The sequence below is a fragment of the Aestuarium zhoushanense genome (assembly GCF_056431045.1).
Genome location: NZ_JBWKMA010000022.1, coordinates 424318 through 481530, shown reverse-complemented (window position 1 = coordinate 481530; position 57213 = coordinate 424318). Strand labels below are relative to the sequence as shown.

Below are 57213 nucleotides of genomic sequence, written 5' to 3'. Positions count from 1 at the left end.
GTTCTGGTAAACGGTTTCGATCCCCGCATTGCGCGCATCGTCTGGCCGTTTGAAGTGGACCTCTTTGCCTTCCAAGAAGATCTGGCCGTGGTCGGGAACAACTGCCCCCGACAAAGCTTTGATCAAGGTGGATTTGCCCGCGCCGTTGTCGCCGATCACAGCAGTGATTTCGCCGGGATACAGGTCGAAGTCCGCGCCGTTCATGGCCACAACCTGACCATAGCGTTTCATCAGCCCGCGTGCGGATAGGATAGGTTGCACGTTCGTCATTTCGTGGCCCTCCGCAGCCATTGGTCAAGAGCGACCGCCACAAGAACAAGGCAGCCCGCTGCAAATTGTTGCCAGTAGTCGTCCACGCCACCCAGCGAAAGGCCAGTGGTAAAGACGCCCACGATAATTGCACCCAGAACCGAGCCGATCACCGAACCGCGACCACCGAACAGAGAGGTGCCGCCGATCACAACCGCGGTGATGGATTGCAGGTTCACGTCGTCAAAGCCGATGGGAGAGATCGACCCAACGCGGCCCGCAGCAGCCCAGCCACCAAAGGCGCAGATGAGGCCAGCAAAGGCGTAGACCGAAACCAAGGTGCGGTTGATGCGGATACCAGAGAGCATCGCAGCATCTGGATCATCGCCGATTGCCATCACGTGACGGCCCCAAGCGGTGTGGTTGAGCATGTAATAAACGAGGCCAGCCAGAACCAAAAGCGCGACAACGCCGTAGGTGATTTGGAACCCGCCAAAGGATATCCGTTCGCCAAAGAATAGGAGTGACGGTGCAGTTTCGCGGATGTCAGAGCCACGGATTGACTGCGATGCCGAATACCAGAGCTTGAGCGCGGTAAAGATCGACAGCGTGCCGAGCGTCACGATGAACGGCGGCAGTTTGATCACGGTCACGAGAATACCGTTGAACCACCCCATCAGACCGCCAAAGAACAGGCCAATCGAAATGGCGAGGAATGGCGGCAGGCCGAAGTCGACGGACAGTTTGCCCATGATGATAGACGAGAGCACGAGGATCGCACCAACCGAGAGGTCGATACCTGCGGTCAGAATAATCAGCGTTTGAGCAACGGCAACGATACCCGTCACAGTCACCTGCTTGAGAACCAACGACAGTGTGCCCGGCGTCATGAAGTTATTGGCGAATGCGCCAAAGAACAAAATGCTGACGATCAGGACAAGTGCCGGAATAGTGGTGGGGTAATCCCGCAGGAATTTGCGTAGGACGTGCGTAAGCGTCTTATCGTCCTGCGCGAAGGAGGCGACGGCCTTATCGGCTTTGTCTAGACCTGCTTCGAATTCGTTAAGTGGTTTTTTGGGTTCTGTTTGGGTGCTCATTTCGTCCGGTGCCCTCCCTTGCGTACGAAACGCGTGACGGTGGATAGATAAAGGGCGGCGCGCTGCCGCCCTTTACCAGTGTAGTCATACTGTGGAACTTAGCCCCAGCAGATTTCAAGGCCTTCAGCGCTGGTCAGGGACGGTACGCCCTCTGCCGGCTTGTCGGTGATCAGGTTTACGCCTGTGTTGAAGAAGGTCAGACCTTCGGACGCGGACGGCTTCGAACCGTCAGCGATGAATGCTGCAACAGCTTCAACGCCTTTGGATGCCATCAGCAGCGGGTACTGCTGCGAGGTTGCGCCGATGACGCCAGATTTCACGCTTTCAACGCCCGGGCAGCCGCCGTCAACGGAAACGACCAGAACGCCTTCTTCTTTGCCTGCGTTAACCAGTGCCTGGTATGCGCCTTCAGCAGCAGGTTCGTTGATGGTGTAAACAACGTTGATGTCGGGGTCACGAGCGAGGAGGTTTTCCATCGCGGTTACGCCGCCTTCAACCGAAGCGTTCGAAGTTTCGTGACCGATAACGCGCGGGTCGGTTTCCGAACCCATGACAGTCAGGTCAGGAACTTCGATGCCGAAGCCAACGAGGAAGCCGGTGTCACGTGCAACGTCAACAGAGATGTTGTCTTTGTTGATGTCGAGCATTGCGATTTTTGCGTTCGCAGCGTCGTCACCGAGGGTTGCAGCAGCCCATTTACCGATCAAGAGGCCAGCTTCGAAGTTGTCGGTTGCAAAGGTCATATCCTGTGCTTCCGGATCAGCGAGCGGGGTGTCGAGTGCGATAACCAGAACGCCAGCAGCGCGTGCGTCGATCAGAGCCGGAGTAACCGAGTCGTTCGATGCAGTGATCAGGATGCCTTTTGCGCCAGCAGCAACGCAGTTTTCGATTGCGGAGATCTGCGGAGCAGCGTCGCCATCGGTTACACCAGCGAACGCCATCAGGTTCATGCCCAGCTCGTTAGCGCGTGCTTCAGCGCCTTCGCGCATTTTCACGAAGAACGGGTTGGTGTTGTTTTTCGTGATGAGGCACAGGGTGCCTGCAGAATGGCTTTCGGCCATAGCCGCGCCAGACATAGCAACAAGAGCAAGTGCCGAACCGGCGAGAAGTTTTTTCATGGTTTCCTCCCAAGAATTCCAGATACGGACCGTGTTTGATCCGCTCTATCCCATCGCACCTCCGCTCTGGGATTGCCTATAGACAACTCGATTCGTCGGCGTTCGTCAATAAATAAATCAATCTTATTTACTTATTGACAGTTCCAAACGTGATCGGCACTTTCAGAAGTCGGGAAGAGGTCTAAGAGGACATTAAAATGCTTATCGGTATCCCTGCGCTATTAGGGCCGGACTTGCTTTATACGTTGCGATCCATGGGTCATGGCGACGAAATCGCGATTGTGGATGGAAACTATCCTGCGCTGGAACATGGTCGCCGTGTCGTACGTGCGGATGGTCTGGAATTGGTCCCTGTGCTCAAGGCGATTCTGGCTGTGATGCCGATTGATCGCTTTGTGCCTGACGCGATTTTCCGCTCGGCTCAGTTCAATGATCCCGCCCAATTCGCTCCGATCCACCATGAGATTGACGCCGTGGTTGCCTCTATGGTCCCCGATGTAGCCGTACGTGCGATGTCTGGCGACGATCTGTATCCGCGCATTCGTCAGGCACATACAATTGTTGCCACGAGCGAGCCCGCGCTTTATGCGAATGTGATCCTACGAAAAGGGGTCATCGAACCCTAATCCACTTTGAAAGAGCACATGAAACTCGACGACCGTAGCCAAGACGAAAGTCAGGACCAATCCACTGGTGATCCGCAGGTGTTCCGCGGGTCCAATCAGTCTGGGCTGCGCGACTATAACGAGCGTCTCGTTCTTTCTATGATCCAGCGCAGCGGCGCCATGCCTGGGGTAGAGATTGCCCGCCGTGCAGGGCTGTCGCCGCAAACGGTGTCGGTGATCCTGCGCAGCCTTGAATCTGATGGCCTCCTCGAACGGGGTGCGCCGCAGCGTGGCCGCGTGGGTAAGCCGTCCATTCCGATGGGGCTGAACCCCGACGGTCTCTATTCGATCGGTATGAAAATCGGACGCCGCAGTGCTGACCTCGTTTTGACCGACTTTCTCGGCAATACACGGCAGTTGCTTCAGACGACCTATCGTTACCCCATGCCCGAAGCGATTGTTGGTTTCCTGAAATCAGGGCTGGCCTCGTTCCGCGAGGCGCTGGGCGATCAGGCGGCAGATCGCATTTCGGGTATCGGCATCGCGATGCCATTCGAGATTTGGAATTGGTCCGAAACCATTGGTGCGCCGCCAAACGACATTGCCGCGTGGCGTGATCTGGATTTCTCGGCTGAGATCGCTCAGTTCACCAACCTGCCTGTGTTCATCGAAAACGACGCGACTGCAGCCTGTCGGGCCGAGCATGTTTACGGCCTCGGTCGGACTTATCGTGACTTTGCTTACTTCTTTGTTGGGTCGTTTATCGGCGGCGGTGTGGTTCTGAACCATGCGGTGTTTGAGGGCGCACGCGGCAATGCGGGGGCCTTCGGGTCGCTACCGATCCGTCTGTCCACGGGCGAAGATAAGCAGTTGATCGATGTGGCCTCGCTCTACCGTCTTGAGGCGGATTTGGCGCGTAAGGGGATTGAACCCGCACGGATCTGGGCCTCGCCTCAGGACTGGCACGATTTCCCCGAAGTTCTCGAGAACTGGATCGACTACACCGCGCGGCACCTTGCGCGGGCGGCACTGACCGTTTGCGCGGTGATCGACTTTGAGGCCGTGGTGATCGACGGGGCGTTCCCCGCCGAAGTGCGGACACGGCTGATCAACCGCGTGCGCGAAAATATCGTCGACCTCGACCAGCGCGGCCTGTTCCCGCCTGTGATTGCCGAAGGCACCGTGGGCCGCAACGCCCGCGCAATGGGGGCGGCCTGTTCGCCTGTCTTCAACCAGTTTCTGCTGAACACCTTGGGCGGGTTGTCGCAGAGCAGCTAATCGGTTGCAAAGCCCCAACCCGCGGCTCATTTTAGCCCTATGGCTGACCTGTCCCTCTCGCGCATAGTTCTGATCTGGCGATCCTTCCGCGATGTGCTGGGGAAAAACGACCTCGACCTGATTTCTGCGGGCGTGGCGTTTTATGGGATGTTCTCGATTTTTCCTGCCTTTGCGGCGTCGATCGCGATGTTTGGCATCGTGGCAGACCCTGTCGTGATCGCCGAACAGCTCGACCTGCTGCGGGACGTGATCCCTGCGGATGTGTTCACCTTGTTTGAGGCGCAGATTGATCGGTTGCTTGGGGCAGGGGCTACGACGCTGGGGTGGGCGTCGTTTGTGTCACTTGCCATCGCGCTCTGGTCGGCGCGGGCGGGTGTTGGCGCGATGCTGCGGGGATTGAACGCGATCTATTCTGGGCAAACGCGGTCAGGGGTTCGGCACGCTGTGACCGCATTTGTGATGACGGTGGCGATGATTGGTGTGGCGTTGATCGCCCTGATCGTCGTTGTTGCGGCCCCAATCGCGATTGCTTTTGTCCCGCTCGCCAATGAATGGAGCGGCCTGATCGAATTGATCCGCTGGGCTGTGGCGCTCTTTGTCCTCTTAGCGACTTTGGGGATTTTGTATCGCTACGGACCTCATGCCTCTCCGCGATCCCGCTGGGTGACCGTGGGGGCCTTTGTCGCGGTTTGCCTGTGGTATTTGGTGTCGATCGCCTTTTCGGCCTACATCGCAAATTTCGGGAATTATAATCAGGTTTACGGGTCGCTCGGCGCGGTGGTGGCGCTCCTGATGTGGTTTTATTTATCGGCCTATTTGGTCTTGCTGGGCGGCGCGTTAAACGTCGCCATCGCCCGAACCTACCCCTAAGACTAGGGGCGTATGGTAGAAATTGGGGAATAGTGAAATTTTTTCACTAGTAATTGATGATCCATTCGGATAGTTTCATATCAAAAGAATAACCGGACTCCATCTAACGTGAGCCGGAAATCCGAGGCGGAGTAGTATTTTATGTCGGCGATTGAGTTCGTAGTCCGCGATTCCGCGGGCCAAATTGAGCACGGAAATGTTGCAGGTGATGGCGCAGCCGCTTCGATCATCGTTTCCGTAGATGAAGATATTTCCCTTAACCTTTCGAGGGCGCAGGTTCAGTCGTATTCTCGGCAGGGGCAGGCGCTTCAGGTTGTTTTGATCGATGGTCGCGTGATCATGATCGAAGGGTTCTTTACCCCCGAGGGTATCCCCGAAAACGACCTCTACCTGTCATCTGGCGGTGTTCTGGCACAGGTCGAACTGGCCGAAGTGAGCGATGGTTTCTACTACGCGAACTACTCCGAGGCGGAAGCCTTTGGAAAATGGAGCCCTGACGACGATCTCTATTTTCTCCGTGGCTCCGAGGTTCAGCTCGCTGGATATAACGAAGTCTATCCTGTTGAGGACGATCAGGTCGGCATGCTCGCTGCCCCGCTGTTGGCTGGGATCGGCGGTATTGGTGCAGGCGCGGGTGTTGGCGCTGCGGCTATCGGTGGCGCGGCGATTGTCACGGGTCTGACGGGCGGTGGTTCGGGCGGTGGCTCGGGTGTCTATGTGACTGCGCAAACGGGCGCTGCAGCCGAAGATACCGTCGTGAACAGCAACGATTATGACAACGGCATCGAACTGGGCGGCACAGGCACCCCAGGTGGCGAAGTGACCGTGACCGTTGGTGGCGTGACCGAAACCACCACCGTTGGCGAAGACGGCACTTGGGAAGTTGTGTTCCAACCTGGTGATCTGCCAGGCGGCGAATATACCGAAACTGCGACCGTCACGATCACCAGCGGCGGAGAAACATCGACCACCACAGCTGAGATCGTTGTCGATACCGTCGCGACTGTGACCTTGAACGAGGGTGCTAACGGCGGCGATCTGTTGATCAACGCACAGGAACTTGCGGGCGGCGTGACGCTTTCGGGCACTGTTGAAACGGGTTCGACCGTCATGGTGACCGTGGGCGGTATGGCATACGAGGCGACCGTCACGGGCGGTTCGTGGTCCCTGACCTTGCCTGATGGTGCGGTTGAGGCGGGCGAATATAACCTCGACGTGACCGTTTCGGTGACCGATGCCTATGGCAACACCTCTGACATCAGCGGTTCTGTCGCGATCGACACTGAGACGTCTGTCTCTATGTCGACCTCGCTCATCGGCGGCGATGGCACGGTGAACGCATCCGAACATGCGGCGGGTGTGTCCGTCACTGGCATGGCACAGGCCAACGCAAGCGTGGCCGTGACCATCGGCACTGTAACCCACACGGTCGTGGCGGGCGAAGATGGTTCGTGGTCGGCGACTTTCACCTCGACCGATCTGCCCGAGGGCACCTATGACGCAACAGTTACCGCTGTTGCGACTGATCTTGCGGGCAACACCGCAACCACCACAGGTTCGTTCCATGTCGATACAGAGATGGGACTCGCGATCAATTCTGGCGCAGTTGAGGGCGACGGGATTGTAAACGGAGCAGAAGCCTCTGACGGCATCACGCTCACTGGTACGGCAGAGGCTGGGTCCTCTGTCGCCGTAACGCTCAATGGCTTTACCCGCACCGTGACTGCGGGCAACGACGGATCATGGTCCGCATCGTGGATCGCCAGCGAGCTTCCAACTATCGAGACGACCCTCACGGTGAAAGCCGTTGCAACGGATGGGTCGGGCAACGTGGAAACCACGACGGGTTCCGTGACGTTCGACCCCTTCGTCAACACATTGACCCATACGAACGGTCAAGTGGGCGGCGACGGTGTGGTCAACCTCTCTGAACAAGGCCAAGCGATCACCGCGAGCGGTATGGTCGAAGCGGGCTCTACCGTTTCGGTGAGCCTCGGTGGTGTGACGCTGCCTGCGACCGTTGCGGCAAACGGCAGCTGGACTGTCACCTATCCTGCGGGAACGCTGGCTGTAGGTGAATACAACACCGCACTGGTGATCACCGCGACTGACGCGGCGGGCAACACCAGCCAAATCTCGGAAAGCGTTCGCGTTGATACCGTGGCTGGCGATCTGACGCTGTCCTCGGCGCCGATTGAAATCGACGACGTTGTGAATGCGGTCGAAGTGGCTGACGGCGTTGTCATCACAGGTACCGCGACACCTGGACTGCCGGTCACTGTCACATTTGGCAGCGCAACGCACACGGTTGTCGCCAATTCGGCAGGCGCATGGTCGTCCAAGTTCCTCGCCTCGGAAATCCCGGCAGGCACCTATGACGCCGATATCACGGCGTCGATCACTGATGCGGCTGGCAACTCCAAAACCGTATCGGACTCTGTCCACATCGACACTCAGGTCGTGAACCACGCCTTCGCTGCGATCCAGTTCGAAGGCGACGACATGATCAGCGGCGACGAAGCCTCGGACGGGTTCAACGTCAACGGCACGGTAGAGCCTCTATCCAAGGTCGTCGTGACCTTTGGATCGGGCAGCAGCGCTGTGACGAAAACCGTCTATGCGGGGTCTGACGGTCAGTGGAACGTCGAGTTCACTGCTGGCGAAATTCCGAGCGGCGAATACACCGCGCCAATCGTGGCCCGTGCGACCGACCCTGCGGGCAACGTCAGCACCATCTCGGACACCGTGCGCGTTGATACCATCGTGAATACGCTGACCGCCGATGCGACTGAAACTGACAACGTCGCAAACGCTTACGAACTTCAGGATGGGATCACCCTGACGGGCACGGTTGAGGTGGGTTCGACGGTTCTGGTCACCTTTGACGGCATGACCCGTGTGGCCACCGTAGGCCGTGATGGATCGTGGGAAGTGACCTTTGACGCCGACGAAATCCGTTCGGGCGACTATGCGGCGGATGTCACGATCAAAGCGACTGACGCGGTTGGTAACGTCCGCGAAACAACGCAAATCGTTGAGATCGACACCATCGGCCCAGATGCCGCAACCGTTGACCACAAGATCGTCAGCGGCCAAGGCATCGAGGCGATCATCGTGTCGGACGATGCGGCGAACATCGAACTTTACGATGTGACCGACGGTCAACATGCGGCTCCGCTGACCTTCACGCCGTCGCAGACGATGTCTGGCTGGCTCGATTTCGATACGCCGATTGCGGATGAGACGAACCTCGTTGTGTCTGCAACGGACGATGCGGGCAACGAAACATCGACCTTGGTTGTTCTCGATGAGGCATCCAGCGGTGTGGTCGATATCGCGAACCCGCTGCTCGATAACTTCGACTTTGGCGCGATTGACCTCAGCTTTGCAGAAGATGGCGATCTGACCCTGACCGCATCTGACATTGAAGACCTGACCAAAGGCTCGAACGAGCTGACCATTCATGGCGGTTCCGACGACACGGTCACGATCAATGGCGCAGTTGCAGGCGGTGTTGAGACGGTCGATGGCACGGACTTCCACGTCTACACGCTGGGCGGCAACCACACGCTCTACATCGAGGATGGCGTCAACGTCATCATCTAATCCCGATACGGGCTGCCCCACGGGTGGCCCGATCCATGAGGTTAAGACAGAAGAATTGAGGTAGTTGTGGGTAACATGCGGTCGATAGGCAAAGCTTTGGGTGCGCTCGCGCTCGGCTCTGCCCTGTCGGGATGCATGGGGTCGGGTGAGGGCGGCATTGGCGTTACACGCAATGCGTTTAATTTTCTCTCGCCAGCCGAAGATACCCAACCGCAATCCGTGCTGAGCCCGCAAATGGAAAACGGCACGGAATCCGAGATTATCGCAGGCCTCCTGAACCGCCGTTCCATTTTGCCCGAAGGCCCTTACGCCGAAGTGGCGAGTGCTGTCCTCGACGCGAACTCCCGCGCGGCTGAGGCCGATCTGCGGGCCGCACGTCTGCGGGCAGAGGCCGCATCGTCGAATTGGCTCCCGTCACTCGGCCCGAATGTGAGCCTGACCTCGCTGGGGTCCGTGGTGGCGAGCCTCGTCGTGGAACAGACCCTTTTTGACAACGGGCGCCGTAAGGCGGAACGCGATTACGCTGCCGCCGATGTTGAGGTGGCCGCCGTTGCCTTGGCCCAAGATACCAACCATCGCGTTCTGGATGCGCTCGAACTCTACATCACTGCTGAGGCGATGCAGGCCCGCGCTGGCGTGAACGCTGCCGCCTTGGAGCGGATGAACCACTTCGCCTATGTGATGAGCGAACGTGTACGGGGTGGCGTGTCGAATCGCGCGGACCTGCAGATCGTGGAGCAAAAGCTCGCGCAGATGCGGTCGGACCTCTTGTCTGACCAAGAGGCGTCCTTGGCCGCGATGGCAGAGTTGAACGCGATGGCGGCCCGTCCGCTGGACACTGTGCATGGCCTGACCGCGATCCAGTCCTCGGCTGCCAATGCGCTGCCCTTGAGCGTGCTCAAGGCAGAGGCAGAAGCGCAGCGCGGCATCGCCGCAGCACGCGCTGAACGCGCTGGGTTCCTGCCGGGTGTGACGGCAACGGGCACCGTGAATAACAACGGATCAGATTTCGGCATTGGGGTGGGCATTCCCAATGGCCTTGGTTTCGGCAATGGCGCAGCAATGCGTGCTGTCGAAGCCCAAGAAGCCGCCGCGCGTGCGCGTGTCGGTCAAACCCGCGAGGATACCAACCGCGATTTGCGCGCATTGGAAGCCGAGCTGGGCAGCCTGCAACGTCAAATGGCGCAGGCACAAACTCTCGCGGCCCAAGCGGCTGCGAACTATGACATTTTCGCCGCCCAACTTCGCGAAGGGCAGCGAACCGTGAATGACGTGGTGGGCGTCTTCGAGACCAAGGTGCGCACAGAACGTGCTGCCGTGGTCATTCAATATGACATTGCCAAAGTGGAACTTCGAATTGCAGCGATCCACGGCACTCTTGTTGACGGAGAACGGATATGACCGGCCCAGTATTGGCCTTTGATATCAATGCCACCCGTGGCGGTAAGGTGACCCGCCTGACCACGGCTGACAAAACGCAGGCAGGGCAAACCGCTGCTGCGCCTGAACCCCATTACGAAGACCGCTTTACCCCCAAAGCTCGCGCTCGCGCCGATCTGGCCGCGACCTACGCGGGACTTTTGGGCGTCGATGTGATCCGCGCGGACCTGCTGGAAAAAATCGTATCCGCTGATGGCGATGCGATCACTTCGGCTGGGATCGCAGGTGCGCTGTCGGATTCTGGTCTGGTGGCAAAGGTCAAAAAGATCGCAACGCCCGTGAACACGCTCTGGCCCGCGCTGGCCGAGATGACCTCGGGCCAGATGGTTCTGGTGCTCGAACAGCAGGGCAACACGTTCTTTATTTATGACACCACCTGCGACGGGAACCGCGCAGAGGTGCCGCTGTCTGATTTCATGCCTGTGTTCACGGGCACGATTGTGCGTGCCGATGTTGCGGTCAGTGAACTGACCCGTCGCCATGCGGAAAAGGACAAAAAGGCCCACTGGTTCTGGGGCGAATTGAAACGCTTCCGCCGTCACGTGGCCGAAGTGGCTGTTGGGTCGTTCGTTGCGAACCTTTTGGCCGTGGCGATCGCACTGTTTTCCTTGCAAGTCTATGACCGCGTGATCCCGCACCAATCCACCGCCACCCTCTGGGTGCTGGCGATTGGCGCTGGCCTCGCGATGATCTTGGAAGCCTTCTTGCGTATCGCGCGCGCCCGTCTGATGGACGGGGCAGGGCGTCAGATTGAGATGAAAGTGCAACAGCTCCTCGTTGATAAGGTGCTGGGCATGAAAGCGGGTGCCGCGAATTCCCCGTCGCAGACGTTTTCTGCCGTGCGTGAGTTTGGGTCGATCCGCGAATTCTTTACCGCCTCGACCATCGGCACGCTGACTGATTTGCCGTTCATCGTGCTGTTCCTCGCGCTTGTGGCGTCGATTGGCGGTAACGTGGTTTGGGTGCTCTTTGCTGGTGGTGTCCTCATGGTCGCGCCGAGCTTTGTCTTGCAGCGCAAAATGATCGCGCTGACCCGCCAGACCCAAGGGGCGAGCACAAAGGCAAATCGCCTTCTGCACGAAATCGTCTATGAATCCGACACGATCAAAGCCACCCGTGGCGAGGATCGGTTCCGCCGTCAGTGGACTGAATTGTCGGCGCTGAACTCTCTGGCGACATCAGAACAGCGCAAACTGGCCTCGACCCTCACCTTCTGGAGCCAAGGCGTCCAGCAGGCGACCTATGTTGCGGCAGTTGTGACGGGCACCTTCATGGTGTTCTCGGGCGAATATACCGTCGGCACGATTATCGCCGTGGGTATCCTGACCTCCCGTACGCTTGGCCCGTTGACGCAATTGGCGGCGACGATGGCACGCTGGTCGAATGTGAAGGCCGCACTGGATGCCTTGGACAAGGTCGCAGATGCGCCGCAAGACATGGATGAAACCCGCAGCTACCTGCGCCGCGATACGGTCGATGGTGCGTTCGAACTGCGCGATCTGATGTTCAAATACGACGAAGACAGCGACCGCGTGGTTGATATTTCGTCGCTTAAAATCGAAGCAGGACAACGGGTTGCGATCCTCGGTGCGAACGGGTCGGGGAAATCCACGCTGCTCAAAATCCTGTCGGGTCTCTATCCACCAACGGGTGGTCGCGTGATGCTCGACGGGGTTGATATGGGCCAGATCATGCCGCGCGACCTGCGTCGGAATGTTGGCTACCTCGGCCAAGAGGTGCGTCTGTTCGCAGGCACCCTGCGCGACAACCTCAACATGACGATGCTCGAACGCGATGATGAACGTCTGTTGAAATCGCTCGATTTCGCGGGGCTTGGTCCGTTTGTACGTGCGCATCCCAAAGGCCTCGACATGCCGATTTCGGACGCGGGGCAGGGCTTGTCCGTCGGTCAACGTCAGTCGATTGGCTGGGCGCGGTTGTGGCTTCAGGATCCCAAGGTCTGTTTGCTGGATGAACCGACCGCAGCGCTCGACCAGACGCTTGAGGCGACACTTGTGTCTCGTCTCGATCACTGGCTGGGTCAGCGCACTGCGATCATCGCGACGCACCGCGTGCCCATCCTGCAACTGACGGGGCGCACCGTTATTCTGCAAAATGGCCGTTTGGCCGTCGATGGCCCTCGTGACGAAGTTATGGCCCATCTGCGCAACAAAAAGGTAGCAGGCTAATGGCAACGGTAGACGCAGAATTCGAAAAAGGTCTCGGTTCCTCTAGCCGTATCATTTGGCTTGTTGTGGCGACCGTTCTGGTGTTCCTGATCTGGGCAAAGTTTGCGTGGGTTGATGAAATCGTTCGGGCCGATGGTCAGATCATTTCTGCTGCCCGCCCGCAGATCGTTCAGAACCTCGAAGGCGGTATCCTCGCTGAGCTTTTGGTCAGCGAAGGCTCCGTTGTTGAACCGGGTCAAGTGCTCGCACGGCTGCGCGGGACGCAGTTTCAGGCGGCTGTGGATGACCTTGCCGATCAACTCGTGGCCGCAAGTATCCGCCGTACCCGCCTAGAGGCAGAGATGGCAGGCCAAACCGATTTCGAGGTGGCACCGATTTTCGCACAGCACAGCCCGACGACCGTTGCGTCTGAACGCGCGCTTCTTCAGGCGCGTCAGGCGGACTATCAGAGCCGCATCAGCGGGGCGCAGGCGGTCTTGCGTGAGACAGAGCGCGAATTGGCCTCGATGGAGGATATGTATCGCCGCGAGATCGTCGCGCTGTTCGAAGTGACGAACGCGCGTAAGGCCCACTCGGATGCCCAAAACCGTTACAACGACATCGTGACGGGCGCAGAGTTGGAACGGGCGAATGAATATTCAGAAGTGTTGCAAATCATCGGCACCCTGACCCAAGAGTTGCGCATGGCTCAGGACCAATTGAACCGCACGGTCATCGTCGCACCGATGCGTGGTGTGGTGAATAACCTTGCCGTCACGACCATTGGCGGCGTTGTCCGTCCGGGGGAAGAGATTTTCCAGATCATTCCATTGGACGACGAGTTGTTCGTTGAGGCCCATGTCAAACCCGAGGACATTGCGAACGTCCGCACAGGGCAAGACGCGAATATCAAACTCTCGGCCTATGATTACACGATCTACGGCACCCTGAACGCGACGGTCGATTTTATTTCGGCGGACACGTTCAAGGACGACCGTCGCCCCGATATTCCGCCGCACTATAAGGTGACCTTGCGTGTCGATCTCTCTAATCTGACCGATCGCCAGCGCGAGATTGAGATTCGTCCGGGCATGCAAGCGACGGTCGAATTGCACACTGGTGGGAAAACCGTACTGCAATATCTCACGAAACCGCTTTATCGCGGGTCAGAGGCGCTGCGCGAACGCTAGGTCCGCAAACCCATCACGACATTTTTTGACAACAGCAGGGGCCCTTTGGCCCCTGTATTTGTGTTTCATTGACCTTTTCCCACCATAGGAAGCAGGACCAAAGTGAGCAAAGCGGGCAGCTGGGCTTGAAGCCCCCCTAACTGACCACTAAGACTCTGTTTGGAAAACCCGTGTTATCGACGTGCGCGTCCCCAATTCGAGGCAGTGATGATGAGAGACCCGATCGAGACCTATGCCAACCTTGTGCCCATGGTTGTCGAACAAACCGCGCGTGGCGAACGTGCTTACGATATTTTCTCGCGCCTCCTGAAGGAACGCATCATTTTCGTGAACGGTCCGGTGCATGACGGCATGGCGCAGCTGATCGTTGCGCAGCTTCTGTTCCTTGAATCGGAAAACCCGAAAAAAGAAATCAGCATGTATATCAACAGCCCCGGTGGTGTTGTGACCGCTGGCCTGTCGATCTACGACACCATGCAGTACATCCGTCCGAAGGTTTCGACCCTCGTTGTGGGTCAGGCTGCGTCGATGGGGTCGGTCCTGTCGATGGCGGGCGAAAAAGGTATGCGCTTTGCCCTGCCAAACGCACGTATCATGGTGCACCAGCCTTCTGGTGGCTATCAGGGTCAGGCGACGGACATTATGATCCACGCCCAAGAAACCCAGAAAATCCGCAACCAGCTGTATCAACTCTACGTCCACCACACTGGACAGCCGCTTGAGGTTGTTGAGAAGGCGCTGGAGCGCGACAACTTTATGTCGCCGCAAGAAGCAAAAGACTGGGGTCACATCGACGAGATCCTGCAGAACCGCGGCGAAGCGGCGGAATAATCCGCCCTTTGTTATTACTTTTTGGCGTTGTGGACCGGTCCGGCCTGCCATAGTCTCGGACTTCAAAGGCACCGGACCGTTTACAACGACGACAGACGCCCAGGGGAACCAGTATGGCGAATACGACAGGCAGCGACAGCAAAAACACCCTCTACTGCAGCTTCTGCGGTAAGAGTCAGCATGAGGTGCGCAAGCTGATCGCAGGACCGACCGTGTTCATTTGTGATGAATGCGTCGAACTTTGCATGGATATCATCCGCGAAGAGACAAAGTCGTCGGGCCTCAAAACCACCGAAGGCGTTCCGACACCGCGCGATATCTGCAAGGTTCTGGACGACTACGTGATCGGTCAGGAACACGCAAAGCGCGTGCTCTCTGTTGCGGTGCATAACCACTACAAACGCCTGCATCACTCTGGCAAAGCTGGCGAAATCGAACTGGCGAAATCGAACATCATGCTGATCGGTCCGACGGGTTGCGGTAAAACACTGCTTGCCCAGACGCTGGCCCGTATCCTTGATGTGCCGTTCACTATGGCGGACGCCACCACCCTGACCGAAGCGGGTTATGTGGGTGAGGACGTTGAGAACATTATCCTGAAACTGCTTCAGGCGTCGGAATACAACGTTGAGCGTGCACAGCGCGGCATCGTTTATATCGACGAGGTCGATAAGATCACCCGCAAGTCTGACAACCCGTCCATCACCCGTGACGTATCGGGCGAGGGCGTGCAGCAGGCTCTGCTGAAGATCATGGAAGGCACCGTTGCGTCAGTTCCGCCGCAGGGTGGCCGTAAGCATCCGCAACAGGAATTCCTGCAAGTCGACACCACGAACATTCTGTTCATCTGTGGTGGTGCCTTCGCGGGCCTTGATAAGATTATCGCGCAGCGCGGTAAGGGTTCTGGCATCGGCTTTGGTGCTGCTGTCAAAGAGAATGACGACCGTGGCGTTGGCGAGATCTTCAAAGAACTCGAACCCGAAGATCTGCTGAAATTTGGTCTGATCCCTGAATTCGTGGGCCGTCTGCCCGTGATCGCAACCCTCACCGATCTAGACGAGGACGCGCTGATCATCATCCTGACTCAACCAAAGAACGCTCTGGTCAAACAATACCAGAAGCTGTTCGAGATTGAGGGCGTTGACCTGACCTTTACCGATGATGCCCTGCGCGCCATCGCGAAAAAGGCCATCGATCGCAAGACAGGCGCACGTGGTCTTCGCTCCATCATGGAAGACATCCTGCTCGACACGATGTTCGACCTGCCGGGCATGGAAAACGTCACCGAAGTCGTCGTCAACGAAGAGGCTGTTGGCCCTGATTCCAAACCGCTGATGATCTTCGAAGAAGACGCAAAGAGCGAAAAAGCCAGCGCAAGCTAATGCAACGAATTCCTGAAATAGGGCCGTCCAAATTGGGCGGCCTTTTTCGTTGCTCACAATCCATATTGAAACGCCCTGCGTTTGGTTCTAACGCAACGGCAACGCCAATAAAGGATCATCCAAATGACGATGAAACGCATTTTCACGGGTAGCCCATTTGAGGAAAAAATCGGCTACTGCCGCGCTGTTGTGGCTGGTGGGTTTGTCCACGTTGCTGGCACCGTTGGGCAGGGCGATGATGTGGTTGAACAGTGCAAGGCCGCGCTGACCACCATTTCGAACGCTCTCAAAGAAGCTGGCAGCGACCTGAGCAAGACCGTTCGCGTGACCTACTACCTCCCCGACGCGGCAGAGTTCGAACCCTGCTGGCCGACCCTGCGCGAGGTATTCGGCGCAAACCCACCCGCAGCGACCATGGTCGAATGCAACCTGATCGACCCGAAATACCGGATCGAGATCGAAGTGACTGCACTCGCAGGCTAAAATCCCCTTTGCGGCGCGGCGGGCACTGGACCTTTGGTGCCCGTTGCGACATAACCCAAGTGTCGATTTAAGGGAGCGGTCCATGGGCCTTCCGAACATCATCAAACGCCTGCTGACTTGGTGGGACGGACAAACCATTGGCACCCAACTGTTTACTTGGCGCAAAGGCGTCAAAGTTGGCGAAGATTCGCAGGGCAACATTTTCTACAAGACCCGTGATGATTCCCGCCGTTGGGTGATCTTCAATGGAGAGATCGAAGCCTCGCGCATCGATCCTGACTGGCACGGCTGGCTGCACCGCACATTCGACACCCCGCCGAGCGAGGTTCCGTTGAACCACAAGCCGTGGGAAAAGCCGCATCAGGAAAACCTGACAGGCACCGCGATGGCCTATGCTCCGGCTGGTTCGATCCGCCGCGCACAGCCAGCAGAGCGTGCCGATTACGAGGCATGGCAGCCCGAATAAGGAGCTCGCCTCATGGCTAATCACACCACAGAAACACTTGTCGGCGCCGCGGTTCTTGCCGTGGCGGTCGGCTTTTTGGGCTATGCGTCCAAGTTCACTGATTTCGCGTCGGGTGGATCGGATTACGCGCTGAACGCCAGCTTCCGTTCGATTGAAGGCGTCAGCGTTGGCACCGACGTGCGCATGGTCGGCGTGAAAGTTGGCACCGTCAGCGATATCAAACTCGATACCGAATTGTTCCGCGCCACGACCGTTCTGTCGATGCGTGACGGCGTGCCTGTTCCAAATGACAGCACTGCTGTGATCGCGTCCGAGGGTCTGCTTGGCGGTAACTTCGTTGAGATTCTGCCAGGTGCGTCGTTCGACAACTACCAACCGGGTGAAGAAATCCTCGACACCCAAGGCTCAGTCAGTCTGATGAACCTCTTGCTGAAGTTCGTCTCGGGCTCTGGCGATAGCGGAAGCACGAACTGATGCGCGCGCTGGCCTTTGCCTTCGCGCTCTGTGCAGCGCCCGTTGCGGCCCAAGAAGTCAGCGTTGCACCGAAAGGCGAATTGCGCGTCTTGGACAAAATCACAGGCGTGGTGAGCGATCTGGTTCTGGCCTCTGGCGAGGCGACAACCTTGGGCCACCTCACGGTAACATTGGGCGAATGCCGCTATCCCACCGACAACCCGTCGGGCGATGCCTATGCCGAAGTGACCGTGATGTATCGCGACAACGCGACGCCCGCGTTTTCGGGCTGGATGATCGCCTCGGCCCCCGCGCTTAACGCGATGGACCACCCGCGTTACGACGTCTGGGTGCTGCGCTGTATCACTGAATAAGCTGGCTCTATCGGGGCCTCTGCATTGAACCGTGCGGGCTCTGCCAGAGCCGCTTTCAACCGTTTCCGGTATTCACCACGTGGGATTTCGATCCCGCCCAAGGAAGCCAAATGCGGCGTCAGGAATTGCGTGTCGAACAGGGTGAACCCGTCGAGCCGTAGTCTATCAATCAGCCATGCCAGCGCGATCTTGGACGCATCGGTGCGACGCGAAAACATGCTCTCCCCGAAATAGGCGCCACCCAAGGCCACGCCGTAGCTGCCGCCGATGAGGGTATCGCCCTCCCAGACCTCGACCGAATGGGCAAAGCCAGCCTTATAGAGCGCGGTGTAGAGCGCAAAGATGGTATCGCTGATCCATGTCTCATCACGGTCAGCGCAGCCCTCTACGACCTGCTCGAACGCTGTGTCAAAGCTGACCCTGAACCCGCCCCGCCGCATCCGTTTGGCGAGGCTGCGCGAGATGTGGAACCCACCGATCGGGATGATGCCACGAAATCGCGGATCGACCCAGAACACCTCTGGATCATCACGAGACTCTGACATGGGGAACACGCCCGACGCATAGGCGTTGAGCAAGAGTTCAGGTGTCAGGGCAGGTGTTTCGTCACGCATGATCCGCACCATAGGCACAGATGCGGCATAGAAAAAGGGCGCGCTGTGGTAGCGCGCCCTTTTAAATCAGGTGTTGGCTTCGAGCCATTTTTCCAGCCAGTGGATGTTGTAGTTCCCTGACTGCACATCCGGTTCCGCAAGGAGTGCGTGGAACAGTGGGATGGTGGTATCGACGCCATCAACGATCAGTTCGCCCAAGGCACGGTTCAGACGGGCCAAGGCTTCGGGACGGTCGCGACCATGCACGATCAGTTTGCCGATCAAGCTGTCGTAATAGGGCGGGATCGAATAGCCGTCATAAAGTGCGGAATCCATCCGAACGCCCAGACCACCTGGTGCGTGATATTGTGTGATCTTACCGGGGCAGGGGCTAAAGTTCGGAAGCTTTTCAGCGTTGATCCGAACCTCAATCGCGTGGCCGTTGATCTTGAGGTCGTCTTGGGTGAACGACAGGCCTTGCTTTGCAGCAACGCGGATCTGCTCACGCACGAGGTCGACGCCGAAGATCCCTTCGGTCACGGGGTGCTCCACCTGAAGGCGGGTGTTCATTTCGATGAAATAGAACTCTCCGTCCTCATAGAGGAACTCGATCGTGCCAGCGCCCGAATAGCCCATTTTGCCGATCGCCTCAGCACAGATGCCACCGATACGGGCGCGCTCTTCTGCGGTGATGCAAGGGCCAGGAGCCTCTTCAAAGACCTTCTGGTGACGACGCTGGAGCGAACAATCACGCTCACCAAGGTGAACGCCACCGCCCATACCGTCGCCAAAGACCTGCACCTCAATGTGGCGCGGCTTCTGGAGGTATTTCTCCATGTAGACTTCGGCGTTGCCAAATGCGGCTTTCGCTTCAGAACGTGCGGTCGAGAAGGCGGTTTCCAGCTCTTTCTCGTCCTTTGCCACTTTCATCCCGCGGCCACCGCCACCAGCGGTCGCTTTGATGATGACAGGGTAGCCCATGTCAGCCGCCGCTTTTTTCGCAGCAGCAATGTCAGGCACGCCACCCGCAGAGCCCGGAACAACTGGGATGCCCAGCTTTTCAGCGGTTTCTTTTGCGGTGATCTTATCGCCCATCATGCGGATGTGTTCCGCCGACGGACCGATAAAGGTCAGGCCGTGATCTTCGACGATCTGAACAAAGGCCGCGTTTTCCGAGAGGAAGCCATAGCCTGGGTGGATCGCCTGAGCGCCCGAGATTTCACAAGCGGAGATGATCGCGGGAAAGTTCAGGTAGGATGCGGTGGAAGAGGGCGGTCCAATACAGATCGCCTCGTCTGCCATACGGACGTGCATCGCATCGGCGTCAGCGGTCGAGTGGACCGCAACCGATTTGATACCCATCTCGCGGCAGGCGCGCACGACCCGAAGGGCAATCTCGCCACGGTTCGCAATGAGGATTTTATCGAACATGGGGCGCAGCCTTATTCGATAATAACGAGCGGAGCACCGAAATCGACCGGCGAACCGTCAGCAACAATGATCGTCTTGATCTTGCCGGATTTTGGCGACGGGATCTGGTTCATTGTTTTCATCGCTTCGATGATCAGAAGTGTGTCGCCTTCGTTCACGGTCTGACCGACGGTGACGAAGGGTGCAGCACCAGGTTCAGCAGCGAGGTAAGCGGTACCAACCATCGGCGAGGTCACAGTGCCCGGGTGCGATGCAGGATCGTCATTGGCGGCAGCAACAGGCGCAGCAGCGGCGGGTGCAGCAGCAGGTGCTGCGGCAGCAGCAGGCGCAGCAGGCATTGCCATCGTCTGAACGATTTGCTGCTGACGGCTTACCCGAACGTTCAGGCTGTCGTTGTCGCCATATTCGCGGACGACTTCCAATTCGGTGAGGTCATTTTCGCGGAGGAGTTCTGCCAATGCGCGGATAAAATCCACATCGCCGTCGTGGCTGCGTTCTTTGCTCATCTTTTCTCGGCCCTTGCCATTACGTTGCGTCCGCCCTGAAAAAGTGCGGTTGGTTCTGGCTTATACGCCAATGAATAGAGGCTGGAAAGCGTTAGGCGTAGCCTTTCGGGGGTAATAAACGGCAAACAGGCCCAACCATCGGGTCGGGCCTGCAAGAAAATGTCGCAACCTTTGAGGTTTGCGCAATAACGTATCAGATCGCCAGATACTTAGACCGCAAGGCCTCGTCTTCGAGGACCTCTTGGGCCGATCCATCAAACACCACCGTGCCCGTATCGAGGATCACCGCGCGATCCGCCAATTTCAGAGCGGCGACGGCGTTCTGTTCAACGATGATCGTGGTGATGCCTTGGTCACGGATGATTTTGAGCGTCTTTGCGATCTCTTGGACGATCACAGGGGCGAGGCCCTCATAGGGTTCATCAAGAAGCAGAACTTTGATGTCACGGGCCAAGGCGCGCGCAATCGCGAGCATCTGCTGTTCACCGCCCGAAAGGGTGATGCCCTCTTGGGTGCGGCGCTCTTTGAGGCGCGGGAACAGTTCGTAGATGCGTTCCAGCGACCAGCCGATTGGCGGTGCGATCTGTGCGAGCTTCAGGTTCTCTTCGACCGTCAGACCGGGGATGATGCAACGATCTTCGGGAACGAGGCCGATGCCCGCAGCAGCAGCCTGATGCGATTTCATCAGGTGCAGCGGCTGGTGGTCGAGCCAGATTTCACCGTGTTTCAGCGCAGGATCGTCCATGCGTGCAATGGCCCGCAGGGTGGATGTTTTGCCCGCACCGTTACGGCCCAAGAGCGCGAGGATTTCGCCCTCGTGGATGTCAAAGCTGACGCCTTGCACGATATAGCTTTCGCCGTAGTAGGCCTGAATGTCCCATACGCTGAGGTATTTGGCATGGGTGGCGGCGTTGTTGACGTTTTTGTCGAACGGTTTGTTCATGATCAGCCCCCTTAGACCTGTGCTTCGCCCAAGTACGCTTCACGCACTTTGGGGTGGCCTTTGATGTTTTCCGGCGTTTCTTCGATCAGGGGCGTGCCCTGAGCGAGAACCGTGATCCGTTCCGCAAGCGAGAACACAACGTGCATGTCATGTTCGATGATCGCCATGGTGATGTCGCGCTTCGCCTTGATCTCTTTCAGAAGATCGATGGTGTTGTTGGTATCAGCACGCGCCATCCCTGCGGTCGGTTCGTCGAGCAGCAAGAGCTTCGGGTTCTGCACCAGACACATCGCCATTTCTAAACGACGTTTGTCACCGCGCGATAGGCTACCCGCATGCATGTTGCGTTTGTCTTGCATGTTCACATCCAAGAGCATCTGCTCTGCCATCTCGACGATGTCCTTCTCGGACTCGACGGTTTCGATGGCATGCATACGGAACGCCCCGTCACGCTTTGCAAAGCAGGGGATCATCACGTTTTCGATCACCGACAGGTCGCTAAAGATTTCCGGTGTTTGGAACACGCGGGAAATGCCCATCTGGTTGATCTCGTGCGGTTTGCGGCCCAGCACCGACTGGCCGTCAAACATGACCGAACCAGAGTCGGGGATCAGTTTGCCAACCAGACAGTTGAGCAGGGTCGATTTACCAGCGCCGTTCGGACCGATGATGGCGTGAACCGTGTTTTCCTTAACGGACAGGTTCACATCACCCAGTGCCTGCAACCCGCCGAAGCGTTTGTTGACGCCTTTGACTTCAAGAATACCCATTGGTTTCTCTCCTTATTCGGCAGGCTGGTTAGAGGAATCTTCGTCTTTGCCGCGGTTTTTCCACCAAGAGGCAATCCGCTGGCCACCCTCAACGAGGCCGCCCGGCAAGAAGATAACGATCAGCATGAACAGCACGCCCAAGGTCAGGTGCCAGCCTTCACCCACAAAGCGGGCAAAGAACCAAACGACGACCGACTCGAGGCTGTCAGGCAAGAAGCTGAACCAGCTGTGCAGGATGGTTTCGTTGATCTTTGAGAAGATGTTTTCGCAGTATTTGATGAAACCAGCGCCCAGCACAGGACCCATCAGGGTGCCCGCACCGCCGAGGATGGTCATCAGAACCACCTCGCCCGACGCAGTCCACTGCATACGCTCTGCACCAGCAAGCGGGTCCATCGCAGCCAGCAACGCGCCAGCCAGACCAGCATAGATGCCAGAGATCACGAAAGCTGCCAGCGTGTAGGGACGCGAGTTCAGGCCCGTGTAGTTCATACGCTGCTGGTTCGATTTGACCGCACGCAGCATCATGCCGAACGGCGAACGGAAAATCCGCAGCGACATGTAGAAGCCAAGGATCGCAATGACCGCGCAGACGTAGAAGCCCACGTTGAAGTCAAAGCTCCATGCGCCGATGTCCAGCGTGTAGGTGCTGTTCATCTTCATGCCGAACAGACCTGGCACAGGCAGAGAGCTCGTATCCGCCGCACCGTCGAGGATACGCGGGTCGTTCAGGTTCAGCTGAAGGCCCGTTTCGCCGTTAGTGATCGGTGTCAGAACCGAATAGGCCAGTCGGTAGCTCATCTCTGCAAACGCAAGCGTCAGGATCGAGAAGTAGATGCCCGAGCGACGCAAGCTAATGTAACCAATAGCTAGAGCGAAGAGGCCCGATACGATCATCGCGAGGATGATTGCAGGCAGGATGTTCATCGACAGGAGTTTGAACATCCAAACCGCAGAGTAGGATCCCACGCCCAGAAACGCTGCGTGACCGAACGACAGGTAGCCCGTCAGACCGAACAGGATGTTAAATCCGATTGCCATCAGGCCGTAGATCGCAAAGCGCTGCATCAGCGCAGGATAGCCTGCGTTGAACTGCGCCATCGCGCTATCCGTGGGGAAAGGGTTCAAAAGGAACGGCGTCAGCAAGGTCAGCGCGACCACGATCAGCAGGAATTTGGTGTCTTTTTGGTTCAAGCCGAACATGGATTAGTCCTCCATCACGCCCTTGCGACCCATGAGGCCACGTGGACGGGTAAGTAGAATGACGATGGCGACGAGGTAGATGATGATCTGGTCGATGCCGGGGATGATCGCTTTGACTTCGTTGAGCGATGCAAAGGACTGCAGAATGCCCAAGAGGAAGCCCGCAGCCACAGCGCCCGGAAGCGAACCCATGCCACCTACAACCACCACAACAAAGGACAGCACGAGGAAGTCCATACCCATGTGGTAGTTCGGCGACAGGATCGGCGTATACATCACGCCCGCCAGACCCGCGACGCCAGCAGCGAGGCCGAACATCAGGGTAAAGCGTTTGTCGATGTCGATCCCCAGAAGGCCCACCGTTTCACGGTCAGCCATACCTGCGCGAACAACCATCCCGAAGGTGGTGAACTGAAGGAAGGCAAAGACGCCGCCGATGATCACAGCCGAGAAGAAGAAGTAAACCAAACGCCATACAGGATAGAAGATATCCATGCCCAGCATCGCACCGATGTTCACGGTGCCCGAGTAGTCGGACGGTGCCATCATCTGGATCGGGTTCGCGCCAAAGAAATACTTCACGATCTCTTGCAGCACGATCGCCAGACCAAAGGTCACAAGGATCTGGTCCGCATGAGGGCGTTTGTAGAAGTGTTTGATCAGTCCGCGCTCCATCGCCCAACCGACAAAGAGCATCACGGGGATGGTCAGTAGGATGGCCAGCGGCACGGAATAGTTGATCATCGCAGACCCGATGGATTCACCGAACCATGCCTCGACGTAGGGGGTCTTAACCTCGAGAGGTTTGCCCAAGAAGTCGGTCTTGGTCGGATCGAGCGAGACTTTCGAAATTTCGAAAACCTTGCGCAAGGTCACAGCGCAGAAGGCGCCGATCATGAACAGCGCACCGTGCGCAAAGTTCACAACACCCAATGTGCCGAAGATGAGAGTAAGGCCCAACGCGATCAGCGCGTAGGCCGAGCCTTTTTCAAGGCCATTGAAAAACTGCAGGATAATAGCGTCCATTGTCCCCGCCCTGTCTTGGGAGTGGCTAAACCCCCGTGCGTTGACGGGGGCGAACCGGCCGCGCATTGTGCGCGACCGGCCTATGTGAGTGGTGATTAAGCGCCCGGGTTACACTGACCGAGGTCGCCACCGGCGAACATCGGGTGATCCGGTGCGTATTCGACCTGAGCACGCGGGGTCGTTTCAACGATTTCCAGCGTGTCGTATTCGTTGGTCGGGTTCTCTGCGCCTTTCATAACCAGAACGTCTTTGAAGCACTGGTGGTCTGCACCGCGGTACAGAACCGGACCGTTGCCCATGCCGTCGAATTCGAAATCTTCGAGAGCTTCGACAACGCCACATGGGTTGAAGGTACCTGCGCGGGTTACAGCATCTGCATAGAGCATGGTCTGAACATACGAGGTGTGTGCAGCGTTTGACGGCGGACGGCCATATTTTTCGCCGAACGATTTTACGAAGGCCTGGGTGCCAGCGTCTTGCAGCTGCCAGTTCCAGTTCATTGAACCGTATACGCCTTGGATGTTCGAACCAGCACCAGCCGCCATCAGTTCCGAATAAAGCGGAACAACGATTTCGAACTGCTTGCCGTTCACCATCTTATCACGAAGACCGAACTGAACTGCTTGCGACAGCGAGTTCACCATGTCCCCGCCGTAGTGGTTCAGGATCAGAACATCTGCGCCCGAGTTCAGAACTGGTGCGATGTAGGACGAGAAGTCGCCTGCGCCAACTGGCGTGCGAACCTTCTCAACGGTCTGCCAGCCGAGAGCTTCGGTGGATGCCGCGATCGACTCTTCTTGTGTCCAGCCCCAAGTGTAGTCAGCGGTCAGGTGATACGCGCGACGTTCGGTGCCATAGACGTTGCCCAGAACCGGAGCCAGAGCAGCACCCGACATGTAGGCGTTAAAGAAGTGACGGAAACCGTTCGCCTTGCGGTCTTTACCGGTTGTGTCGTTCGAGTGGGTCAGAGCGGCCATGAAGATCACGCCAGCTTCTTGACACAAACCCTGAACAGCAACAGCCACGCCCGAGGACGAACCGCCAGTGATCATCACAGCGCCGTCTTTCTGGATCATCGACTGTGCGGATGCACGTGCAACGTCAGATTTGGTCTGGGTGTCACCAGTGACGAAGGTCACTTTCTTACCCAAGATGCCAGCGCCATCGAGTGCTTTGGACGAGAAGGTGTTCAGCATACCGCCGTCGCCTTCGCCGTTCAGGTGCTCAACAGCGAGCTGGAATGCGCGCAGTTCGTCGAGACCTTCCTCAGAGTAGGGGCCAGTTTGCGGAACGTTGAAACCAAACACGACTTCGCTGCCTGTTGGGGCATTGGTAAAGCCGCTGTGGCTTTCAGCGCGTAGGTAAGTCGGCAGAAGCAGGCCAGAGCCGGCGATAGCGCCAGACTTCAGCACGCCACGACGCGAGAATTTATTGGACATTATTATCCTCCCTATTGTGAAAATCCGCGCCGGGCTCCTCCTTCCCGATGCGAAAAGCATTTTTACATGCAAGGTCATTATCAAGGGAGTTTCGAAAATCGGGCAACAAGTCACTTGGATATAATGATTTTTTTGTAAAGAAAATCACAATGCCATGGTATACGTTGTAAAATCGTTTTCTCGCAGGTGCGGAAACAGACTGAAAACGTTGAAGGAATCACGATGGTGCAGCGCCAGTTAACAGGGTCCAGAATTCGCGAACGGCGTGTCGACCTTGGTATACGACAAACTGATCTGGCAAATGCGGTCGGAATATCGGCCTCCTACCTGAATTTGATCGAACACAACCGTCGCAGAATCGCAGGAAAACTGCTCAACGACCTCGCGCGGGCGATGCAAGTGGACCCATCTGCGCTGACCGAAGGGGCGGAAACGGCGCTCTTGGATCAGTTGCGCGCTTCTGCTGCGCGGGATCGGGCGGCTGGGGCAGAGGTGTCGCGGACAGAGGATTTCGCGGGCCGTTTCATCGGTTGGGCCTCGCTCGTTGTGCGTCAGGATAAGCGGATCGATGAACTAGAGGCGCGGGTCAAAGTGTTGACCGACCGACTGGCCCACGACCCTCAGCTGGCGACATCCTTGCACGAGGTGATTTCGTCGGTGACCTCGATCCGATCTGCGGCGTCGATCCTTGTCAGTGATGACGATATTGACCGCGATTGGGAACGTCGGTTCCACCGTAATATATATGAGGACAGTCAGCGTTTGGCCGAAGCCTCGCGGGCGCTTGTGTCCTACCTCGATGCGCCGAGCGAAGAGGGCACCGCGTCGCTGTCCCCTCAAGAAGAATTAGAAACCTACCTCGATGCGCAGGGGTTCCACTTGCCGTATCTTGAGGGCGATGGCGCGCCCCAACGTGCGCCGATGCTACGGTCCAAGGCGGCTTCGGCCCTGTTAGCGGATTATCGGACGCGCTACCTCGCCGATGCTGAAACAATGCCGCTGAAGGAGTTCTCGGCGGCAGCGATTGAGGTGGGTCATGATCCCGCGCTGTTGGCGGGTCGTTTTGGCGTGCCTTTGGCGGCGGCAATGCGACGGCTCGCGACTTTGCCGTCCGAAAGCGGCCATCCCGCCTTTGGCCTCGTGATCTGCGATGCGGCGGGGGCGATTACATTGCAGCGTCAGGTTTCTGGTTTCGGGTTGCCCCGTGCGGCGGCGGCCTGTCCGCTCTGGCCGCTGTTCCGCGCTTTTAGTCAACCGATGCAGCCCATTCGCCGTGATGTGCAGTTGCCGGTTGAGGGCGGCGGGCGGTTCCGTTGCTATGCGATTGCGTCCCCCGCAGGTGCCGCGAGCTTTGACGCGCCCGCAACGATGGAGGCCGTCATGCTGGTGCGGTCGGTGACACCCTCGGGCGGTCCTGCCGATCCTGTCGGCACATCCTGCCGAATTTGTCCCCGCAGTGGTTGCCGCGCCCGCCGCGAACCGTCGATCTTGAACGAGGATGCGGTTTAACAATCACAGCTTTGACAGTGGCGCCTAATACGGTGATAGTCAGGCGGAAACCGACGTCTTGGGAGGGGCTGAGGAATGGCAAAACGGGTTTTGGTCATCGAAGATGAACCGAACATCATTGAGGCGATCAGCTTTATCCTGTCGCGAGACGGGTGGACCGTGCATACCCATTCCGATGGTGAAACCGCAAACGAACGGATTACTGCGACGCCGCCCGATCTGATCATTTTGGACGTTATGCTGCCTGGCAAAAGCGGCTTTGATATTCTGCGCGACCTGCGCGAGTCCCCCGAAACCACAGACCTACCTGTTCTGATGCTGACCGCGCGGGGCCAAACCCGAGACCGCGAGATGGCTGAACGGCTCGGTGTGACGCAATTCATGACCAAACCGTTTTCGAACGCTGAAGTTCTGGAAAGCGTGCGCGCCTTGGTGCGTGACTAAGCGCGATGGCGCGGCCTACCAAAAATACCTTTCTCGAACGCGCAGGATATCGCCGCCGCCGTATGCGTGACGTGGCGCGTGTGCTGCCTGTTCTAATCGGGATTCTTTTCTGTATTCCGCTATTGTGGGACCGAAATGGCGAACTCGGCACGGCGGATGCGCTGATCTATCTCTTTACGGTCTGGTTCTGCGCTCTGGGCATTTCGGCAGGGATCGCTCGTTTTCTGGCCACTGATCGGAGCGATGATCGGTGATGGTGTCGTTTAACCTCCTGCTGGCTGTGGCGCTCGCCTATGTCGCGTTCCTTTTTGTCATCGCCTTTGCTGCCGAACGAAGCGCGGAAAAGGGGTCGGGCGCGTGGCTGCGGTCACCGTGGATCTACACACTCTCTCTGTCGATCTATTGCACGGCTTGGACGTTTTACGGCGCGGTGGGCTATGCGGCGCGGTCGGGGCTAGAGTATCTGACGATCTACCTCGGTCCGACGGTTGTGATGATCGGCTGGTGGTGGGTTCTGCGAAAATTGGTGCGGATCGGGCGCAGCCAGCGGATCACATCGATCGCAGACCTCGTGTCATCGCGGTTCGGGAAATCGACCGCGCTGGGCGTGATGGTGACGCTGTTGATGGTGGTGGCCGCCACGCCCTACCTCGCGCTGCAGCTCCAGTCTGTAACGTTGTCTTTCGCGGTCTTTGCCGATGCCGCGGGCGACAGCTGGTTGAGCGAAGACCTGACCCGGTCCGCCCTATGGGTCGCCTTGGGCCTTGCCGTGTTTACAATCATCTTTGGCACGCGGAACCTTGATGCGAACGAACGCCACCACGGGATCGTTATGGCGATCGCGGTTGAGGCGGTGGTGAAACTATGCGCCTTGGTTGCGGTTGGTGTCTTTGTGGTCTGGGGCGTTGCGGGCGGCTTTGGCCCGATGATCGACCTGATCGACACATCTGACATCGCGCAATGGCAGCAATCCAGCGGCCGCTGGGTGGGGCTGACGTTTCTATCGGGCGCTGCATTTCTGACCCTGCCGCGTATGTTTCAGGTTCTAGTCGTCGAAAACGCCGATGAAAAGAACCTGATCACCGCGAGCTGGGCTTTTCCTCTCTACCTCCTGACGATGAGTCTTTTCGTCGTGCCGATTGCGGTGGTGGGTCTGACAATCCTGCCTGAAGGGTCCAACCCCGACTTGTTCGTTCTGACCATCCCGCTGAGCCAAGGGCTCGACGGGTTGGCGATCTTCTCGTTCCTTGGTGGGTTCTCGTCCGCGACCTCAATGGTGATCGTGGCAACGATTGCGCTGGCGACGATGATCTCGAACCACATCGTGACGCCGCTCTGGCTTTCGTCCAAAGGGCCGGGGGCGGTGGTCTCTGGCGACATCCGTCAGTTGGTGATCGGCGCGCGCCGCCTGTCCATCGCGGGAGTTCTGCTGCTCGGTTACATTTACTTCCGCCTTTCGGGTGGCGGTGAAGCACTCGCCGCCATCGGTCTGATCTCATTCGCAGGCGTCGTGCAGGTTCTCCCCGCGATGATCGGCGGGATTTTCTGGCGTGGTGCGACCCGTTGGGGTGCTGTGGCAGGCATCACCGTCGGCTTTGTCATCTGGGCATGGTCGCTGTTCCTGCCGTCCTTTGGGCCTGATGGTATTCTGCCGCAAACGGTCATTGATCATGGGCCGTTCGGGATTGCGGCGCTCCGTCCGCAGGCGCTCTTTGGGATCACGGAAATCGACCCCCTGATCCATGCGCTGATGTGGTCGATGTTGCTGAACTCTGTCGCGTTTTTCTTTGGCTCTGTCCTGACCTTCCCGCAGCCGCTGGAACGGTTGCAGGGTGCGCAATTCGTCAACATCTTTGAACACTCCGAAGGGGCGCGGGCGTGGACGACCTCAACTGCTGAGGCAGAAGATTTGTTGATTATGGCGCAGCGTATCCTTGGTTCGAACGAAGCGCAGGTGCTGTTCCAGCAAGAGGCGCAGCGGCAGGGCAAGGCGGGCTATCTGCCCGAGGTGACGCCGGAGTTTGTTCAGAACCTAGAGCGGGAATTGGCGGGGTCGGTGGGGGCCGCAACAGCCCACGCGATGGTTGGTCAATTCATCCAAGGTGCGTCCGTGTCCGTCGAGGACCTGATCGCCGTGGCGGACGAGGCCGCGCAGATCATGGAATACTCCAACCGACTGGAGCAGAAATCGGCAGAGCAAGAACGCACCGCCCGTCAGCTGCGCGATGCCAACGAAAAACTCACCCAGTTGTCGATCCAAAAGGACGCCTTCCTGTCCCAGATCAGCCACGAACTGCGGACGCCGATGACCTCCATCCGATCCTTCTCTGAAATCCTGCGCGAAGGCGGGATGTCAGACGAAGAGCTGTCGAAGTATTCGGGCATCATTCATGATGAGGCGATGCGGTTGACTCGCTTGCTCGACGACCTTCTGGACCTCAGCGTATTGGAAAACGGTCAGGTGACGCTGAACATGGCGCAAGGCAACCTTAAGACAGTCATTGATCGTGCGGTTTCGGCGACGGCGCATAGCCCCACGGCGATCACGGTGAAACGGCGCGATGGCGAAGAGACCATTCCGCTCTACACCGATCTGGATCGTCTGACGCAGGTCTTTATCAACCTCATCGCAAACGCGGGCAAATACTGCGATGCAAAGCGTCCTGTTCTGCGAATTGAACCGCGCAAGGTCGCGGGCGAATGGGTGGTTGATTTCATCGACAACGGTGCGGGGATCACCAAAGAGAACCAACAGGTGATCTTTGAGAAATTCTCGCGGTTGTCCGATCATCGCAAAGCGGGCGGTGCGGGCCTCGGCCTCGCCATTTGTCGCGAGATTATGACCCGCTTGGGTGGCACAATCACTTACCTTCCGGGGCAGGGTGGTGCTGCGTTTCGTGTCGTTTTGCCAGCCGCCGTTAACCCCGCGCTAACGCGCTGAGGGATAATGTCATCGGGCCATGGATACGCCCGTCTTAAACCGCATGTTACGCAAGGCCCCCGACGCGCCAGTCGGGACGCCTGACCGTGCCTTGCGGTTGGCGGTCGTGCGGGCGTTTGATCGGGTGTTCGGTGTTCCTGCGTCCGTCGATGTTGCGTTGTCCGATGTTGATGTGGACGACCTCGCGGCGTCGCTGTCTGACGGGGTGATCATCGGGCTCGACCGTGGGATCGCTGTTGGGCTGTTGGCCTGTGATCCAACGCTCGTCGCGGCGCTGACGCAGATACAGACGATTGGTCGTGTGGTGGATCGTGAGACGGCAGCGCGTCCAATGACCGCCACAGATCGCGCGTTGTGTTTGCCGTTCTTGGCCGCCTGTTTTGATCACCTTATGGGAGGATTGGCGGACACGGACTTGGCGGACTGGCTGACTGCGGTGACGATCGGCGCATCGATCCCCACACCGCGTCAGGTGCCTATGATATTGGCCGCGACGACCTATCGCGTTGCGCGGTTTGCCATCAGGTTTGGCGACACATTACGCGCAGCTGAGTTGGTGGTTGCGCTTCCTCCAGCGCCGAAACCTCAGGCCAAAGAACCGTCGAGCCAATGGGCAGATGACTTGCGTCAGTCGGTTCTAGAGACACACGCGCAACTGAACGGCATCCTTGCACGTATTTCGCTGCCGCTAGCGCAGGTCGAAGGTTTGTCTGTGGGGGCTGTTGTGCCGCTCTACGGGGCGACGGTCGGGTCCGTGCGTCTGGAAGGGCCAGATAGAACCTGCGTTGCCATGGGCCGTTTGGGCCAGATGGCGGGGCAACGGGCCGTGCGGATTGAACCCGCGCAGCCCGCGCAATTGTCAGAGGTGACGGTGGCAGATCCGCCCCGTCAGGCCGCGCCCTTACCCCTCAGCGAGGCCATCGATACGGGCAGCGAGACCTGAGAGGTCATAGCCCGCACGTGCAGTCGCGTTGATGATCGCTTCAGTCGGCATTTTGCCTGCCATACCCAAGGACCAAACGATCGACGACCGTGTGCCCGATGCGCAATAGGCCAGCACAGGGCCACCAGCGGACTCGATGGTCGCCATCTGCAACGCGACCATGTCCATGTTCAGCCCTGCGTGGGTGACGGGGTTGACCACATAGGTCAATCCTGCGCCCTCAACGGCGATCTTCATCGCGTCAGACTGCCACTCCGGCGGGATCTCCGAATCGGGACGGTTATTGATAACCGCCACGAACCCTGCCGCTTTGATCGCGTCGAGGTCTTCGGGGGTGATTTGCGGGGTCACAGCATAGCTGTCAGTGATCGTGCGTATATCCATAGCGCAGGATTAAACCGCCGGAGCGGCTCCGTCCAGACGTGCTTTGATCGAAGGTGCGAACCACATGCCTGCGCCCATCGCGAGGACGAAAACTGTACCCTGAATGCCACCATAAAAGAGCGAAGCAATCGACGGACCGGGGCAAAGGCCGACCAGACCCCAGCCGAATCCGAACAGAGTGGACCCGAGGACGAGGTTGCGACCGATCACCGGATTCGGTTTCGGCGGGAACATACCGCCCAAGGCGGGCATACGCCCTTCGGTCCAACGCCACGCAAAGAACATCGGGATGATCGCGCCACCCATCACAAAGGCAAGCGTCGGGTCCCATTCGCCGAACACGTCGAGCCAGCCCTGAACTTTGCGGGTGTCGGTCATGCCAGACACGAAAAGGCCAGCACCAAAGAGGCCGCCAGAAATCGCGGAAAAGAGATTGCGCATTACACCCACCCCAGCAAATGTTTGAACAGGATCACGCCAAAGCCGCCTGCGACGATGTAAAAGACGGTGGCGACGATGCCACGCAGCGACAGGCGGGAGATGCCGCAGACGCCATGGCCCGAGGTGCATCCATTCGCGATCCGAGTGCCGACGCCGACCAAGAGGCCAGCCACGACGACCGCCCAGAGGTTTTCAGTGGCATAGGTTTGTGCAGGGCCGTCACCTTGGAGGTTGCCAAAGAGGAGGGCGAGCACGGTTGGGACACCGAAAAGGCCAGCAATGAACCATGCGCGTTCGGCCTTTTGGCTGCCTGCGCTGCCGTCAACGATTCCACCGATGATGCCCGATGCCCCCATGATGCGCCCGTTCACCAAAAGGTATACGGCACCGCCCAATCCAATGAGCACACCTCCGGCAAGGCCGAAGATCCATTCAATCTGCATATTTTTTGTCCTGTTTAGTTCCCAAGAGTTGGCGAGAGTGGGCAAACGACCCATTTACACATAAGGAACGACACCTTTCAGCGTCGTTATATTTGAAATACGATGTGTTTCGCGTTATCTGCGTTACAATCGCGGACGAAGCCGAACCTTTGGCGTATTGGACATTGCAGCGGTCCTGACCAGATTCTTTGCTAGCTCGTCTGGCACTGAAAATAGAGCACTGGTCACGTATTGCAATAGTTTAATATGTGGGTTATTAAATTTATGAGGACGTAATGGACGATCTGGCAATCACGGCGGAGGCCATGGATAAGGCAGCAGACGAAGCAGCAGAAGTGATGAAGGTTCTTTCGAACCCCGCTCGCTTGCGTATTCTTTGTGCTCTTCTTCCCGGAGAGCGGTGTGTTGGCGAGCTTGAAGAGATGCTCGGTGCGTCGCAGTCCTATGTGTCGGGTCAGTTGGCACGTATGCGGTCCGAGGGCTTGGTCTCGTGCGATCGTGAAGGCCGCACCATTCGTTACCGTTTGGCGGACCCGCGCGTTGGTCCGATCCTCGAACGTCTGTACGAAGTCTTCTGTCCGGTTCCTGCCGCACCTTGACGTGTGTCATGGCGCGGTAATCCGCCCGGCGTTACCTTGGGTCATTCAGCGGGACTGTCCCGCTGACCGACCCAAGAGGAGCGGACATGACACAGCACGAACTCGAAGCAAAACTCTACGCCATCCTTGACGACATGCAGCGCGATGCCGCGCATCGGCATCGGCTCCAGCCCAAATATCATGCGATCCTGAAACAAATGGCGGACGAAGGCGTCCCTGTTCCGCCACGTCTACAGGATCTGGATATGCGCCTGATCGACGAAGCCGTCGAAGCCCAATTTGACAATATGCCGATCTAGGATGTGGCGCTGAGGCGACGAAACGGGCGTGAATTCCTGCGAAATGCTTGTTTTTGCACCTGAAACGGCGGCAAAGGCTTGCTCTTTGCCTCTGCGCGGGCCCAAAGTCTGGCAAAGCAGTCGGTGAGTAGGACTTGGGCAGTTTGTCGAATTTAGTGAAATTCCGAATGCGCGATGGCGTTGCGGTCATTGTGCTTGCCTCTCCGCCTGTGAATGCGCTGACCCATGCGCTGCGCGTTGAACTCGACCGTCTGCTGGATCAGTTGGCCCTGCGCGACGACGTGATGGCGGTGTCGATCACGGGCGAAGGTGACACCTTCTGCGCGGGCGTAGATGTGCGTCAGATGGATAAACTCGACGATGCGCCGTCGCTGCGGAGCATTTGCCAAAAGATCGAAAACCTGCCCGTGCCTGTGATCGTTGGTCTGCGCGGAATGGTTCTGTCTGGGGGTGTTGAATTGGCGCTTGCTGCGCATTACCGACTGGCCGAAGCTTCCTGTAGGCTCGCCGTGCCTGAGGCGTCTTTGGGACTGTTGTCGCCTGCTGGTGCAACCCAGCGTTTGCCGCGCCTCGTTGGGGCGGCGAGTGCGTTGGATATGCTGCTCAGCGGCAGGCCCGTCACGGCAGAGCAGGCGAAACTGTCTGGCCTCATCGACGGGATTGTGACGGGTGGTATTCGTGCGGCAACGCTGCAATTTGCGGAACACCTGATCACTCATAAATCGCCGTTGCGACGTGTGCGTGACATGACCAAGGGGCTGCGTGATCCGAAATATTTCGATGCGATCGCCAAGGCCCGCAAAACGGCAGAGCGTGATCCGTTGCGTGTGAAAACGCTCTATATTGATGCGGTTGAGGCGGCAGCGATGTTGCCGTTTGATATCGGGCTAGAGTTCGAAGAGGAACGTTGGCAGCAATCCCTTGCCGATCCGCAGTCCACTGCCTTGCGCCGTTTGTTTGCAGCAGAGCATCAATTGCCCGCCGACATGGTGACCCGAGATGCAGAGACGCGGCGGCGGGTTCTCGGGCCAAAAGCGCAGGATATTCTGAAACGTCTGCGGCGGTCGCAGGTTATCGCGGCGGAAATGATGTTCGCGATGGGTCGATCGAAGGGTGCGATTGACGCGGTGATGATCGACTACGGCTTTGCCCAAGGTCACTTCGGTGCTGAGCCAGAGCGCGTATCGCCGCAGGATCGGACAGAGATCACCGAACGTCTGATCGGTGCGATCGCGGGCGAGGGTGGGCGCATCCTCCAAGACGGCCTCGCACGGCGTGCGGCGGATATTGATGCGGTGGCCGTGATCGGGATGGGATTCCCGCGGTGGCACAGCGGCCCTATGCATGCCGCCCGCGAAATCGGGATCGTTCACCTACGCGAAAAGATGCGCGACTGGCAGGTCGAAAGCCCTGTGTGGACTGTGCCGCGCATGATGGATGAAGCGGCGAAATATCTGATGGGCTTTGACGCGATCAGCGTCCAGCGCCCTTAACCGAGGCTGATCCCCAGGATCACAGCCATCAGGCCCATCACAGACAACAACAGCATACCAAGGTTGATCGGGATCACCTTGCCCAGACGTTTGCGAAGGTCGTCGTCATCGGTCGCGGCTTTTTTCGCAGCGCGCACCAGAACCACGGTCCACAGCAAGCCGCAGACACCAATTGCCGTGATTGCGGCACCGATCCAGATCAGCAGGTCCATCGTCGTCTCCCTCTGTGTTGCGGGGTTTCGCCTAACGCGGGGATATGAGCTTGGCAAGGGTCTTGGCAAGCGGCGGGGCAGGGGTTAGGGATTGCGCCCAACCCGAAATGAAGGAGCTCCTATGTCCGATTCCGTCACCGAAAGCGTTGCAAGCCAAGAGCTGCGCCAGTTCATTGAACGCGTCGAACGTCTGGAAGCCGAAAAGAAAGACATCGCTGACAGCATCAAAGAAGTGATGGCTGAAGCCAAGGGTCGTGGCTACGACCCCAAAGTCATGCGCAAGGTCATTTCGCTGCGCAAACGCGATGCAAACGACATCGCCGAAGAGGAAGCGATCCTCGACATGTATAAGGCTGCATTGGGCATGTAATCCGTGCGGGGCGGCCCCATGCCGCCCTGACGTTTGCCGCTAGGGTTGAATGAACTTCACACCTGGCATTTGAGCGATCAGTTCCAGATCGTCCTCGTAGGCGGCGGTGATATGTTCGACCATATCATCGGTCCAGCCTTCAATCTCGATATCTTCGACGATCTGATCCTCTAGGGCAAACCGCTCTAGGAAGGTGGCGATCACCTTGCGCTTTTTCGCCTCGGTCTGGGGCGGATGTGATTTGATATAGGCCAGAAAGCGGTGCATCCCTTCGCGGCTCATGATCGTTTGCAAGAGGTCAAAACCTCCCGTGATCCGCGTCATCGGATCAACGCCTGACACCTCGCGAATAAGCTGCGCCCAGATAAACGGCGTGTCCTCGTTGCACCAAACGGTCACAGGGATGCCGGGCGCATTGTCGAGAAGCCGTTCAATCACATCGGACCAGCGCACCTGATCCAGTCGCGCGCCTCGCATGAAATCATCCAGCGTTTCCGCCTTGGACGCCTTGAGCGCCTCGGGCAAGAACGTCGCTGGGTTGCGGATGCCGATATAGAGCGACACCTGATCACGTGGGAACAGGTCGCGCAGCGTCTGCGCCTTGGCAGAGGCGAGCGAATAAAACTCCCCGCCTTCAAAGATACGGTTCGGCACGCAGATGAAATCGGGGTTGCTGAGGACAACGCGGTGGCCCTCTTGGTCCTCAAGGATCGCATCAATCAGAATGTCGCGCGTTTCTGCGGCGGGGACCTGACCCTGAAGGTTGTGCATGGTTTCCCGCAACAGGCGACGATAGCGGTTCGGTTGCGGCACGATCACGCCCTGTTGCGCAAAGCTGTCCGCATTTTTGAGCAAGCTTTTGATAAGCCGCTCGTCATCCGTGCAGCTTGCGCCGATATGAACCGCGATTTCCATGTCGTCTTTCTGTTCTGCTTTTTGTTGCCCCAATATAAGGGCTTTTCTGGACAGGGAAACCGCTTTCGGATAGGCGATCATTTATGTCCGAGCAAACTAGTCAGATATCAGCAACCGCAAAGCGCCGTCACCTGATCGACAGGTGGTCTGTTGGCGCGTTGATCATTGCGGCTTTGGTGCTGATGCCGATCCTCGCGGTCGTCTGGTTTGCGGTCACACCGACAGACAACATCTGGCCGCACCTCTTGCGCACCACATTGCCCCGCTACCTGAGCAACACGCTGATCCTGATGGGATCGGTCGGTGTGATCACCGCAGCGGTGGGCGCAGGGGCGGCGTGGCTCGTCGTCATGTATCGTTTCCCCGGTCGTCAGTGGCTGCAATGGGCGCTTCTGATGCCTTTGGCGGTGCCTGCTTACGTGGGGGCCTATGCGCTCGTGGACCTACTGGAATACGCGGGCCCCGTGCAAACCGCATTGAGAGAGCTATTCGGCTGGACTCGTCCAACGGACTACTGGTTCCCCGCTATCCGCACCCGCTGGGCGGCGGTTCTCGTGCTCTCTGCCTCGCTTTACCCTTACGTCTACCTCTTGGCCCGCGCTGCGTTCCGCGAACAATCGGGCGCCGGATACGAGGTCGCCCGTGCGCTGGGCGTTGGCCCCTTGGGGCGGTTCTGGCGGGTGGGCTTGCCCCTCGCGCGCCCTGCCATCGCGGCGGGCTGTGCGGTTGCGATGATGGAAACGGTGAACGATTTCGGCACGGTGGATTATTTCGCCGTCCAAACCCTGACCACGGGGATTTTCACCACGTGGCTGCAGGGAGGAAACCTTGGCGGCGCTGCGCAAATCTCGATCCTCGTGCTCGGGCTTATCGTGCTCCTCGTCACGCTTGAAAAAATCTCGCGCCGTCGGAGCCGTTTCTTTACCTCGGCCCGTGGTCAACGCCCTGTAGAGGCCGTCGCCCTGACGGGGTTCGGCAAATGGATCGCGACCATGGCCTGCATGATCCCGCTGACGCTGGGCTTCATCCTGCCCGTCGTCGTCCTATCGAGCCACGCCTTTAACGCGGGCCAATGGGTTGATCCGGGGCTGATCCGCGCCTTTACCCACACGCTCGTTGTTGGTGGCGTGGCGGCAGTTCTCACCGTGATCGGCGGCGTTTTGATGGTCTACGGCGTTCGCCTATCGGGCAAGTCGCTGCCGCGCCTTCTGATGCCCGTCACCGCGATTGGCTACGCCGCACCGGGGGCCGTTCTGGGCCTCGGTATTCTGGTGCCATTAGCAGTCTTTGATAACAAACTCGCCGACGGCGTGCTGGCCCTCACGGGCTGGGATCCGGGTCTATTACTGACAGGCACAGCCGCCGCGCTGGTCATCGCTTATGTGGTCCGCTTCTTCGGAATCGCCCAAGGCGCGGCCGACGCCGCATTGGGCCGCGTGTCGCCCAGCCTTCCAATGGCGGCACGGTCGCTCGGCCAGTCAGCGGGCGGCGTGCTGAAACAAATTTATTTGCCCCTCGTGCGGGCCTCTATCGGCTCTACGCTCCTCTTGGTTTTCGTAGATTGCGTCAAAGAGCTCCCCGCTACACTTCTTCTAAGGCCATTTAATTACAATACCTTAGCAACGCGCGTGCACGAAAAGGCCAGCCTCGAGAACCTGACCCAAGCCGCCCCCGCAGCCCTTGTCATCACACTCGTCGGCCTCTGCGCGGTCGCACTTCTCGCACGAGCGAACCGATAGGTCTTGCGCAGTTCGCAACGACTCGTTATCAGGCCCCCCGTGCCCCTATAGCTCAGCTGGTAGAGCAACTGATTTGTAAGCAGTGGCCCAAATTTGAAAAATTCACTCACAAAATGTAAGAAATATAAGCAAAAACAGTAAGATAAGGTTATAATCTTTCTGCTTCTCGAGTGCGGCATACTACCTTCTATACTACCAATGTCTGGAATTTCTCGTAGTTTACAAGGTTGGTTGGGTGCAGCCCGAAAAAGAACTAAGGATGTAATCAGTTATCTCTTGATGCCCATTTGGTTGTTTGTTACATGGGCGATGCGTTGTAAGCAGTTAGGTACGGTCAAGGGTCCTAACTTGGTGCTTACTTCGCCTAACACTTTTGTAAATGTGCCCCTATAGCTCAGCTGGTAGAGCAACTGATTTGTAGCGTAGCTTCAGGCTCAAACTGGAGTAAGTTGCAGCCCTCATTGGAAATGATGAGGTGAACTGGTGTCAAATTCGGGGAAACCTTAGCAGCGAAAGCTGTTGGCAATCCCGAGCGAAGCCTTTCGGCGCAAGCCGGATGGAACGTGTAGAGACTTGACGGCACCCACCTACGGCCAACCGGCTATGGTGAAGGGAAAGTCCAGACCACAAAGCGCCCTCGGGCGTGGCGGCTAAAGTCGTAGTGGTATGAATCAGTGGGTCGGGAGTTCGAGTCTCTCTGGGGGCACCACAAAAATCCTTTTATCTTGCACCGAAACGTCTTGCACATTGCAGGGCCACTGACGTGCAGTGAGCTACTGCACAACGATCATCATACATCGCATAGATTGTTCGTTTAACCTTTGCCTGAACGTGATCCGTAGACACAGAGTACGACATCTTCTAACGTGCGGACAAATCTTCACCGAAGGACATTAAGGCTATGACAAAAGACATTAGTGAAATGCAGCCCGATGAGCTTGCTAAGCACATCGAAGAAGCCCAGAAAATTCTTCAGAAGAAAAAAGATGACGAGCTTGCGAAGCTCGCAGCTGACATTTCTGCTGCAATCAAGAAAAGTAATTTTTCTTTGGAAGAAGTCTTGGAGCAACTTGGCGTTGCCCCTTCTTTAGGAAAATCAAACAAAGCGGCCAGCAACAAAAAGGGCAAAGTTTATGTGAACCCTAACAACCAAAGTGAAACTTGGGGTGGTGCTGGAAGGGTTCCAGGTTGGCTCGTCAGCTATTTGGAGGACGTTAAAGAGATTAAATTCGATAAGTTTAGCATCAAGCACCCACTTATTGCACCCGAGCTTGCAAAGCTTGAGAAAAAGTGACTTCTGGTCTTTTGTAAGTAATTAATAATCATAGTAAATAAAAATAAATAACACTTAATTAATATTTATTATTGATTTATTAAATTAATATGATATAGATACTTCATAACTTTTAATATGGAGTATTTAAATGAGTTATAATTTTAGAGATTGGAGACTTGATGTCTCGAATGTAATTGGAACCAAACCGAAGGAGCTCGATTTTGTGTTGCCGGGATTACTGGCTGGCACAGTAGGCCTGCTGGTTGCCCCGGGTTCCGTAGGCAAATCCTTCTTGGCTCTTGAATTCTGCATCTCGATTGCAGCGGGACGTGATGTCTTTGGGCTGTTTTCTGGGCAAGAGTTCAAAAAAGGGCCAGTATGCTTCCTGTCGCTTGAAGACGGTGGGGCAGTGCTTCATCATCGGCTCTATGCTCTGCGTGAGTATCTGACAGATCAAGACAAAGCGAACATCGAACAAAATTTTGATGTGTTCGATGCATCGGGCCGTGGCTTTTCTCTGACCCAGGCTGACGGGCTGTTGCCAAGCCTCGCCTATATTGAGCTCGAAAAATATCTCGAAGTGCGTAAGCCAGTATTGCTGGTCATCGATACATTGAACCGTGCGCTTGGTGGTCTTAACGAGAGCTGTTCTGCTGTAGCCTCAAAAGTGCTGCATCAGCTCGAACAGCTGAACAGGCAAGTCGGCTGCGCAACGCTCATCTTGCACCATGCCAACAAGAGCAGCGTTTTGAATGGTAACAGCACAGCTCAAGGCAGCCGGGGCAGCTCTGCGTGGTCAGATAACTCTCGCTGGCAAGCCAATATGGCTGTCATGTCAGAAGCTGAACTTGCAAACTATGAAGTTGACCTAGACAATCGAAAATCATGGGTAAAACTCGATCTCGTCAAATGTAATCACATTGCCAACACTCACGACATTTGGCTCTCACGTGATGAAAATGGTGTGCTCACCGGTCAAGTGCCGCCGAGGTCCACAAATAGTGGTAGGGCCAAAAAGCGCCGCAAGGGTGGTGAAGATCCAAACGTGGGGGATATCCCGTGGTAACCCTGCCAGAGTTTGCGCTGGTGGATCCAGTCACCCTGAACACAGGTTTGTTTCGCTCCCTTCCCAAGGGGGCGAAGCTCACACTTGGTTCAACAAAAGAACACGGCGGCCTGACATATCACTATGAAGGGCATCATGTGGATGATATCGGTCTTCGTGTTTTTCTGACGCTGTTGGGTTTGGCGGGCATGCAGAAGAAAACGGTGCCCAGGGCTGGTGGGTCAGACCGCATCCAACAACTTCGTCAGGGTATGGAACTGCAAGGCAGCGCTGAGCACGGGAAATGCTTGCTTTGGTTTGGTTCCATACTCGATCTGGTAGCTGCGTGCGGGTCTGCAAAGACAACGAGCAACAAGAAGACCGTGCTGACACGCTTGCAGCAACTGTCAGAGATTTCGATTTCTGTGACTGAGCCTGAAACCGGAAAAACCGTAGCTTCTCAACGATTGCTAAATTTTGCTGTGGATCCATCAGGTAAGCAAGCTGCTATCATGCTATCACCTCACACCAGTAGCGCTGTTCTCGGTGGGCAATATGTGAAGATCGACCTGAAAATGCTCAGGAGTATCGATAGCGCAGCAGGTCAGGTGCTGCATGCGGTTCTGTCTGCTCGGATAAGGCCTTCACAGGGCTTCCCTGTGACATACCGACTGGCAACCCTGGCGGAGATAGCCTTTGGCCCATCAGAGACGCTCACAGTGGCCCGCAAACGGTTGCATCTAATCCGCCCAGCAGTGCGTGAGCTAGACCAAGCGGGCTGGGCTGTGTTTGAAGATCTTACAGGCAATCGTGCGGTTTCAATCATGCACCTTGATAAAGTAGATCCGAATAAATGGATCGAAATCGAAGCACGACGGGCGAAAGTAGCGTGATTTCGACATATCGTTCACGATGTCAGACATATCGTTCACGCTGAAACACTGACAAAACCCCGAAAAAGTCAATAAAAATTGGGGTTTTGATACACTTCCGAAAAACTGTACTAAGATATTTACTATGAATAACATCACTCTGAAGAGTGACGGGGGTTATTCTAACACGCTCCTCCTCCCTGAGGAGGGGGGGGGGTAAATGGTAATGTTTTCCCTTGGGGATACTTGCTGTGTTCAGGTTTCCGGAAAACTCGTCCTAGTGATGTTTTTGCCCGTTAGGCCATCACGGGTCGTCCTCAAGATTTATTGCGTTTCTGGAACTCAACAAGGGCTTTCTGAGCTGTGTAGAAAGCATACTGTTCGGCTCTTTCTGTGCTTCCCTTGCGTTCCGAGATATCTGGTGAAAACTGCATGATGCCTTGTGTGACCTGCATCACATCATATCCATGACGGAAAGCATGAAAACAGAAGTGCCAGTCGATTTCAGATTGGCTGGTTCTACCTGAACTCTGCACGGTCGAATAAATCAAAATCAAGTCTAAGTTCGAAGTTCTCGAACATTTCTCGAAGTTTAGATTTCGAACCCGAACATTCTCGAACTGTGCCGATTTATCATTGTTCGAGATTTCGGTGATGTTGAGCGTTACAGGGTTCTCGTAAGCATGAACAAGCTTTGTGTAGATCTTCTGATGTGCATATGAAGACTTAACATTGCGGTAGCCAGCAAGGCGTCCATTTTGCGTTGCTCCGTGTGCTCCAGTATCCAAGCCATACTTATGAGACAGATATCTCTGTGCTTCGAGAATGTCGGATGCAGATAATCTATCAGCATCAAGCTGAAGCCACCCTTGCAGGTTGCCTGGTGAGCTTTCAATCAGGATAGCAGGCACACAGTTATCTGCTGTCATCTGCTGCAGTGTTTGCCGTGAGATGTCATCTACAAACACCAACGGAGTATAGCTACCATCTCTGTGTGGGGCTGGAGCAATGAAGACATTGAAGCCTTCGACGTTACGTGCCCACCAGAATCCCAGATACTTTTCGACCTCATCCAGCGATAAAATTTTAGGCGGCATAGTCTTGGTAGACTTGGGTTCACGCTTTGAATCTGTAGGTGTGGCACCAAAGACAAGTTGTGTCTTAAAGTGACTTACGCCAATTTCTTGCATTACTTTTAACTGCTTAAGCGCCTTTTCTTTATAATTACCTTTATTCATGTGTTTGCCTTCCCTGTGGAAAAGCATATAGCAAAGTTTTTTATAGATTTAAAGAATTATTTATTGACTTTTAAAAAGTATTTAATTATTAGAGTGATTATTGTATTGGTAAAAAGGAGTTTAGCTATGAAAAACAATACATTTTTAGAACTTAAAAAAACTGAGGCCGCTGTTGCGAAAGCTTACAATAAATGGAAGGCCGAACTGTCCCCAGCGGCCAGCCATGCGTATGCTCTCTTTAGTAGCTCGGTGAAATCAGTAAGCAGATCTTACTGCAGGCAATTTGAGAAAAGTGACTTGGTAAAATTTTCGAATGACGCAAATACCTATATGGGGAGTGGATCATCTATTGATGCGGAGGTTGTTCAAAGATTTGGCAATTTAGTTGCGGCAAATCTTGAGAAAATTAATCAGAATGTCTGTCTATCTGTTAATTATGTAGTTAGTGATGGCGCATCATTTGACTATTTTGTTATAAATGACGGGGCCGATGATTTTGGGCAAAACTTAATCCTATTTGAGATTACGAGCCACACAAACAGAAATAAATTTAGAAAAAAAGACCTGGAAAGATTTCTCTTAGGTTTCCTTGCAGGTTATACCCGCATCTCCTATGGCAAAAGGGGCATAAATTATTCTGCAATACCAGGTTCTTCTAACGATGATGCTGAAGTGTTATTTTACAACACGGGCATTGCATATGTTCTAACGTCGTGTGCAATAGAACACTTTGAAGCTGACTTCAGCACCCAAATGAAGGCAAGCTAAGATCAAGTAACATTCTTTGTGCATGTGCAATGTTATCGATTACTTGGTTTAGATATGTACTAATCTGCAGATAGTAAAGGCGGGCATTTCCCGCCTTTTTCTTATGTTTGGTGGATACCCAGATACCTGTTTTGCTCCGCCAGAATTCTCAGCAGTTCAGGATGGTCCAGTGGTGGGATGGCAAACACCAAGTTCACCGTATCCCTGTAGCTTTGAACCACAGCGTCAAAGTTTACGCCGCCCTTTCGTTCATGACTTTTTCGAGCTTGTCTGAGAATTCTCGCATTGCTGTAGCGAGATGAAACACGGACTCTTTCATCTTGAAGCTGTCGTCCGTGATTGTCTGAAGGAGTTCTTGATACTTGACCATGTAGCTGACGATTTCTCGATGAGTTTGTACGTGAGCTGTTTCCATTTCCGTTATTGCTTCCACCAGCTTGTTGAATGGGTGCTCTTCTAGTGGCGTGTCGTCTGGACTGTTCAAGTCGATTAAGTTGTCCAGAATCCTGCTCAGCATCTCGCTGACCATCAGTTTGAACTCTGCATCGTTCAGTTCTGTGTTTTGTGATATGTTCGTTGGTGTATTCATGGTTTAAATCCTTATTTTTGAATAGTTTTCTTAGGTCAGCAATAATCTGACCGTCTTTTTCGATGATGAGCACGTTTCGTGTGTCGCCCAGGCGAACAGTAACTTCGTGTTCTTCTTCGATGTGTGCCAGCGCTTCTGCCAGCTGCTCGGGGTCTGAAATGTCTCGCACTTGATAGTAAATCCCCGGCAAATCTACATCGAGACGTTCTGCTCTTCTGAGCTGCTTGCTGCTGAATGCAGCTAAAGCTGGTAACCCATTAGTGAGGTCACGCAAGGCATCTGCTTCTGCAAGATAGCCGTTTTCTTCGAGATGCTTCACAACTGCTTTGTTGTGCTTACCTTTCGTCAGCGGATGCCCAAATTCGAGCTCACAAAGACGGGCGATTTTCTCGTTCTTCAGATACATCATCTGCTGATTGAGCTGATGTCCCGCAGCTGTGCTCTCATTTATGACAAGGTGGTAGTGGGGCGCATCATGCAGCCCATCATGTCGGCGCTTGTTATGCTGTATGAGCAAGTAATCATCACCGATGCCGCCCTGTGGATCCAGCTCATAAAAAACCAGAGCAAGAACAAAATTTAGCTGTTCAGGCGACAAGGCGAACTGTGGGCTGATGACAATGTGCCTGTTACCATACTTTCTGTTGTTCATACGAGCGATAATATCGCCGTCACCCGGTATGCTGTCATTCCCATGTAGAACCGTCACCAAGTCATTATCGTCTTCATTTGTAATGTGAGCCAACAAGCTGCCTGCGCCACCCACTTGCACCCTACTTTGCTTCAGGATCACAGCTTCACAGCCTTTGCTATGTAGTCACGCACAGCTTGGATGTTTTGCTGAATCCGCTGAAAATCTTTCTCAGGCAGATGAGCTGACATCGGGCTCAAATTGTATGCTCGGGTAATCTGATTGACGTTTGAGCCAATTTTTCCGAGTTCTCCAAGCATTGCAGCCAAGGCTTTTCTGTCAGGAAACTTGTGGGCTGCTTCTGGGCCTATCATGGTGAAGCGAGCGTAGTCAGTGAAGGATAGGCCGTGCTCATCTTTTCTTTGACGAATTTCTTCATACTCTTCTTCTGTGACTCTAATCTTTATATCTCTTAGCTTTTTCTTTTCTTCCATAATTTTCTCCAATTAAATTTTTAAAGGGGTTTGCGGGATTTCCCCAACAAGATTCATGAGCACGAAAACCTCTTGGTTTTAGTCGTGAAATGAACGGCTTGCTTAAATACTGCCATTTATGGGATGGCCGTATTTCTTCTTTCTGAGACCTTTAACTATTCTGAAATCTACCCCCACTAAATCACTTGGTAACCGTTGGTTAAAATTAAGTTAAAGGATGAAATTATGGAGACAAAAGTAATGACAAATGTTTTGCATGCGCTTGGGGGATACGACCCTGAAGATTTGGATAAGGAATTCTTCAATCAAGAAGTGCCCGAAAGAAATTGCTGGGATGATGACGAGAAAAATGAAGAACTTTTCGATCTTCCAATTTTTCCTGAAGGTGGTCGTAAATCGCAGTCAGATGATGACATTGATATTCTGATGTTACGACCTGGTCGCAATCAGACTGAAAACATCATGGACGTAAATTCACAGAATACGCCCACTGAAAGCGAGGGAACTTTACGACCATCAGAGAAAAATAACTCATCTGAAAAGAATGACGTGGATGCTGTAGATCAATTTCTGAAAAGTCTGACAGGCGATGACGATGATGACGACTTCGACTATGATGATGAAGATGACGATTTAGACTTTCAGCGCTCTGGTCTCGATGATTGTGATTATTTCGCTGGTGGCCCATTTAAGGGAAACCGATCACTTGAGCTCATCGACCTTTTGGTTCGCATTGCTCTGTCATATGTGGCCAATCATGGGCATGTGGACCAAGAAGACTTCAAGAGACTTTATTATCGCATCGATTTTTTGAAGTTCAGCATGTTCAATGAAGTAACGCCTGATGATCTGTTGGGGTTCAAGTTTTTATCAGGGCTGATTCCTTACGATGAATATGATGAGAGGCTAAAGGATTGGGAAAGACTTGAGGATGAAGCTGAAATCTGACTTCATTATCCGGTGATACTTTCAGTAATTTCTTGTTCTTTCTCTATTAAGCGTTCGCGCAAACGTGCTTGAAAGTAGTTGTAATCACCAAGAGACTGTCTTTCGACTTTTTTCCATTATAAGGTCGTGGCCTTTATCGCGCGGTCCAAAGAAAGTTCTTATCGTCGTTGATGATACCTTTCACCGAAAGTAGGAAGCGGCCGATTGCGGTCGTTTTTGACATGTGTAGCGAATGTCCGCTCCTCCCCATCCATGCGCAAGTTCCACATAAACAATACTTCGTTGTAACTAGCTAACCTCTCATCGGCAGGCTGCGTTCAATGTAACAGCCTCACGGACCCTGGGCTCAGAGCAGATGATGAACATTTTGCGCTCAAATGAAATTACCAAGCGATGGCTTGTTGTGGGGTAATTATTCGCAAGCCATATTCTGACTTTTTAATCAATTACCTTATTATCAATTAAATAAGTAATATATAAAATTATCATTGATAATGTATTATAAATATGTTAAAAGACTTTCATATTTTATATGAAAGGTATTTAAAATGAATAAAATGACTTATGGTGAATGGATCTTGCACGAAGCTTTTGGAGAAAAGGCTAAATTCCATGGCTTCTTTGATAGTGATGCGGAGAAAATTAAAGATAAGTGTTGGGTTTATTTTATGATCTGCCCGAAGGATTTGGGGTGGACAGATTTCGTAACCTTTGATCCCACGAGCCCACCTGAAATTGAGCAAAGATCAATCACTACGCAAGATCAGTATGAGGCATTTACGACAGTATTAACATCAATTTTTGATGGCGATTGCTATCATAATTATCGCAGAGTTGGGCAAGACTTCGATATTGAAATGTCTGAGGAAGAGAGTGCGCTTTGTGAAATTCGTCATTATCTCGACAAAGTTGCTGCGCTGGTGCTCAAGTATGGACCATACGAGAAGGCAATTGCTCGCTCTTTGGATTTACGGCTCGCCTTTATTCATGAACTCATGAATTATCCGAATTTACCTATTCCTAGAGATCAGTCCACTGAATTTAGAAATTGGACTGATCAACAGCCACTGCATCGCTGACAGGGCTCCGTAGGTTTAGCGGAGGAAGGCCGCAGGCCGACAGACTAAGAAAATCAGTCCTGCTACCGGATAGGTAAAAGGTTGTTGGGCTGTTACTGTTTTGAAGATCAGAAGAAGCCGCAAGATGGAACTGCTTGATCAACATTAGGCCTGAGCGGGTTGGTTGAACTGACCCGCTCTCCCTCAGTGTGATCTGTAACTGGCCTTAGGTCTTCTCGACGGGAAAATGTATCAGTAGCAACAAGTTAATCCATCATACCATGTTGTCTAAAGAGTGGTCATCGTTCAGAACAAAGGTGGTCGCGGCAATTCGGACCAGTGCGCCCGTGGCGCCGGCGTCCTTGCACTTCCTGGCTTCATCGGCGGCAACCTTGGTGTCTTCGTCGGTGATGCCGGCGATGATCGGAACGTCCACCGCATCGGCATAAGCGCGAATGGTATTGTCAGACTAAAGGACCTTGAGACGGGCAGGGCGCGTGGTTAGCGTTTTGGTATGACCAAGCGCTCTCCATTTCGATACTTCAAGACGAGCCCAGAGGTGATCCGCTTAGCGGTCATGCTCTATGTGCGGTTCCCTCTGTCACTTCGTAATGTTGAAGATCTCCTGCATGAGCGGGGGATCGATGTTAGCCATGAAACGATCCGTTATTGGTGGAATAAATTCGGTCCGCTGTTTGCTTCTGAAATCAGGAAGCGAAGAGCGGACAGATTAAAAGCCAGTTCGAATTGGCAATGGCACCTGGACGAGGTCTTCGTGAAAGTGAATGGCGTGCGGCACTACATGTGGCGTGCTGTCGATCATGAAGGTGAGGTGCTGGAAAGCTATGTCACAAAGCGCCGAGACCGTAAGGCGGCACTGAAATTTCTTAGGAAATCTCTGCGTAGATACGGAAGCCTGATGGCTCAAGACACGTTGCGACATTTTCCGCTATCTCAGTTTCATGATCTCTTCTCTGAAGGCTTCTGTTGGGGTTCTCCATCCCAGGCACTTTCTGGGCGTCCCGTTCTGAGCCTCCCCCACTGAACCGGTCCACCGCTATGTTTAGGAAACGGAGGACCAGGAATGGCAAACAAACGACCAAAGCCCGAAGAGATCGTTACAAAGTTGCGTCAAGTTGAGGTGTTGATTGGGCAAGGATTGTCCCGTCTTGATGCGATTAGACAAATTGGTGTTGTTGAGCAGACCTATTATCGCTGGCGCAGACAGTATGGCGGTATGGGCGTTGATCAATTGAAAGAGCTCAAACGTCTACAAAAAGAGAATGAACAGCTGAGAAGAGCTGTTTCTGATCTGACGCTCGATAAGCTGATCTTAAGAGAAGCTGCACGGGGAAACTTCTAAGCCCCGCTCGTCGCAGGGCATGTATTGATCATGTTCGCACCCAATTGGATGTTTCAGAGCGCAGAGCCTGTCTTGTGCTTGAACAACATCGGTCCACACAACGTAATCCCCCAAAAGGGCGTGCGGATGAAGAGAGACTTGTTGCGGATATGATTGAGTTTGCCCGACAGTATGGCCGCTATGGCTATCGCAGAGTGGCCTACCTTCTGAGAGAGGTGGGTTGGTCAGTCAGTGATGGTCGCATTGAGAGGCTGTGGCGACGAGAGGGGCTCAAAGTTCCACCTAAGCAACCCAAGAAGGGACGGCTCTGGCTGAATGATGGTTCATGCGTCCGTCTTCGTCCCCAGTACCGCAATCATGTTTGGAGCTATGATTTTGTGCACTGCAGAACGGATGACGGGAGACCGTTTCGAACCTTAAACATTATCGATGAGTACAGTCGGGAATGCTTGACCATCAAAGTTGAGCGGAAACTGAACTCCACGAATGTGATTGATGCCTTAACAGATCTGTTCATCTTGCGTGGGCCACCTGCATACATTCGCTCTGACAATGGGCCTGAGTTCGTTGCTCTAGCGGTCAGAGATTGGATTACGGCTGTCGGCGCAAAAACAGCTTATATCGAACCTGGAAGCCCGTGGGAGAATGGATATTGCGAAAGCTTTAACGGCAGGTTCCGTGATGAGCTTTTGAATGGCGAAGTCTTCTACACGCTACGAGAAGCCCAAATCATCATTGAAAAATGGAGACAGCACTACAACACAAAGAGACCACACAGTGCATTGGGCTATCGCCCGCCCGCTCCTCAAGCCATCATACAAATGGATCAGAGGCCAAATATGCACTAACTATAAACTTGGACCGGTCAAATGAGGCTGCTCAGCCTATGTGACCCAATGTGATCCAATCATCCGCGAAATCGGCGCCGTGAATACGGTCTGTTTCGAGGGTGCAGAAGTTGCGGGCTATAACACAGATTATACAGGTTTTATGGCGGGTTATCAGACGGCCTTTAAGTCGATGCCGACAGGGAAGTCGGCTCTGATCGGATGCGGTGGTGTCGGCCGTGCAATGGCATTCGGTCTGCTGACGTTCAAAGCACCGTCAATCCATCTCTTTGATCAGGACATGGTTAAAGCACAGGCTCTTAAGGCCGATCTAGAGCGTAATTCCGATGAGATAGAGATCATCGTGTTCGATACACCCGAAGAAGCAGCAAAAGATTGTGAAGGTATTTTGAACGCAACCCCCGTTGGGATGGTTGGTTACGGTGGCCGCCCTGTCGACCTTGCCGCCGCGCCAAAGGCACGGTGGGTATTTGATGCGGTCTATACCCCTCTCGAAACAGAATTCCTCCAACAGGCAAAGTCATTAGGCCTGTCCATCATGACAGGTTGGGAGCTGTTCTTCTGGCAGGGGGTGCAGGCGTTTTCGATCTTTACGGGCGCCGCTCTTAACCGGACCCACCTCAGGGACGAATTGACCAAGGCGATGGGGGTCGAGGAATAGGTTCTAAGCTCTAGTGATAGGTGGTAAACCTGATCGGCTGTGGCTGAAATTGCGAACTGCCTAAGTATTGATCAAACGCACGCCTTTAGGTCGTTTTTTGCGCGCTTTGTTCGATCATTCCTCCATCTTAATCGCGATCCATCGACCGCCCGATACCGATATGGTCTGCAAGTCTAATGGCGAACAGACTTTCCATTGTAGTTGTCGAAGCGAATGAGGCGCGGGCGCAGGCTATCCGTCAGGGTTTGGCGGACGCTGGTGATTTTGACGTGGTCATTCTGAACAGTAGCGCGGGACTGTCTCGTTCGATTGCCGAACATCGACCAGATGTCGTTTTGATCGACGTCACGAACCCCTCGCGCGATGCGCTCGAAGAGCTTGCCTTTGCCTCTGGGCCATTGGATCGGCCCGTCGCGATGTTTGTTGACCGCAGCGATGATGGCCTTACGCGCGCAGCGATTGAGGCGGGGCTGAGCGCCTATGTCGTCGACGGTTTGCGTCCTGATCGGCTTAAACCAATCCTTGATGCTGCCATTACGCGGTTTCAGTTGTTCCAACGCATGCGCAAGGAGCTAGAGACCACCAAACGCGCGCTCGAAGAACGCAAGGTTATAGATCGCGCGAAGGGCATCTTGATGAAGGCCCGCAGGCTCAGCGAAGAAGAAGCCTACGCACTCTTGCGCAAGACCGCGATGGATCAGGGTCGAAAAGTGATTGATGTGGCTCAGGCCCTCGTCACAGCAGCGGAGTTGTTGCAGTGAGCGGTGTGAAGGTGAAAGCGGGGTTTATTCCACTGGTCGATAGTGCGCCTCTGATCGTCGCATTTGAATTGGGGTTCGCCGCAAACGAGGGGATTTCCCTTGAACTACAAAAAGCCCCTTCGTGGTCGATGCTGCGCGATATGCTCACGATAGGGCAGATTGATGCGGCGCATATGCTTGCGCCGGTTCCTGTTGCGCAGGCGATGGGGTTCGGGAACGCGGTAAAGCTTGATATTCTGTCCGTTCTGTCGATGAACGGCACGGTGACGGGCGTGTCCACGGCCTTGGCCGAAAAGATGCGCGTCAACGGGTTCGATTTTACCTTTGGTGATCCGATTTTGGCGGGGCGTGCGCTGATTGATGCGAGCGCTGGAAATTTCCGCATCGGTGTCCCATTCCCATTTTCGATGCACGCAGAACTTTTGTATTATTGGCTTTCAGCTTTGGGGTTACCCGCACCGCAAGGCATTCAGATACAGACCGTGCCGCCACCTCTCATGGGGCAAGCAATTGCCGATGGCGAGATCGATGCGTTCTGCGTGGGAGAGCCGTGGGCCTCTATGTCGGTTGAGAACGGGGTAGGGGAATTGCTTCTGCCCGGCTCCGCAATCTGGTCATGGGCACCCGAAAAGGTTCTGGCTGTACGGCACGACTGGGCTGAGACTGAGACGCAGTTGGCGTTGCGACTGGTTCGCGCGGTTTGGAAGGCGGGGAAATGGTTGGACCAACCCGACAATCGTCTCATGGCGTCCGAGATTTTGGCGCGTCCTGCCTATCTCAATATCGCGACAGATGTGATTGACCGCGCGTTGAACGGAGAGCTCATCATCAATCGCAACGGTGACGAGCGGCGGGTGGCGAACTTTGTCTCGTTTTTTGAGCATGATGCCACATTTCCTTGGAAATCGCAGGCGGCATGGATCGGTGCCCAATTGGCACGGCGCATCGGGTTGGATCGCGATGATGCGGTCACCGCGGCGCAAGCTGTCTTTCGGACGGATTTGTATCGCGCGGCCCTCAGGGGCGAATCCGTTTCGCTCTCGCAGCATGATGAAAAGGTCGAGGGGCCGATTCCAGCGTCGAGTGGTGAAAAAGATGGCGTATCAGGGTTCTTTGATCGCCTGAATTTTAATCTCAACAAGTTCTAGTGGTGAAAATACAGGCGCTGCATTGCGGATTTATGCTGCAGCGTAGCATTTTAGCAAACGTAGCATTTCGCCGATAGAAAACTTGAGACATCTTAAACCCAGATCGGCAATGGCGCTGGTCTAACGAAATTCTCCCAAAGTTTTGGGTGATAGAGCAAAGCCGCTCGACCCTCTGCCTTCCTCCTCCCGGCAGAGTGCGTCAGCGGCTTTTTCGTTTTTCCCCATTTGGGGCCACAAAAGGGAACGACAGGGATATGAAAAAACTATCTGCCATTCTGACGGCGACGACCCTCATGACCACTCCGGCGATGGCCGAGATGCTGGCGCTTGAAAAAGATGAACTTACTTTTGGATTTATTAAACTCACCGATATGGCGCCGTTGGCGGTTGCATATGAAAACGGATACTTCTTTGATGAAGGTCTGTTTGTAACGCTCGAGGCGCAAGCAAACTGGAAAGTCCTGCTGGACGGTGTGATTGATGGCACGCTCGATGGGGCGCATATGTTGGCGGGTCAACCGCTGGCCGCCACTATCGGTTACGGGACAGAGGCGCACATCGTGACGCCGTTCTCGATGGACTTGAACGGCAACGGGATAACCGTTTCCAACGAAGTCTGGGAGATGATGCGTCCGAATATCCCGTCGATGGATGACGGTCGCCCGCAGCACCCGATTTCGGCAGAGGCACTGGTTCCGGTCATCGATCAATTCGCAGCTGAGGGCCGTCCGTTTAACATGGGCATGGTGTTTCCAGTGTCCACTCATAACTACGAACTGCGTTACTGGCTGGCTGCAGGCGGTATCAACCCGGGTTACTATTCGCCCGAAGACGTGACAGGCCAAATCGGCGCGGATGTCTATCTGTCCGTGACCCCGCCGCCGCAAATGCCAGCAACGCTCGAAGCAGGCACGATCAACGGCTACTGCGTGGGTGAGCCGTGGAACCAACAAGCCGTGATCAAAGGTATCGGCGTTCCAGTCATCACCGACTATGAGATCTGGAAGAACAACCCAGAGAAAGTATTCGGGATCACCGCGGAATTCGCAGAGCAGAACCCGAACACAACGCTCGCGATCACCAAGGCTCTGATCCGCGCGGCGATCTGGCTTGATGAGAACGAGAACGGCAACCGTGTTGAGGCCGTGAACATTCTGGCAAAGCCTGAGTATGTGGGCGCCGATGCTGACGTGATCGACAATTCGATGACAGGCACCTTTGAATACGAACCGGGTGATGTTCGTGACGTGCCTGATTTCAACGTGTTCTTCCGCTACTATGCGAACTACCCTTACTACTCGGACGCTGTTTGGTATCTGAGCCAAATGCGTCGTTGGGGTCAGATCCCGACCGATCAGCCTGACAGCTGGTACGACGAGGTTGCCCGCTCGGTCTACAAGCCTGAAATCTACTTGGAAGCTGCGCGCCTGCTCGTTGAAGAAGGGCTCGCAGACGAGGCGGACTTCCCGTGGGATAGCGATGGTTACCGCGCTGCGACACCTGCCGAAGATGTCATCGACGGTGTTCCATATGATGGCCGCACGCCAAATGCCTACCTCGACAGCCTGCCGATTGGCCTGAAGTCCGGCCAAACCGTCGTTGGTAATGAAATCCAAGGATAAAAACCTGAGTTTCAGGGCGGTCACGCGCCGCCCTGATCTCTCTTTTTCAAGGAAAAAGCGATGACCACAGTCGATCCCGATTTCGTAAAAACTGCCGAGCGCGAGGCACGCCGCAGCCGTCTGTTTACCCGCATCAATAAGGCCGATACGTGGTTTAAGGTTCTTGGCCTTGCTTGGATTACGCCGATCCTAAAGGCCGCAGCAGGGGATAATCCCCGTGCCCAATTCAAAGAGATTTGGCGCCTTTTGGGTGTGCCGCTCTTGGCGATTGCGTGCTTTATCGTGCTCTGGGGCAGCCTTGCGCCCAAGGTGCAAACCTCGCTTGGCGCTATCCCTGGTCCTTCCGAGGTTTGGGCCAACGTTGTCGATCTGCATGAGGATGCTGTCGAAAAGGCAGCGAAGGAACAGCAGTTTCACGACCGTGTCGAAGAACGCAACGCCCGCCTGATCGAAGCTGGTCGTGGTGATGAGGTCAAAGTGATGACCTACACAGGCGCGCCGTCCTATTACGATCAGATTTGGACCTCTATTCAGACCGTGTTCTTTGGCTTCCTGCTGGCGTCTGTCGTCGCTATCCCGCTCGGGATTGTCGCGGGCCTGTCGCCCATTGCGAACGCGGCCATCAACCCGATCGTTCAGATTTTCAAGCCCGTGTCGCCGCTGGCATGGCTTCCAATTGTGACGATGGTGATCTCTGCTTTGATGCCTGACAACGATGGCCTCTTTGCCAAATCGTTCTTGGTTTCGGCAATCACTGTGACCCTCTGTTCCCTGTGGCCGACTTTGATCAACACCGCGCTCGGTGTGGCGTCGATCGACAAAGACCTGATCTCGGTCTCCAAAGTTCTGAAAATGGGCACTTGGAAGAAAATTACCAAACTGGTGCTGCCCTCTGCGCTGCCGCTGATCTTTACAGGCCTGCGTTTGTCGCTCGGTGTGGGCTGGATGGTTTTGATTGCCGCTGAAATGCTGGCTCAGAACCCGGGCTTGGGCAAATTCGTCTGGGATGAATTCCAGAATGGATCGTCGCAGTCGCTGGCTCGGATCATGGTGGCTGTCTTTACCATCGGGATCATCGGCTTCCTCTTGGATCGCGTGATGTTCACCATTCAGTCGCTCTTCACCTTCTCGTCGAACCGGTGAACGCCATGAGTATTCTTAGCTTCAAAGACGTGTGCAAAGGGTTCGGGCAGGGGGCGTCTCGCACCGAGGTGCTGAAGGACATCACCCTCGACATCGCAGACGGAGAGTTCATCGCGATCCTAGGCTTTTCGGGGACGGGCAAATCGACCTTGATGAACATGATCGCAGGGCTTGAAACCCCAGACAGTGGTAGCCTGACCTTCAAAGGGCAGCCGATTTCGGGGCCAGGCCCAGAGCGCGGCCTCGTGTTCCAGAGCTACAGTCTGATGCCGTGGTTGACCGTCAAAGGGAACATCATGGTCGCAATCGACTCCGTTTACCCGACGCTGAGCAAAGCGGAAAAGGACGAGAAAGCGGATAACTACATCGCGATGGTTGGCCTCTCTCATGCGGCATCGCGCCGCCCTGCAGAGTTGTCGGGAGGGATGCGTCAGCGGGTTTCAGTTGCGCGTGCTCTGGCAATGTCGCCTGAGATGTTGTTGCTCGATGAGCCACTGTCGGCCTTGGACGCACTGACCCGTGCAAACCTAGCGGACGAAATTCTGCAAATCTGGGAACAGGATCAAAAGACTTGTATCCTGATCACAAACGACGTGGATGAAGCCATTCTGCTCGCAGATCGCATCATCCCGCTCAATCCTGATGGAACCTTGGGTGATCCCGTCGTCGTATCAATGCCGCGTCCCCGTGATCGTTCGGCGATGAACTCCGACGAAACGTTCAAGGCTCTACGGGCCAAGGTCACGACCTACCTGATGGATGCGGCCGTGAATTCAAAGGTCGAAGAAACCCGCAATCTGCCGAATGTGACGCCAATCCATTCGATCCCCAAAGCGGTCGCAAAGGCCCAAGAAGGCTTGATCGACAACCGTTTTCTAAAGTTCGAAGGTATTCACAAGATCTACCCAACGCCCAAAGGTCCGCTGACCGTTGTGGAGGACTTCAACCTCAACATCGACCGTGGTGAGTTCATTTCCTTGATCGGTCATTCGGGCTGCGGGAAGTCGACGGTTCTGACGATGGCGGCTGGCCTGAATGGGATTTCCAAGGGCGTCATCAAACTCGACGGTTTCGACGTTCAAGGTGCTGATCCAGAACGCGCCGTTGTGTTCCAATCGCCCAACCTGTTCCCGTGGCTTACGGCCAAGGAAAACGTCTCAATCGGGGTGGATAAGGTCTATCCACGTGCATCGCAGGCAGAACGTCAGGACGTGGTGGAATATTACCTCGAACGTGTTGGTCTCGCGGATGCGATGGACCGTCCTGCGCACTCGATGTCGAACGGGATGAAACAACGGGTCGGTATTGCGCGGGCCTTTGCGCTGTCGCCTAAACTGCTCCTCTTGGATGAACCCTTCGGGATGCTCGACAGCCTTACCCGTTGGGAGCTGCAAGAGGTCCTAATGGAGGTCTGGTCGCGGACCAAAGTGACGGCGATCTGCGTCACCCACGACGTGGACGAAGCCATCCTCCTCGCGGATCGGGTCGTGATGATGACCAATGGACCGCAGGCCACCATCGGCAAAATTACCGAGGTAAAGCTGCCGCGCCCGCGGACGCGCAAGGCTCTCCTCGAACATCCTGATTACTACCACTACCGGCAAGAAGTTCTTGATTTCCTTGAGGAATACGAACACGGCGCCAAGCCCAAGCCGAAAAAAGCCATCGCTGCGGAGTAAAGAGAATGACACAGAAATTAGTGGTGATCGGGGCAGGTATGGCCTCTGGTCGAATGCTAGAGCATCTGTTTGAAGGCGGCGCGGATTATGAGGTGACGCTGTTCAATGCGGAGCCGCGCGGCAACTACAACCGCCTCATGCTGTCGCCTGTTTTGTCGGGCGAGAAAACCTACGAACAGATCGTGACACACGACGACGATTGGTATGCGACCCACGGGGTGACCTGTCGCTTCGGCGAGAAGGTGATTGGGATTGATCGCGACCGCAAAGTGGTCGTCGGTGAGAAAGGCGAGGTTGCCTATGACAAGCTCGTCGTCGCAACGGGCTCCAACCCCTTCATGATCCCGCTTCCTGGGCATGATCTGAAAGGCGTCATTCCTTATCGCGATCTCGAAGATACCGAAAAGATGATGGGATTGGGTGACACTCCAAACGCCAAAGCCGTCGTCATCGGTGGTGGTCTTTTGGGGCTCGAGGCTGCAGCGGGCATGGCTGCACGTGGTGTTGATGTCACTGTGGTGCACATCATGGGCCACCTGATGGAGCGGCAATTGGACGAGGCGGCGGGCTACCTCCTGCGCAAGTCGCTGATCGAAAAAGGGATCAAGGTTCTGTGCCGCGCGAACTCCAAGGAAATCCTGTCGGATGGGCAGGGTTCGGTTCGTGCGCTTCTTCTCGACGATGGCATTGAGCTGCCCTGTGATCTGCTGGTGATGGCTGTCGGCATTCGACCCAATACGGCACTCGCGGCGCAGTCTGGGTTAGCCGTTGGTAAAGGCATCCACGTCAATGATCAGATGGTGACATCCGACCCTG

57 protein-coding genes and 1 pseudogene (2 of these 58 cut by a window edge) are annotated in these 57213 nt (G+C 55.4%); 38 read left to right on the top strand and 20 right to left on the bottom strand.

The window, feature by feature from the left end:
• From AC07ED_RS09810 to AC07ED_RS09800, 3 genes are all read right to left on the bottom strand, one after another.
• On the bottom strand, positions 1-270 hold the beginning of the coding sequence (locus AC07ED_RS09810; RefSeq protein WP_105236382.1) for an ATP-binding cassette domain-containing protein. 516 nt of this gene lie to the left of the window's left edge; 270 of the gene's 786 nt are visible here — the first part of the coding sequence; it begins with the start codon at positions 268-270; its stop codon lies off the left edge, out of view.
• Positions 267-1346 (bottom strand): ABC transporter permease, encoded by a 1080-nt coding sequence (locus AC07ED_RS09805; protein WP_105235624.1) that lies wholly within the window; start codon positions 1344-1346, stop codon positions 267-269. Before AC07ED_RS09805 ends, AC07ED_RS09810 begins: the two co-directional genes overlap by 4 nt.
• Positions 1347-1444: 98 nt before the next feature.
• Positions 1445-2464: a substrate-binding domain-containing protein gene (locus AC07ED_RS09800; RefSeq protein WP_105235623.1), complete on the bottom strand. Its 1020-nt coding sequence runs from the start codon at positions 2462-2464 to the stop codon at positions 1445-1447.
• A 197-nt stretch (positions 2465-2661) separates the two neighbouring features.
• Here AC07ED_RS09800 and AC07ED_RS09795 point away from each other — a divergent pair, with 197 nt between their 5' ends.
• The 13 genes from AC07ED_RS09795 (at position 2662) to AC07ED_RS09735 (ending at position 17610) form a co-directional block, all read left to right on the top strand.
• Positions 2662-3090, top strand: a complete 429-nt coding sequence (locus AC07ED_RS09795; protein WP_105235622.1) for an RbsD/FucU family protein — start codon at positions 2662-2664, stop codon at positions 3088-3090.
• An 18-nt stretch (positions 3091-3108) separates the two neighbouring features.
• On the top strand, positions 3109-4347 hold the full coding sequence (locus AC07ED_RS09790) for an ROK family transcriptional regulator (RefSeq protein WP_105235621.1): 1239 nt from the start codon (positions 3109-3111) through the stop codon (positions 4345-4347).
• Between the two features lie 39 nt (positions 4348-4386).
• Positions 4387-5217 (top strand): YihY/virulence factor BrkB family protein, encoded by an 831-nt coding sequence (locus AC07ED_RS09785; RefSeq protein ID WP_105235620.1) that lies wholly within the window; start codon positions 4387-4389, stop codon positions 5215-5217.
• Positions 5218-5358: 141 nt separating this feature from the next.
• Entirely contained in the window at positions 5359-8823 is a 3465-nt protein-coding gene (locus tag AC07ED_RS09780) for an Ig-like domain-containing protein (protein ID WP_105235619.1), read from the top strand.
• Between the two features lie 75 nt (positions 8824-8898).
• Positions 8899-10224, top strand: a complete 1326-nt coding sequence (locus AC07ED_RS09775; RefSeq protein WP_105235618.1) for a TolC family protein — start codon at positions 8899-8901, stop codon at positions 10222-10224.
• Positions 10221-12452, top strand: coding sequence for an ATP-binding cassette domain-containing protein (locus AC07ED_RS09770; RefSeq protein WP_105235617.1), 2232 nt, complete (start codon positions 10221-10223; stop codon positions 12450-12452). The genes AC07ED_RS09775 and AC07ED_RS09770 overlap by 4 nt, the downstream gene beginning before the upstream one ends.
• The gene (locus AC07ED_RS09765; protein ID WP_105235616.1) at positions 12452-13621 is read left to right on the top strand and encodes a beta-barrel domain-containing protein; all 1170 of its coding nucleotides are present in this window, start codon (positions 12452-12454) and stop codon (positions 13619-13621) included. Before AC07ED_RS09770 ends, AC07ED_RS09765 begins: the two co-directional genes overlap by 1 nt.
• Before the next feature lie 210 nt (positions 13622-13831).
• Positions 13832-14452, top strand: a complete 621-nt coding sequence (locus tag AC07ED_RS09760) for an ATP-dependent Clp protease proteolytic subunit (protein ID WP_067548249.1) — start codon at positions 13832-13834, stop codon at positions 14450-14452.
• Between the two features lie 113 nt (positions 14453-14565).
• Positions 14566-15834, top strand: a complete 1269-nt coding sequence (clpX, locus tag AC07ED_RS09755; protein ID WP_105235615.1) for an ATP-dependent Clp protease ATP-binding subunit ClpX — start codon at positions 14566-14568, stop codon at positions 15832-15834.
• A gap of 123 nt (positions 15835-15957) precedes the next feature.
• Positions 15958-16317: a RidA family protein gene (locus AC07ED_RS09750; protein WP_067548242.1), complete on the top strand. Its 360-nt coding sequence runs from the start codon at positions 15958-15960 to the stop codon at positions 16315-16317.
• A gap of 82 nt (positions 16318-16399) precedes the next feature.
• On the top strand, positions 16400-16783 hold the full coding sequence (locus AC07ED_RS09745) for an NADH:ubiquinone oxidoreductase subunit NDUFA12 (protein ID WP_478242138.1): 384 nt from the start codon (positions 16400-16402) through the stop codon (positions 16781-16783).
• Between the two features lie 12 nt (positions 16784-16795).
• Positions 16796-17257, top strand: a complete 462-nt coding sequence (gene mlaD, locus AC07ED_RS09740; RefSeq protein WP_105235613.1) for an outer membrane lipid asymmetry maintenance protein MlaD — start codon at positions 16796-16798, stop codon at positions 17255-17257.
• Positions 17257-17610, top strand: a complete 354-nt coding sequence (locus AC07ED_RS09735; RefSeq protein WP_105235612.1) for a DUF2155 domain-containing protein — start codon at positions 17257-17259, stop codon at positions 17608-17610. Before mlaD ends, AC07ED_RS09735 begins: the two co-directional genes overlap by 1 nt.
• Here the strand turns inward: AC07ED_RS09735 and aat are convergent.
• The 8 genes from aat to AC07ED_RS09695 form a co-directional block, all read right to left on the bottom strand.
• On the bottom strand, positions 17574-18224 hold the full coding sequence (aat, locus tag AC07ED_RS09730; protein ID WP_105235611.1) for a leucyl/phenylalanyl-tRNA--protein transferase: 651 nt from the start codon (positions 18222-18224) through the stop codon (positions 17574-17576). The two genes, AC07ED_RS09735 and aat, sit on opposite strands and share 37 nt — an antisense overlap.
• A 66-nt stretch (positions 18225-18290) precedes the next feature.
• Positions 18291-19634, bottom strand: a complete 1344-nt coding sequence (accC, locus tag AC07ED_RS09725) for an acetyl-CoA carboxylase biotin carboxylase subunit (protein ID WP_105235610.1) — start codon at positions 19632-19634, stop codon at positions 18291-18293.
• Between the two features lie 11 nt (positions 19635-19645).
• Positions 19646-20140, bottom strand: coding sequence for an acetyl-CoA carboxylase biotin carboxyl carrier protein (gene accB, locus AC07ED_RS09720; RefSeq protein WP_067548223.1), 495 nt, complete (start codon positions 20138-20140; stop codon positions 19646-19648).
• A 193-nt stretch (positions 20141-20333) separates the two neighbouring features.
• The gene (locus AC07ED_RS09715; RefSeq protein WP_067548220.1) at positions 20334-21083 is read right to left on the bottom strand and encodes an ABC transporter ATP-binding protein; all 750 of its coding nucleotides are present in this window, start codon (positions 21081-21083) and stop codon (positions 20334-20336) included.
• Positions 21084-21094: 11 nt separating this feature from the next.
• Positions 21095-21853: an ABC transporter ATP-binding protein gene (locus tag AC07ED_RS09710; RefSeq protein ID WP_105235609.1), complete on the bottom strand. Its 759-nt coding sequence runs from the start codon at positions 21851-21853 to the stop codon at positions 21095-21097.
• 12 nt (positions 21854-21865) lie between these two features.
• Positions 21866-23056: a branched-chain amino acid ABC transporter permease gene (locus tag AC07ED_RS09705; RefSeq protein WP_105235608.1), complete on the bottom strand. Its 1191-nt coding sequence runs from the start codon at positions 23054-23056 to the stop codon at positions 21866-21868.
• A 3-nt stretch (positions 23057-23059) separates the two neighbouring features.
• Entirely contained in the window at positions 23060-24082 is a 1023-nt protein-coding gene (locus AC07ED_RS09700) for a branched-chain amino acid ABC transporter permease (protein WP_105235607.1), read from the bottom strand.
• Between the two features lie 95 nt (positions 24083-24177).
• Positions 24178-25521 carry a substrate-binding protein gene (locus tag AC07ED_RS09695; protein WP_105235606.1) on the bottom strand — a complete coding sequence of 448 codons (1344 nt, stop codon included), beginning with the start codon at positions 25519-25521 and terminating at the stop codon, positions 24178-24180.
• A 186-nt stretch (positions 25522-25707) separates the two neighbouring features.
• On the opposite strand from AC07ED_RS09695, the gene AC07ED_RS09690 reads away from it, so the two are divergent.
• The 5 genes from AC07ED_RS09690 to AC07ED_RS09670 all read left to right on the top strand — a co-directional run bounded on the left by AC07ED_RS09690 (position 25708) and on the right by AC07ED_RS09670 (position 31358).
• The gene (locus AC07ED_RS09690; protein ID WP_478242135.1) at positions 25708-27030 is read left to right on the top strand and encodes a short-chain fatty acyl-CoA regulator family protein; all 1323 of its coding nucleotides are present in this window, start codon (positions 25708-25710) and stop codon (positions 27028-27030) included.
• A 75-nt stretch (positions 27031-27105) separates the two neighbouring features.
• Positions 27106-27474 carry a response regulator transcription factor gene (locus AC07ED_RS09685; RefSeq protein WP_067548200.1) on the top strand — a complete coding sequence of 123 codons (369 nt, stop codon included), beginning with the start codon at positions 27106-27108 and terminating at the stop codon, positions 27472-27474.
• Between the two features lie 5 nt (positions 27475-27479).
• The gene (locus tag AC07ED_RS09680) at positions 27480-27728 is read left to right on the top strand and encodes a hypothetical protein (RefSeq protein ID WP_105235604.1); all 249 of its coding nucleotides are present in this window, start codon (positions 27480-27482) and stop codon (positions 27726-27728) included.
• Complete coding sequence (locus AC07ED_RS09675; RefSeq protein ID WP_105235603.1) at positions 27728-30415, top strand: sensor histidine kinase; 2688 nt, start codon at positions 27728-27730, stop codon at positions 30413-30415. The genes AC07ED_RS09680 and AC07ED_RS09675 overlap by 1 nt, the downstream gene beginning before the upstream one ends.
• A 43-nt stretch (positions 30416-30458) precedes the next feature.
• A complete protein-coding gene (locus AC07ED_RS09670) occupies positions 30459-31358 on the top strand; it encodes a FliM/FliN family flagellar motor C-terminal domain-containing protein (protein WP_158664538.1) in 900 nt (299 codons plus the stop codon).
• On the opposite strand, the gene AC07ED_RS09665 is transcribed toward AC07ED_RS09670, so the two are convergent.
• The 3 genes from AC07ED_RS09665 to AC07ED_RS09655 are packed head-to-tail and all read right to left on the bottom strand — an operon-like array spanning position 31317 to position 32626.
• Positions 31317-31742, bottom strand: coding sequence for a protein tyrosine phosphatase family protein (locus AC07ED_RS09665; RefSeq protein ID WP_105235601.1), 426 nt, complete (start codon positions 31740-31742; stop codon positions 31317-31319). The two genes, AC07ED_RS09670 and AC07ED_RS09665, sit on opposite strands and share 42 nt — an antisense overlap.
• 9 nt (positions 31743-31751) lie before the next feature.
• On the bottom strand, positions 31752-32183 hold the full coding sequence (locus tag AC07ED_RS09660) for a DUF6691 family protein (protein WP_105235600.1): 432 nt from the start codon (positions 32181-32183) through the stop codon (positions 31752-31754).
• On the bottom strand, positions 32183-32626 hold the full coding sequence (locus AC07ED_RS09655; RefSeq protein WP_105235599.1) for a YeeE/YedE family protein: 444 nt from the start codon (positions 32624-32626) through the stop codon (positions 32183-32185). Before AC07ED_RS09655 ends, AC07ED_RS09660 begins: the two co-directional genes overlap by 1 nt.
• 275 nt (positions 32627-32901) lie before the next feature.
• Here AC07ED_RS09655 and AC07ED_RS09650 point away from each other — a divergent pair, with 275 nt between their 5' ends.
• The 3 genes from AC07ED_RS09650 to AC07ED_RS09640 all read left to right on the top strand — a co-directional run bounded on the left by AC07ED_RS09650 (position 32902) and on the right by AC07ED_RS09640 (position 35017).
• The gene (locus AC07ED_RS09650; protein WP_067548182.1) at positions 32902-33225 is read left to right on the top strand and encodes an ArsR/SmtB family transcription factor; all 324 of its coding nucleotides are present in this window, start codon (positions 32902-32904) and stop codon (positions 33223-33225) included.
• An 86-nt stretch (positions 33226-33311) separates the two neighbouring features.
• Positions 33312-33524: a hypothetical protein gene (locus tag AC07ED_RS09645; RefSeq protein WP_105235598.1), complete on the top strand. Its 213-nt coding sequence runs from the start codon at positions 33312-33314 to the stop codon at positions 33522-33524.
• A gap of 167 nt (positions 33525-33691) precedes the next feature.
• Complete coding sequence (locus tag AC07ED_RS09640; RefSeq protein WP_105235597.1) at positions 33692-35017, top strand: enoyl-CoA hydratase/isomerase family protein; 1326 nt, start codon at positions 33692-33694, stop codon at positions 35015-35017.
• Here the strand turns inward: AC07ED_RS09640 and AC07ED_RS09635 are convergent.
• Positions 35014-35229 (bottom strand): hypothetical protein, encoded by a 216-nt coding sequence (locus AC07ED_RS09635; RefSeq protein WP_105235596.1) that lies wholly within the window; start codon positions 35227-35229, stop codon positions 35014-35016. The genes AC07ED_RS09640 and AC07ED_RS09635 overlap by 4 nt on opposite strands.
• Positions 35230-35350: 121 nt before the next feature.
• Here AC07ED_RS09635 and AC07ED_RS09630 point away from each other — a divergent pair, with 121 nt between their 5' ends.
• Positions 35351-35599 carry a DUF2312 domain-containing protein gene (locus AC07ED_RS09630; RefSeq protein WP_105235595.1) on the top strand — a complete coding sequence of 83 codons (249 nt, stop codon included), beginning with the start codon at positions 35351-35353 and terminating at the stop codon, positions 35597-35599.
• Positions 35600-35638: 39 nt separating this feature from the next.
• On the opposite strand, the gene AC07ED_RS09625 is transcribed toward AC07ED_RS09630, so the two are convergent.
• A complete protein-coding gene (locus AC07ED_RS09625) occupies positions 35639-36547 on the bottom strand; it encodes a hypothetical protein (protein WP_245918064.1) in 909 nt (302 codons plus the stop codon).
• Positions 36548-36597: 50 nt separating this feature from the next.
• Between AC07ED_RS09625 and AC07ED_RS09620 the strand changes: the two genes are divergently transcribed.
• From AC07ED_RS09620 to repC, 4 genes are all read left to right on the top strand, one after another.
• Positions 36598-38253 (top strand): ABC transporter permease, encoded by a 1656-nt coding sequence (locus AC07ED_RS09620; protein ID WP_105235594.1) that lies wholly within the window; start codon positions 36598-36600, stop codon positions 38251-38253.
• Positions 38254-39154: 901 nt separating this feature from the next.
• Positions 39155-39547, top strand: a complete 393-nt coding sequence (locus AC07ED_RS09615; RefSeq protein ID WP_105235593.1) for an H-NS histone family protein — start codon at positions 39155-39157, stop codon at positions 39545-39547.
• Positions 39548-39677: 130 nt separating this feature from the next.
• Positions 39678-40595, top strand: a complete 918-nt coding sequence (locus AC07ED_RS09610; protein WP_105235592.1) for a helicase RepA family protein — start codon at positions 39678-39680, stop codon at positions 40593-40595.
• A complete protein-coding gene (gene repC / locus AC07ED_RS09605) occupies positions 40589-41467 on the top strand; it encodes a replication protein C, IncQ-type (RefSeq protein ID WP_105235591.1) in 879 nt (292 codons plus the stop codon). Before AC07ED_RS09610 ends, repC begins: the two co-directional genes overlap by 7 nt.
• 296 nt (positions 41468-41763) lie before the next feature.
• Here the strand turns inward: repC and AC07ED_RS09600 are convergent, their stop codons facing one another.
• Complete coding sequence (locus tag AC07ED_RS09600) at positions 41764-42684, bottom strand: DNA-primase RepB domain-containing protein (protein ID WP_158664537.1); 921 nt, start codon at positions 42682-42684, stop codon at positions 41764-41766.
• A gap of 126 nt (positions 42685-42810) precedes the next feature.
• On the opposite strand from AC07ED_RS09600, the gene AC07ED_RS09595 reads away from it, so the two are divergent.
• Positions 42811-43452 (top strand): hypothetical protein, encoded by a 642-nt coding sequence (locus AC07ED_RS09595; protein WP_105235589.1) that lies wholly within the window; start codon positions 42811-42813, stop codon positions 43450-43452.
• A gap of 101 nt (positions 43453-43553) precedes the next feature.
• Here the strand turns inward: AC07ED_RS09595 and AC07ED_RS09590 are convergent, their stop codons facing one another.
• Positions 43554-44834 (bottom strand): hypothetical protein, encoded by a 1281-nt coding sequence (locus AC07ED_RS09590; protein ID WP_158664536.1) that lies wholly within the window; start codon positions 44832-44834, stop codon positions 43554-43556.
• Positions 44831-45166, bottom strand: coding sequence for a plasmid mobilization protein (locus AC07ED_RS09585; protein WP_105235586.1), 336 nt, complete (start codon positions 45164-45166; stop codon positions 44831-44833). Before AC07ED_RS09585 ends, AC07ED_RS09590 begins: the two co-directional genes overlap by 4 nt.
• A 225-nt stretch (positions 45167-45391) precedes the next feature.
• On the opposite strand from AC07ED_RS09585, the gene AC07ED_RS09580 reads away from it, so the two are divergent.
• Together AC07ED_RS09580 and AC07ED_RS09575 are read left to right on the top strand one after the other, a co-directional pair.
• Positions 45392-46114 (top strand): hypothetical protein, encoded by a 723-nt coding sequence (locus tag AC07ED_RS09580; protein ID WP_105235585.1) that lies wholly within the window; start codon positions 45392-45394, stop codon positions 46112-46114.
• Positions 46115-46662: 548 nt separating this feature from the next.
• Positions 46663-47193 carry a hypothetical protein gene (locus AC07ED_RS09575; protein WP_105235584.1) on the top strand — a complete coding sequence of 177 codons (531 nt, stop codon included), beginning with the start codon at positions 46663-46665 and terminating at the stop codon, positions 47191-47193.
• Between the two features lie 253 nt (positions 47194-47446).
• Here AC07ED_RS09575 and AC07ED_RS09570 read toward each other — a convergent pair whose 3' ends face one another.
• Positions 47447-47608 (bottom strand): beta/alpha barrel domain-containing protein, encoded by a 162-nt coding sequence (locus tag AC07ED_RS09570; protein WP_211096401.1) that lies wholly within the window; start codon positions 47606-47608, stop codon positions 47447-47449.
• 78 nt (positions 47609-47686) lie between these two features.
• Between AC07ED_RS09570 and AC07ED_RS09565 the strand changes: the two are divergent.
• The 9 genes and pseudogenes from AC07ED_RS09565 to nirB form a co-directional block, all read left to right on the top strand.
• A pseudogene (locus AC07ED_RS09565) lies at positions 47687-48118 on the top strand (IS6 family transposase); the annotation flags it as partial.
• A gap of 138 nt (positions 48119-48256) precedes the next feature.
• A protein-coding gene (locus AC07ED_RS09560) for an IS3 family transposase (protein ID WP_105235583.1) occupies positions 48257-49383 on the top strand; the annotation gives its coding sequence in 2 pieces (ribosomal slippage) (positions 48257-48521 and positions 48521-49383; 1128 coding nt in all).
• Between the two features lie 40 nt (positions 49384-49423).
• A complete protein-coding gene (locus AC07ED_RS09555) occupies positions 49424-50044 on the top strand; it encodes a shikimate dehydrogenase family protein (RefSeq protein WP_105235582.1) in 621 nt (206 codons plus the stop codon).
• A 176-nt stretch (positions 50045-50220) separates the two neighbouring features.
• On the top strand, positions 50221-50805 hold the full coding sequence (locus AC07ED_RS09550) for an ANTAR domain-containing response regulator (RefSeq protein WP_105235581.1): 585 nt from the start codon (positions 50221-50223) through the stop codon (positions 50803-50805).
• The gene (locus tag AC07ED_RS09545; protein WP_105235580.1) at positions 50802-51953 is read left to right on the top strand and encodes an ABC transporter substrate-binding protein; all 1152 of its coding nucleotides are present in this window, start codon (positions 50802-50804) and stop codon (positions 51951-51953) included. The genes AC07ED_RS09550 and AC07ED_RS09545 overlap by 4 nt, the downstream gene beginning before the upstream one ends.
• A gap of 254 nt (positions 51954-52207) precedes the next feature.
• Complete coding sequence (locus AC07ED_RS09540) at positions 52208-53575, top strand: CmpA/NrtA family ABC transporter substrate-binding protein (protein ID WP_105235579.1); 1368 nt, start codon at positions 52208-52210, stop codon at positions 53573-53575.
• 60 nt (positions 53576-53635) lie between these two features.
• Positions 53636-54718 (top strand): ABC transporter permease, encoded by a 1083-nt coding sequence (locus AC07ED_RS09535; RefSeq protein ID WP_105235578.1) that lies wholly within the window; start codon positions 53636-53638, stop codon positions 54716-54718.
• 5 nt (positions 54719-54723) lie between these two features.
• Positions 54724-56397: an ABC transporter ATP-binding protein gene (locus AC07ED_RS09530; protein WP_211096400.1), complete on the top strand. Its 1674-nt coding sequence runs from the start codon at positions 54724-54726 to the stop codon at positions 56395-56397.
• 5 nt (positions 56398-56402) lie between these two features.
• Positions 56403-57213, top strand: partial view of a nitrite reductase large subunit NirB gene (gene nirB, locus AC07ED_RS09525; protein WP_105235576.1) — the start only. Its footprint extends 1628 nt past the window's final position; the window shows 811 of its 2439 coding nt (coding positions 1-811); it begins with the start codon at positions 56403-56405; the stop codon falls past the right edge of the window.

Coding starts and splice junctions, on each gene's coding strand:
- AC07ED_RS09805 (WP_105235624.1), bottom strand. CDS start 1,346: ATGAGCACCCAAACAGAACCCAAAAAACCACTTAACGAATTCGAAGCA.
- AC07ED_RS09800 (WP_105235623.1), bottom strand. CDS start 2,464: ATGAAAAAACTTCTCGCCGGTTCGGCACTTGCTCTTGTTGCTATGTCT.
- AC07ED_RS09795 (WP_105235622.1), top strand. CDS start 2,662: ATGCTTATCGGTATCCCTGCGCTATTAGGGCCGGACTTGCTTTATACG.
- AC07ED_RS09790 (WP_105235621.1), top strand. CDS start 3,109: ATGAAACTCGACGACCGTAGCCAAGACGAAAGTCAGGACCAATCCACT.
- AC07ED_RS09785 (WP_105235620.1), top strand. CDS start 4,387: ATGGCTGACCTGTCCCTCTCGCGCATAGTTCTGATCTGGCGATCCTTC.
- AC07ED_RS09780 (WP_105235619.1), top strand. CDS start 5,359: ATGTCGGCGATTGAGTTCGTAGTCCGCGATTCCGCGGGCCAAATTGAG.
- AC07ED_RS09775 (WP_105235618.1), top strand. CDS start 8,899: ATGCGGTCGATAGGCAAAGCTTTGGGTGCGCTCGCGCTCGGCTCTGCC.
- AC07ED_RS09770 (WP_105235617.1), top strand. CDS start 10,221: ATGACCGGCCCAGTATTGGCCTTTGATATCAATGCCACCCGTGGCGGT.
- AC07ED_RS09765 (WP_105235616.1), top strand. CDS start 12,452: ATGGCAACGGTAGACGCAGAATTCGAAAAAGGTCTCGGTTCCTCTAGC.
- AC07ED_RS09760 (WP_067548249.1), top strand. CDS start 13,832: ATGAGAGACCCGATCGAGACCTATGCCAACCTTGTGCCCATGGTTGTC.
- clpX (WP_105235615.1), top strand. CDS start 14,566: ATGGCGAATACGACAGGCAGCGACAGCAAAAACACCCTCTACTGCAGC.
- AC07ED_RS09750 (WP_067548242.1), top strand. CDS start 15,958: ATGACGATGAAACGCATTTTCACGGGTAGCCCATTTGAGGAAAAAATC.
- AC07ED_RS09745 (WP_478242138.1), top strand. CDS start 16,400: ATGGGCCTTCCGAACATCATCAAACGCCTGCTGACTTGGTGGGACGGA.
- mlaD (WP_105235613.1), top strand. CDS start 16,796: ATGGCTAATCACACCACAGAAACACTTGTCGGCGCCGCGGTTCTTGCC.
- AC07ED_RS09735 (WP_105235612.1), top strand. CDS start 17,257: ATGCGCGCGCTGGCCTTTGCCTTCGCGCTCTGTGCAGCGCCCGTTGCG.
- aat (WP_105235611.1), bottom strand. CDS start 18,224: ATGCGTGACGAAACACCTGCCCTGACACCTGAACTCTTGCTCAACGCC.
- accC (WP_105235610.1), bottom strand. CDS start 19,634: ATGTTCGATAAAATCCTCATTGCGAACCGTGGCGAGATTGCCCTTCGG.
- accB (WP_067548223.1), bottom strand. CDS start 20,140: ATGAGCAAAGAACGCAGCCACGACGGCGATGTGGATTTTATCCGCGCA.
- AC07ED_RS09715 (WP_067548220.1), bottom strand. CDS start 21,083: ATGAACAAACCGTTCGACAAAAACGTCAACAACGCCGCCACCCATGCC.
- AC07ED_RS09710 (WP_105235609.1), bottom strand. CDS start 21,853: ATGGGTATTCTTGAAGTCAAAGGCGTCAACAAACGCTTCGGCGGGTTG.
- AC07ED_RS09705 (WP_105235608.1), bottom strand. CDS start 23,056: ATGTTCGGCTTGAACCAAAAAGACACCAAATTCCTGCTGATCGTGGTC.
- AC07ED_RS09700 (WP_105235607.1), bottom strand. CDS start 24,082: ATGGACGCTATTATCCTGCAGTTTTTCAATGGCCTTGAAAAAGGCTCG.
- AC07ED_RS09695 (WP_105235606.1), bottom strand. CDS start 25,521: ATGTCCAATAAATTCTCGCGTCGTGGCGTGCTGAAGTCTGGCGCTATC.
- AC07ED_RS09685 (WP_067548200.1), top strand. CDS start 27,106: ATGGCAAAACGGGTTTTGGTCATCGAAGATGAACCGAACATCATTGAG.
- AC07ED_RS09680 (WP_105235604.1), top strand. CDS start 27,480: ATGGCGCGGCCTACCAAAAATACCTTTCTCGAACGCGCAGGATATCGC.
- AC07ED_RS09675 (WP_105235603.1), top strand. CDS start 27,728: ATGGTGTCGTTTAACCTCCTGCTGGCTGTGGCGCTCGCCTATGTCGCG.
- AC07ED_RS09670 (WP_158664538.1), top strand. CDS start 30,459: ATGTTACGCAAGGCCCCCGACGCGCCAGTCGGGACGCCTGACCGTGCC.
- AC07ED_RS09665 (WP_105235601.1), bottom strand. CDS start 31,742: ATGGATATACGCACGATCACTGACAGCTATGCTGTGACCCCGCAAATC.
- AC07ED_RS09660 (WP_105235600.1), bottom strand. CDS start 32,183: ATGCGCAATCTCTTTTCCGCGATTTCTGGCGGCCTCTTTGGTGCTGGC.
- AC07ED_RS09655 (WP_105235599.1), bottom strand. CDS start 32,626: ATGCAGATTGAATGGATCTTCGGCCTTGCCGGAGGTGTGCTCATTGGA.
- AC07ED_RS09650 (WP_067548182.1), top strand. CDS start 32,902: ATGGACGATCTGGCAATCACGGCGGAGGCCATGGATAAGGCAGCAGAC.
- AC07ED_RS09645 (WP_105235598.1), top strand. CDS start 33,312: ATGACACAGCACGAACTCGAAGCAAAACTCTACGCCATCCTTGACGAC.
- AC07ED_RS09640 (WP_105235597.1), top strand. CDS start 33,692: ATGCGCGATGGCGTTGCGGTCATTGTGCTTGCCTCTCCGCCTGTGAAT.
- AC07ED_RS09635 (WP_105235596.1), bottom strand. CDS start 35,229: ATGGACCTGCTGATCTGGATCGGTGCCGCAATCACGGCAATTGGTGTC.
- AC07ED_RS09630 (WP_105235595.1), top strand. CDS start 35,351: ATGTCCGATTCCGTCACCGAAAGCGTTGCAAGCCAAGAGCTGCGCCAG.
- AC07ED_RS09620 (WP_105235594.1), top strand. CDS start 36,598: ATGTCCGAGCAAACTAGTCAGATATCAGCAACCGCAAAGCGCCGTCAC.
- AC07ED_RS09615 (WP_105235593.1), top strand. CDS start 39,155: ATGACAAAAGACATTAGTGAAATGCAGCCCGATGAGCTTGCTAAGCAC.
- AC07ED_RS09610 (WP_105235592.1), top strand. CDS start 39,678: ATGAGTTATAATTTTAGAGATTGGAGACTTGATGTCTCGAATGTAATT.
- AC07ED_RS09600 (WP_158664537.1), bottom strand. CDS start 42,684: ATGAATAAAGGTAATTATAAAGAAAAGGCGCTTAAGCAGTTAAAAGTA.
- AC07ED_RS09595 (WP_105235589.1), top strand. CDS start 42,811: ATGAAAAACAATACATTTTTAGAACTTAAAAAAACTGAGGCCGCTGTT.
- AC07ED_RS09585 (WP_105235586.1), bottom strand. CDS start 45,166: ATGGAAGAAAAGAAAAAGCTAAGAGATATAAAGATTAGAGTCACAGAA.
- AC07ED_RS09580 (WP_105235585.1), top strand. CDS start 45,392: ATGGAGACAAAAGTAATGACAAATGTTTTGCATGCGCTTGGGGGATAC.
- AC07ED_RS09575 (WP_105235584.1), top strand. CDS start 46,663: ATGAATAAAATGACTTATGGTGAATGGATCTTGCACGAAGCTTTTGGA.
- AC07ED_RS09550 (WP_105235581.1), top strand. CDS start 50,221: ATGGCGAACAGACTTTCCATTGTAGTTGTCGAAGCGAATGAGGCGCGG.
- AC07ED_RS09540 (WP_105235579.1), top strand. CDS start 52,208: ATGAAAAAACTATCTGCCATTCTGACGGCGACGACCCTCATGACCACT.
- AC07ED_RS09535 (WP_105235578.1), top strand. CDS start 53,636: ATGACCACAGTCGATCCCGATTTCGTAAAAACTGCCGAGCGCGAGGCA.
- AC07ED_RS09530 (WP_211096400.1), top strand. CDS start 54,724: ATGAGTATTCTTAGCTTCAAAGACGTGTGCAAAGGGTTCGGGCAGGGG.